The sequence below is a fragment of the Agathobaculum sp. Marseille-P7918 genome, assembly GCF_964248325.1.
Lineage (GTDB): Bacteria > Bacillota > Clostridia > Oscillospirales > Butyricicoccaceae > Agathobaculum.
Genome location: NZ_CAXTXI010000014.1, coordinates 56,894 through 105,279, shown reverse-complemented (window position 1 = coordinate 105,279; position 48,386 = coordinate 56,894). Strand labels below are relative to the sequence as shown.

37 protein-coding genes, 2 tRNA genes, 1 other RNA gene and 1 pseudogene (1 of these 41 cut by a window edge) are annotated in these 48,386 nt (G+C 55.4%); 27 read left to right on the top strand and 14 right to left on the bottom strand.

Annotated elements, in window-relative coordinates; all coding sequences use genetic code 11:
- Positions 1 to 193: 193 nt before the first annotated feature.
- The 6 genes and pseudogenes from ACESSO_RS15580 to ACESSO_RS15555 all read left to right on the top strand — a co-directional run bounded on the left by ACESSO_RS15580 (position 194) and on the right by ACESSO_RS15555 (position 6,501).
- Positions 194 to 1,723, top strand: coding sequence for a DUF1538 domain-containing protein (locus tag ACESSO_RS15580; RefSeq protein WP_373166464.1), 1,530 nt, complete (start codon positions 194 to 196; stop codon positions 1,721 to 1,723).
- Positions 1,716 to 2,420 (top strand): hypothetical protein, encoded by a 705-nt coding sequence (locus tag ACESSO_RS15575; protein WP_373166463.1) that lies wholly within the window; start codon positions 1,716 to 1,718, stop codon positions 2,418 to 2,420. The genes ACESSO_RS15580 and ACESSO_RS15575 overlap by 8 nt, the downstream gene beginning before the upstream one ends.
- Before the next feature lie 444 nt (positions 2,421 to 2,864).
- Entirely contained in the window at positions 2,865 to 5,198 is a 2,334-nt protein-coding gene (locus tag ACESSO_RS15570; protein ID WP_373166466.1) for an anaerobic ribonucleoside triphosphate reductase, read from the top strand.
- 60 nt (positions 5,199 to 5,258) lie between these two features.
- Positions 5,259 to 5,402: pseudogene (gene nrdD, locus ACESSO_RS15565) on the top strand (anaerobic ribonucleoside-triphosphate reductase); the annotation flags it as partial.
- Positions 5,402 to 5,911, top strand: coding sequence for an anaerobic ribonucleoside-triphosphate reductase activating protein (gene nrdG / locus ACESSO_RS15560; RefSeq protein ID WP_373166462.1), 510 nt, complete (start codon positions 5,402 to 5,404; stop codon positions 5,909 to 5,911). The pseudogene nrdD and the gene nrdG, both read left to right, overlap by 1 nt.
- A gap of 92 nt (positions 5,912 to 6,003) precedes the next feature.
- Positions 6,004 to 6,501 (top strand): GreA/GreB family elongation factor, encoded by a 498-nt coding sequence (locus ACESSO_RS15555; RefSeq protein ID WP_373166461.1) that lies wholly within the window; start codon positions 6,004 to 6,006, stop codon positions 6,499 to 6,501.
- A gap of 40 nt (positions 6,502 to 6,541) precedes the next feature.
- Here the strand turns inward: ACESSO_RS15555 and ACESSO_RS15550 are convergent, their stop codons facing one another.
- From ACESSO_RS15550 to ACESSO_RS15520, 7 genes are all read right to left on the bottom strand, one after another.
- Entirely contained in the window at positions 6,542 to 7,144 is a 603-nt protein-coding gene (locus ACESSO_RS15550; protein WP_373166460.1) for a GNAT family N-acetyltransferase, read from the bottom strand.
- Between the two features lie 59 nt (positions 7,145 to 7,203).
- Positions 7,204 to 7,833 (bottom strand): uracil phosphoribosyltransferase, encoded by a 630-nt coding sequence (gene upp / locus ACESSO_RS15545; RefSeq protein WP_373166459.1) that lies wholly within the window; start codon positions 7,831 to 7,833, stop codon positions 7,204 to 7,206.
- Positions 7,834 to 7,848: 15 nt separating this feature from the next.
- The gene (gene tsaB / locus ACESSO_RS15540; RefSeq protein WP_373166458.1) at positions 7,849 to 8,562 is read right to left on the bottom strand and encodes a tRNA (adenosine(37)-N6)-threonylcarbamoyltransferase complex dimerization subunit type 1 TsaB; all 714 of its coding nucleotides are present in this window, start codon (positions 8,560 to 8,562) and stop codon (positions 7,849 to 7,851) included.
- The gene (gene tsaE / locus ACESSO_RS15535; RefSeq protein ID WP_373166457.1) at positions 8,559 to 8,984 is read right to left on the bottom strand and encodes a tRNA (adenosine(37)-N6)-threonylcarbamoyltransferase complex ATPase subunit type 1 TsaE; all 426 of its coding nucleotides are present in this window, start codon (positions 8,982 to 8,984) and stop codon (positions 8,559 to 8,561) included. The genes tsaB and tsaE overlap by 4 nt, the downstream gene beginning before the upstream one ends.
- A 69-nt stretch (positions 8,985 to 9,053) precedes the next feature.
- Positions 9,054 to 9,770, bottom strand: coding sequence for a ThiF family adenylyltransferase (locus ACESSO_RS15530; RefSeq protein ID WP_373166456.1), 717 nt, complete (start codon positions 9,768 to 9,770; stop codon positions 9,054 to 9,056).
- Positions 9,771 to 9,886: 116 nt separating this feature from the next.
- Positions 9,887 to 9,962, bottom strand: a tRNA-Gly gene (locus ACESSO_RS15525).
- Between the two features lie 150 nt (positions 9,963 to 10,112).
- Positions 10,113 to 10,188 (bottom strand) — tRNA-Phe (locus tag ACESSO_RS15520).
- Between the two features lie 129 nt (positions 10,189 to 10,317).
- Here ACESSO_RS15520 and ACESSO_RS15515 point away from each other — a divergent pair.
- The 13 genes from ACESSO_RS15515 (at position 10,318) to rpoD (ending at position 29,582) form a co-directional block, all read left to right on the top strand.
- Positions 10,318 to 13,686: a PD-(D/E)XK nuclease family protein gene (locus tag ACESSO_RS15515; protein ID WP_373166455.1), complete on the top strand. Its 3,369-nt coding sequence runs from the start codon at positions 10,318 to 10,320 to the stop codon at positions 13,684 to 13,686.
- A 1-nt stretch (position 13,687) separates the two neighbouring features.
- A complete protein-coding gene (gene addA / locus ACESSO_RS15510; RefSeq protein WP_373166454.1) occupies positions 13,688 to 17,257 on the top strand; it encodes a helicase-exonuclease AddAB subunit AddA in 3,570 nt (1,189 codons plus the stop codon).
- A gap of 321 nt (positions 17,258 to 17,578) precedes the next feature.
- Complete coding sequence (locus ACESSO_RS15505; RefSeq protein WP_373166453.1) at positions 17,579 to 19,084, top strand: IMP dehydrogenase; 1,506 nt, start codon at positions 17,579 to 17,581, stop codon at positions 19,082 to 19,084.
- Between the two features lie 72 nt (positions 19,085 to 19,156).
- The gene (locus ACESSO_RS15500) at positions 19,157 to 20,452 is read left to right on the top strand and encodes a chloride channel protein (RefSeq protein WP_373166452.1); all 1,296 of its coding nucleotides are present in this window, start codon (positions 19,157 to 19,159) and stop codon (positions 20,450 to 20,452) included.
- A 23-nt stretch (positions 20,453 to 20,475) separates the two neighbouring features.
- Positions 20,476 to 21,132 carry an HAD family hydrolase gene (locus ACESSO_RS15495; RefSeq protein ID WP_373166451.1) on the top strand — a complete coding sequence of 219 codons (657 nt, stop codon included), beginning with the start codon at positions 20,476 to 20,478 and terminating at the stop codon, positions 21,130 to 21,132.
- Positions 21,133 to 21,244: 112 nt separating this feature from the next.
- Complete coding sequence (locus ACESSO_RS15490) at positions 21,245 to 22,633, top strand: MATE family efflux transporter (RefSeq protein WP_373166450.1); 1,389 nt, start codon at positions 21,245 to 21,247, stop codon at positions 22,631 to 22,633.
- Positions 22,630 to 23,088: an S-ribosylhomocysteine lyase gene (locus ACESSO_RS15485; protein WP_373166449.1), complete on the top strand. Its 459-nt coding sequence runs from the start codon at positions 22,630 to 22,632 to the stop codon at positions 23,086 to 23,088. Before ACESSO_RS15490 ends, ACESSO_RS15485 begins: the two co-directional genes overlap by 4 nt.
- Before the next feature lie 88 nt (positions 23,089 to 23,176).
- Positions 23,177 to 23,380: a 50S ribosomal protein L31 gene (rpmE, locus tag ACESSO_RS15480; protein ID WP_031475830.1), complete on the top strand. Its 204-nt coding sequence runs from the start codon at positions 23,177 to 23,179 to the stop codon at positions 23,378 to 23,380.
- A 110-nt stretch (positions 23,381 to 23,490) separates the two neighbouring features.
- Complete coding sequence (gene hflX / locus ACESSO_RS15475) at positions 23,491 to 24,777, top strand: GTPase HflX (RefSeq protein WP_373166448.1); 1,287 nt, start codon at positions 23,491 to 23,493, stop codon at positions 24,775 to 24,777.
- Positions 24,778 to 24,813: 36 nt separating this feature from the next.
- Positions 24,814 to 25,449, top strand: a complete 636-nt coding sequence (locus ACESSO_RS15470; RefSeq protein WP_373166447.1) for a YigZ family protein — start codon at positions 24,814 to 24,816, stop codon at positions 25,447 to 25,449.
- 102 nt (positions 25,450 to 25,551) lie between these two features.
- Positions 25,552 to 26,553 (top strand): deoxyguanosinetriphosphate triphosphohydrolase, encoded by a 1,002-nt coding sequence (locus ACESSO_RS15465; protein ID WP_373166445.1) that lies wholly within the window; start codon positions 25,552 to 25,554, stop codon positions 26,551 to 26,553.
- A gap of 33 nt (positions 26,554 to 26,586) precedes the next feature.
- Complete coding sequence (gene dnaG, locus ACESSO_RS15460) at positions 26,587 to 28,353, top strand: DNA primase (RefSeq protein ID WP_373166444.1); 1,767 nt, start codon at positions 26,587 to 26,589, stop codon at positions 28,351 to 28,353.
- Positions 28,350 to 29,582, top strand: coding sequence for an RNA polymerase sigma factor RpoD (rpoD, locus tag ACESSO_RS15455; protein WP_373166443.1), 1,233 nt, complete (start codon positions 28,350 to 28,352; stop codon positions 29,580 to 29,582). Before dnaG ends, rpoD begins: the two co-directional genes overlap by 4 nt.
- A gap of 98 nt (positions 29,583 to 29,680) precedes the next feature.
- Here the strand turns inward: rpoD and ACESSO_RS15450 are convergent, their stop codons facing one another.
- From ACESSO_RS15450 to ACESSO_RS15440, 3 genes are all read right to left on the bottom strand, one after another.
- Positions 29,681 to 30,673, bottom strand: a complete 993-nt coding sequence (locus tag ACESSO_RS15450) for a Gfo/Idh/MocA family protein (RefSeq protein WP_373166442.1) — start codon at positions 30,671 to 30,673, stop codon at positions 29,681 to 29,683.
- Entirely contained in the window at positions 30,670 to 31,911 is a 1,242-nt protein-coding gene (locus ACESSO_RS15445) for a Gfo/Idh/MocA family protein (RefSeq protein WP_373166441.1), read from the bottom strand. The genes ACESSO_RS15450 and ACESSO_RS15445 overlap by 4 nt, the downstream gene beginning before the upstream one ends.
- Positions 31,912 to 32,032: 121 nt before the next feature.
- Positions 32,033 to 32,845: a helix-turn-helix domain-containing protein gene (locus ACESSO_RS15440; RefSeq protein ID WP_373166440.1), complete on the bottom strand. Its 813-nt coding sequence runs from the start codon at positions 32,843 to 32,845 to the stop codon at positions 32,033 to 32,035.
- Between the two features lie 179 nt (positions 32,846 to 33,024).
- On the opposite strand from ACESSO_RS15440, the gene ACESSO_RS15435 reads away from it, so the two are divergent.
- Genes ACESSO_RS15435 through ACESSO_RS15425 form a run of 3 tightly spaced genes read left to right on the top strand, consistent with a single transcriptional unit; the run spans position 33,025 to position 37,133 of the window.
- Positions 33,025 to 34,353 carry a flavin oxidoreductase/NADH oxidase gene (locus ACESSO_RS15435; RefSeq protein ID WP_373166439.1) on the top strand — a complete coding sequence of 443 codons (1,329 nt, stop codon included), beginning with the start codon at positions 33,025 to 33,027 and terminating at the stop codon, positions 34,351 to 34,353.
- A gap of 14 nt (positions 34,354 to 34,367) precedes the next feature.
- Complete coding sequence (locus ACESSO_RS15430) at positions 34,368 to 35,135, top strand: 3-ketoacyl-ACP reductase (protein WP_373166438.1); 768 nt, start codon at positions 34,368 to 34,370, stop codon at positions 35,133 to 35,135.
- A 12-nt stretch (positions 35,136 to 35,147) separates the two neighbouring features.
- Positions 35,148 to 37,133 (top strand): FAD-binding protein, encoded by a 1,986-nt coding sequence (locus ACESSO_RS15425; protein WP_373166437.1) that lies wholly within the window; start codon positions 35,148 to 35,150, stop codon positions 37,131 to 37,133.
- On the opposite strand, the gene ACESSO_RS15420 is transcribed toward ACESSO_RS15425, so the two are convergent.
- Positions 37,103 to 37,990 carry an AraC family transcriptional regulator gene (locus ACESSO_RS15420; RefSeq protein ID WP_373166436.1) on the bottom strand — a complete coding sequence of 296 codons (888 nt, stop codon included), beginning with the start codon at positions 37,988 to 37,990 and terminating at the stop codon, positions 37,103 to 37,105. The two genes, ACESSO_RS15425 and ACESSO_RS15420, sit on opposite strands and share 31 nt — an antisense overlap.
- Positions 37,991 to 38,284: 294 nt before the next feature.
- Between ACESSO_RS15420 and ACESSO_RS15415 the strand changes: the two genes are divergently transcribed.
- The 4 genes from ACESSO_RS15415 to ACESSO_RS15400 all read left to right on the top strand — a co-directional run bounded on the left by ACESSO_RS15415 (position 38,285) and on the right by ACESSO_RS15400 (position 42,703).
- Positions 38,285 to 39,286, top strand: coding sequence for a TRAP transporter substrate-binding protein (locus ACESSO_RS15415; RefSeq protein ID WP_373166435.1), 1,002 nt, complete (start codon positions 38,285 to 38,287; stop codon positions 39,284 to 39,286).
- A 12-nt stretch (positions 39,287 to 39,298) separates the two neighbouring features.
- Positions 39,299 to 39,796 carry a TRAP transporter small permease gene (locus ACESSO_RS15410; protein WP_373166434.1) on the top strand — a complete coding sequence of 166 codons (498 nt, stop codon included), beginning with the start codon at positions 39,299 to 39,301 and terminating at the stop codon, positions 39,794 to 39,796.
- Between the two features lie 18 nt (positions 39,797 to 39,814).
- Positions 39,815 to 41,113 (top strand): TRAP transporter large permease, encoded by a 1,299-nt coding sequence (locus ACESSO_RS15405; protein ID WP_373166433.1) that lies wholly within the window; start codon positions 39,815 to 39,817, stop codon positions 41,111 to 41,113.
- A 177-nt stretch (positions 41,114 to 41,290) separates the two neighbouring features.
- Positions 41,291 to 42,703 carry a glycoside hydrolase family 28 protein gene (locus ACESSO_RS15400; RefSeq protein WP_373166432.1) on the top strand — a complete coding sequence of 471 codons (1,413 nt, stop codon included), beginning with the start codon at positions 41,291 to 41,293 and terminating at the stop codon, positions 42,701 to 42,703.
- A gap of 125 nt (positions 42,704 to 42,828) precedes the next feature.
- On the opposite strand, the gene rnpB is transcribed toward ACESSO_RS15400, so the two are convergent.
- An RNA gene (gene rnpB, locus ACESSO_RS15395) (RNase P RNA component class A) lies at positions 42,829 to 43,267 on the bottom strand.
- A gap of 105 nt (positions 43,268 to 43,372) precedes the next feature.
- Between rnpB and murD the strand changes: the two genes are divergently transcribed.
- On the top strand, positions 43,373 to 44,734 hold the full coding sequence (gene murD / locus ACESSO_RS15390) for a UDP-N-acetylmuramoyl-L-alanine--D-glutamate ligase (RefSeq protein WP_373166431.1): 1,362 nt from the start codon (positions 43,373 to 43,375) through the stop codon (positions 44,732 to 44,734).
- Positions 44,735 to 44,781: 47 nt separating this feature from the next.
- Here murD and ACESSO_RS15385 read toward each other — a convergent pair whose 3' ends face one another.
- Together ACESSO_RS15385 and ACESSO_RS15380 are read right to left on the bottom strand one after the other, a co-directional pair.
- On the bottom strand, positions 44,782 to 46,098 hold the full coding sequence (locus ACESSO_RS15385; RefSeq protein ID WP_373166430.1) for an MATE family efflux transporter: 1,317 nt from the start codon (positions 46,096 to 46,098) through the stop codon (positions 44,782 to 44,784).
- A 213-nt stretch (positions 46,099 to 46,311) separates the two neighbouring features.
- Positions 46,312 to 48,386, bottom strand: the 3' portion of a protein-coding gene (locus tag ACESSO_RS15380) for a phosphodiester glycosidase family protein (protein ID WP_373166429.1). Its footprint extends 925 nt past the window's final position; the window shows 2,075 of its 3,000 coding nt (coding positions 926–3,000); the start codon falls outside the window, past its right edge; the stop codon is at positions 46,312 to 46,314.

The following is a 48,386-nucleotide window of genomic DNA, read 5'->3' as shown; positions in this document are numbered from 1 at the left end:
AACACAGTAGTTAAGCTCGTTTACGGTGACAATACTTGGCTGGCGACGGCCCGGGAAGATAACTCGACGCGCACATTGATAACGCCGGTTCTGACGAACCGGCGTTTATTTTTTGTTAAGATTCCTTGTATTTTCCCAATTCATACACTTCCTATGGTATAATATATTGATTTTTGTTTATAGGGGAAATGCAATGAATAAGATTCTAAAGGAAAAAATTGTAGAGGCATTATCGTCTGTTTTGCCTATTACGTTGATTGTATTACTGCTTAGCATTACAATTACGCCCATGCCAGTTGGAACGCTGGTTCTATATCTGGTCGGTGCGGTATTGCTAATCGTCGGTATGGCATTTTTTTCGCTTGGCACGGATGTTTCGATGACGCCGATGGGCGAGGGAATTGGCGCACAATTACCACGTACGAAAAATTTGTTTGCGGTCGTGGGCATTACATTTGTAATCGGCGTGCTGATTACTATAGCAGAACCGGATTTGCAAGTTTTGGCGGGACAGGTTCCGTCGATTCCTAACGCTGTATTGATTTGGACGGTCGCAATTGGCGTAGGCCTGTTTTTTGTTCTGGCAATGCTGCGCACTCTGTTTAAAATTCGATTGGCGTCCCTGCTGATTGTGTTTTATGTTGGTGTTTTGATTTTATCCGCGTTTGTGCCAAATGAATTTGTTTCCGTAGCATTTGATTCCGGCGGCGTAACGACCGGCCCGATTACCGTGCCGTTTATCATGGCCTTGGGTATTGGTCTTGCCTCCATTCGTGGCGACCGGGATGCACAAGATGACAGCTTTGGTCTGGTAGCACTGTGCAGCATCGGTCCGATTCTGGCGGTGCTGCTGCTCGGTATTTTCTATAGAGGCGGCGATCCGGGTTATACTGCTGTGGCTGTGCCGGAAGTGGAGGATACAAAGCAGGTAGCTAAGCTGTTCGCGTATAGCCTGCCGGAGTATGTGCACGAAGTTTTATCTGCCCTGATTCCGATCATTCTGTTCTGCGCGGTATTTCAGTTAGTGTTTCACCGCTTTCACCGGATGCAGCTGAAAAAAATCGGAATTGGTTTTGGATATACCTTCTTTGGTCTTTCACTGTTTTTGACCGGTGTTAATGTCGGTTTCATGCCGGTTGGTCATTTTTTAGGAAAGCAGTTGGCACAAAGCGGGCACAGTTGGCTGCTGGTGCCGCTGGGTATGTTGATCGGTTATTTTTTGGTCACGGCAGAGCCGGCAGTACATGTACTGAACCGTCAGGTAGAGAATATCACTAACGGTGGTGTTTCGCAGCGTGCAATGATGCATAGCCTGTCCATCGGTGTAGCCTGCTCGGTCGGCCTTTCCATGCTGCGTGTGCTGACCGGAATTTCTATCTATTGGATTGTCATTCCCGGCTATCTGTTGGCGCTCGGTTTGACATTTTTTGTCCCTAAGATTTTTACCGGTATTGCGTTTGACTCCGGCGGTGTTGCATCCGGTCCGATGACTTCTACATTCCTTCTGCCTTTTGCAATGGGAGCGTGCGAGGCCCTGGGCGGAAATGTCTTAACAGATGCATTTGGTATTGTAGCAATGGTTGCGATGACACCGCTGCTGACAATTCAAATCCTCGGGTTGCTGTATCATCAAAAGATGCGTCGCACGGATGGAGCGGCACAATCCGCTGCAGAGGAAGAGGAAGAAATTATTGTTTTGGAAGAGGAGGATCAGCATGAGTGAGTATCAACCGCAGATGGCGGTGCGCAGTGCGGTGGAACTGCTGATATCTGTAGTAGATGTATCACAGAGTGAAAAGGTGCTCCGCTTGTACCGAGATACCCACGTGCTCGTGGATTTTGTCTGCATGGCGCACGGTACGGCGAAAACCGACATGTTGGATTTGCTGGGCATCGGTGAAACAGCCAAGGCGATTGTTCTTTGTCTGACCGACCGGGAGCGGGCGTGTCGGCTGCTGGAAAAGCTGGGACATAGTTTGCAAATGCGTTATCCGGGCAAGGGGATTGCTTTTACCGTTCCGATTAACGGAATCGGTGTGCGATGGCACAAGCTGTTGACGCAAACGGATGTTGGAAGCGAGGAGGCGGAGAGTATGAGCAAATCAGAGCGAGCCTGCGGTTTAGACGCAGTTGTCGTAGTGATGGAGCGAGGATACACGAATGTTGCCATGGATGCGGCGCGCAAAGCAGGAGCACGAGGCGGAACTGTGATAGCTGCGCGCGGCATTGCAGAGGACGAGGTCAAGCGTTTTTTCGGTATTGAGATTCAGGCGGAAAAGGAAATTGTATTTTTGATTGTCCGAAGTGAGGAACGGCAGGAAATTATGACCGCGCTGATGAAGGCGGTCGGCATGAATACACGTAGCCATGGGCTGGTGCTTTCCGTTCCATTGTCGGGCGCAATCGGCTTAGCGGACTGAAGTGAGTCAGGTAAATTGAAAGGGGCGCAGCAGTAGGGCTGCGGCCCTTTCTGTTTGCGGATTATGGGATGCAAGACGTCTCGATGAGCGCGTGCGGTTTGTACAGTGCATACTATATCTTGTGTTAAGAGGAAAATAGAAAAGAATGGTTTACGTTGTGTTTGTCAACAAGATGTACACAGGATTTTCCACAGTAGAGGAGTTATCCACAGAACGGTTGTCTGTTGTCCACAGAGAAAAATGATGAAATTTTAGAGAAACCAACAAGAAAAATATTTTGATTCTTACAATTCTTCCAAAAACCTTGTTTCCCCTTGACAGGCAGGTGTGTGAGCGGTAAAATATATAGCACAGGCACAAGATATGGTGCGAAAAATCAGAACAATCTACGAAATTTTGTGATCGCCGCAAGGCGGTTTTTGTATGAGAGAGGGAATAGAACTTATGATTCAGCAGATCGTCAAACGCGACGGGCGCAGTGCCCCCTTTGAGATTGACAAGATTGCCAACGCGATTTTCCGCGCGGCGCAGGCTTCCGGCGGACAGGATTACGAGATGGCGCGCGGTCTGGCTGAACAAGTGGAAAACACGTTGGAAAAGGCTGTAGGAGAGCAGATTCCCACGGTGGAGCAGATACAAGATACAGTAGAGAAGGTTTTAATCGAAAGCGGACATGCCCGCACGGCAAAAAAGTATATTCTTTACCGTAATGAGCGCACTCGTGTGCGTGAAATGAATACCCGACTGATGAAGGTGTACGAGGATTTGACCTTTCAGTCCTCGCTGGAAAATGACGTAAAGCGTGAGAATGCCAACATCGACGGCGATACAGCAATGGGCACCATGCTCAAGTATGGCTCCGAGGGGGCAAAGCAGTTTTACGAAATGTTTATTCTCGATCCGGCGCACGCCAATGCGCACCGGGAGGGAGATATCCATATTCATGATTTGGATTTCCTGACGCTTACAACAACCTGCTGCCAGATTGATTTGCTCAAGCTGTTTGACGGCGGCTTCTCCACCGGTCATGGCTTCTTGCGTGAACCGAATGATATCCGTTCATATGCGGCGCTGGCGTGCATCGCCATTCAGTCCAATCAGAACGATCAGCACGGCGGCCAGTCGGTACCGAATTTTGATTATTCGATGGCCCCTGGTATTCGCAAGACGTTTCGCAAGCTGTTCCGCAGCAATCTGGCAAAAGCGCTGGAGGTGTTCGGTGCGGATGAAAACAACGAAGTCGATGCGGCTGCGCTGACCGAGCGTGTCGAGCAGCAGACAGGCAAATGGGCTTGTCTTGCCGGTGATAACGGTTACGACGAAGCTATGGCGGCGGCGCTTGGTGAAACGCTTGACGAGCAGGCAGTGCAGAAATGCATGCGTTTTGCTCGCAAGTATGCAGACAAGGAAACACGCAAGAGCGCATATCAGGCGATGGAAGCGCTGGTACATAACCTGAATACCATGCATTCGCGTGCGGGTGCGCAGATTCCGTTCTCCTCGCTCAATTACGGCACGGATACCTCGCCCGAAGGCCGTTTGGTCATCGAGCAGCTGTTGCTGGCAACCGAAGCCGGTTTGGGCAATGGGGAAACGCCGATTTTCCCGATTCACATTTTCAAGGTAAAAGAGGGCGTCAATTATAACGAAGGGGAGCCGAATTACGACCTGTTTAAGCTGGCATGCCGTGTTTCCGCCAAGCGGATGTTTCCGAACTTCTCTTTTCTGGATGCGCCGTTCAATAAGCAGTATTACAAGCCCGGCCATCCGGAAACCGAATGCGCGTATATGGGTTGCCGCACGCGCGTTATCGGCAACCACTTTGACCCGACTCGTGAAATCGTCAACGGCCGCGGTAATCTGTCGTTTACCTCGATTAATCTGCCGCGCATTGCCATCCGCAGCCACGGTGATATCGACTGGTTCTTTGAGGATTTGGATCGCAAAATTGATTTGGTCATTGACCAGCTCCTGGCCCGTTTCCGTATCCAGTCGGCCAAGAAGGTGCGCAATTATCCGTTCCTGATGGGTGAGGGCGTCTGGATTGATTCGGACAAGCTCGGCCCGGATGATACAGTTGGTGAAGTGCTCAAGCACGGCACGCTGACGCTGGGCTTTATCGGCCTTGCGGAGACGCTCAAATCGCTTATCGGCAAGCATCATGGAGAAAGCGAAGAAGCGCAGAACCTTGGCTTGGAGATTGTCGGACACATGCGTGAGCGCATGGATCAGGCAAGCGAAAAATACGGTCTGAACTTTTCGCTGATTGCGACCCCGGCAGAGGGCTTGTCCGGCCGATTCGTCAAGATCGACCGAGAGAAGTATGGATGCATTGAGGGCGTGACCGACCGTGATTATTACACCAACTCATTTCATGTCCCGGTATATTATCCGATTTCCGCGTTTGAAAAGATTACGCGCGAAGCACCGTATCATGAGCTGACCAATGGCGGACATATCAGCTATATCGAGCTGGACGGCGATCCGACGCAGAATCTGGAGGCGTTTGAAGCGGTCGTCCGTGCGATGAAGGAAGCCGGCATCGGTTATGGCGCAATCAACCATCCGATTGACCGCGACCCGGTTTGTGGATACACCGGCATCATCGGTGAAACCTGTCCGCGCTGCGGACGGCATGAGGGTGAGGGCGTGCCGCTTTCCAAGCTGCAAAAGCTGGGACTCTATAAGCATTTGAACAGTATGACGCTTGGCTATCACGGCGATCCTGCCGAGGAGGCCGACCGTCTGCCCAATACATTGCAAATTGTCAAGGAATAAGAAAGGAAGCGTATGATGATGGAGAAAAAGGAAATGCAGGAGCAGTTAATCGGCGAGGGTGTGGGCTTTGAGCGCATCCGCCGTATTACGGGCTATTTGGTTGGTACACTGGATCGCTTCAATAATGCCAAGCGCGCAGAGGAGCATGACCGCGTCAAGCATACGGTTTCCTGCTGCTCGCTGGAGGAGGAGCATACTGCGTGATGGAAGGTACCATACGCATTGCGGGTACAGTCGGGGAGTCCATTGTGGACGGCCCCGGCTTCCGTTATACCCTGTTTACACAGGGCTGTCCGCATCATTGTCCCGGTTGCCATAATCCGCAGACGCATGATTTTACGGGCGGCAAGGAGATGGAACTGGATACGCTGCTGCGCGACATGTGCCGCAATCCGCTGGTCAAGGGTGTGACCTTTTCGGGCGGCGAGCCGTTTTGCCAGCCTGAGCCGCTGTATCGACTGGCGGTGGAACTGAAGGCGAAGGGCAAACACTTGATGGCATATTCCGGCTATACGTTTGAGCAGCTGCTGGAGTTGCCTGATCCGTTTGTGAAAAAGCTGCTGGAGCAGCTGGATCTTTTGGTGGATGGGCCGTTTGTCGAGGCGGAGCGTAATCTGGAATTGCGTTTTCGCGGCAGTGCAAATCAACGTGTGCTGGATGTGCCTGCTTCTCTGGCAGCAAATGCACCCGTATGGGCGGAGCAGTACCGATAAGGTAAGCTGAAACGGAAAGGCCGCTGCAGAGCGGCCTTTTTTTATGTTTTTGCGCAAAGAGCACGCGTGAGGAAAGAAAAGAGGAAAACCATATGCATGATGAATTGACTGCACAGGATATTGCAATGATGCAGAAGGAACTCGATCACCGCAAGCTGGAATTGATGCCCGAACTGATCGAGGAGGTCAAACGTACACGAGCGTTTGGTGATCTGAGTGAAAATTTTGAATACAAGGCGGCCAAGCAGGCGCAGAACCGCAATCGCAGCCGTATTCGTTATCTGGAACGCATGATTAAGTCAGCGCGCGTGATTGAGGATCGTGCCGCGGCGGATGAGGTCGGCCTGTTTGACAAGGTGGAGCTGTACTTTGAGGAGGATGACGAAATCGAAACCATACAGGTGGTCACGACCGTGCGCTGCGACCCGCTGCAGGGACGCATCAGCCGCGAGGCACCGCTGGGAAAAGCGGTGCTGGGCAGAAAGCAGGGAGACCGTGTTTCTGTGACAACCGAGGACGGCGATACCTATACGGTGGTCATTCGCTCGATCTGCAAGCAGGCGGATGACGGAACCGGTTCCATTCTATAAATGAAAAACAGCAGCCGAAAACAAATCGGCTGCTGTTTTTTTATTCCTGTTCAGGTAGTTGCTGTGCCGCTTCGTCTGGCTCTGCGGAAGCAGCAGACAACGTCTCGAAAAACGTCTCACGATCAACCGCACACACCACATGTGGCAGATCTTTTCCTCGATACAGTTTAGTGAATTGACCGATCGGCTTCATACCGCAGGCCGCCGCAACGTGAAGCGATGCAATGTTATCTGGACGGATTAAGGCAAGCATGCGCGATACATTCAGTTTGTCAAACGCAAAGGTAAGCGCAGCGCGGGCGCATTCGACTCCGTAACCCTGTCCCCATAGGTCGCGTCGAACAATATAACCCAGTCCGAGTGCGGTGGTCTCGGCGTCCAGGTGTTCGACCAATGGTCCGGCCAATGCGATTAACGCCCCGGTTTCTCGGTCAAGGCCTGCAAAATATCCGCACCCATCCTCGTGGTAACGACGCAGCATGTCTGCAATCCAGTCCACCACTTCCTCATAGGAAAAACCGTGTTCCCATGCATACATGGTTTGTTCATCCTGAAGGAGCGGGGCGACAAGGGAAAAGTCATCCGCACGTAAACGGCGAAAACGCAGACGTTCGGATTCCATTTCGTAATGCTGAATTTCCATTTGATTGCTCCTGTAAAAACGGTGCAGCGTGGCGCCGCACCGTTGTTTAGCTATTAGTTTTACTTTGTGCCGAAGATACGGTCGCCGGCATCGCCCAGACCGGGGACAATGTAACCATGGTCATTGAGTTTCTTATCAATGGCGGCTACGAAAATTTCCACGTCCGGATGCGCTTTCTGAACGGTTTCGATACCTTCGGGTGCTGCGATGAGGTTCATCAGCTTGATGTGCTTAACGCCGCGGCGTTTGAGTCCGTCAATAGCAGCGATAGCAGAGCCGCCGGTTGCCAGCATCGGGTCAAGCAGCAGCACATCGCGCTCCTCGATATCACCCGGCAGTTTGCAATAATATTCAATCGGCTGCAGCGTATCGGGGTCACGGTACAGGCCGATATGACCGACCTTAGCGGCCGGAATCATTTCCAGCATGCCTTCCACCATACCCAGACCGGCACGCAGAATGGGAACCAGCGCAATCTTCTTGCCGGAAATAACCTGTACGCGCGCTTCTGCCAGCGGTGTTTCAATCGAAATTTCCTTAAGCGGCAGGTCGCGGGTTGCCTCGTAGCACATGAGCATGGCGATTTCGCGGGTCGCTTCGCGGAACTCCTTTACGCCAGTGGTCTTATCGCGCATCAGGCTGAGCTTATGCTTAATCAGCGGGTGATCCATTTCGTGAACGGTAGCCATAATCCTTTGTCTCCTTTAATGTAGATTCGATGCATCGCCGGAAAGCCGTTTCATACGTTCGCGTTCGGCCTGCGGACGTCGCAGGTAAAAGGCGTCCAGCTCTTGTGGGGAGCAGGTTTTACCTACCTGTAGTAACGGCAGGGCAGCAGCGGCAACACCATAACCGGTGGGGTAACGCAGCTCGGGCGGTGCGAGGCGCAGGCCGGTACATTTTTCCCTAAGGGTATTATAACATAGTTCGGCTCCATCTCCAACCAGAAAATACGCGGTATCGCCGATTTCTTCCGCAAGATCGGTCAGTTTGACAGCGCGGTCCTCACACAAGCGTTTGGGCAGCCCGTTTTCGACTGTGAAGAGTGCGTTATAAACCTGCCCTGCGCGCGCGTCCATCACACAGCACAGGCGACCGTCGAGCGCGTGTGCGCCGTGTGCCATCGCTTCCAGCGTGGATACGCCAATGCACGGCTTGTCCGCACCAAGCGCAAGCCCTTTGACCGTTGCCACGCCAATGCGCACGCCGGTGAACGACCCCGGGCCGTGTGCCACGGCAATGGCATCGACTGCATCGAGTGTCAAGCCGCAGTTTTGCAGAAGACTTTCTACCATCGGCAGCAGCGTGCGCGAGTGGGTCAGGCCGCAGTTTTGAAAGGACTGCGCGATTAGTTTTTCGTCCTCGGTCAGCGCGACAGAGGCACTGACGGCGGAGGATTCCAGTGCAAGAATTTTCAAGTGCACACCTCCCCGGTGGTGATGAGTCGGTCATCCGCTTCACTGCCATATGCAATGTGAACGGTTTTGTATTGTGCCGGCAAAATATCCGCCGCGTTTTCGCTCCATTCAATCAAAACGATGCGGCTGCCGTCCAAGTATTCCTCAAAGCCGATTTCAAACAGCGCTTCGCTGTCCAGAATACGGTACAGGTCAAAATGCGCTACGCGGCCGCCGGGGGTGTCGTATTCGTTGGCGATGGCAAAAGTCGGGCTGGTGACTCGACCCTGATAGCCAAGTCCACGCAGCACGCCGCGGGTAAACGCGGTTTTGCCCGCGCCGAGGTCGCCGGAGAAGGCAACAACGTCGCCCGGCTGCAGCGATGCAGCATAGTCTGCGCCCAAGGCTTCGGTTTCCTCGGGCGAGTGGGTGATAAATTCCATTAAAACACCTTTTCTTGTGGATTCTGGCTTTATCATATCATGGAAGCGGCCAAATGGCAAGGTGTGCGCTCAGGGCTGCGAAGCGGCAGCAAGTGCTTTGATAACCTCACCCGCAAGAATCATACCGGCAACCGGCGGCACAAAAGACACGCTGCCGGGTACGGCGCGCCCAGCGGTGCCTTTTTGTTCCTCCGAGGGCAGGGGAGTGCGGGCTTCTTCCTTGGAGTAAACCACCTTGAGACGGCGAATACGGCGTTTTTTGCATTCGAGTCGAATGACGCGCGCAAGCGGGCAGACTGAGGTTTTATAGATATCCGAGACCTCAAAGCGTGTCGGGTCGAGCTTGTTGCCCGTGCCCATCGAACAGATGAGCGGCACACCCAATCGGTCGCATTCCGAAATCAGGTGCAATTTCGCGGTGACGGTGTCGATAGCGTCAATCACATAGTCGAACTGCGTTAGGTCGAGCGTGCTGTCCGGGGTGTAAAACTGCTGCAGCGCGTGTACGGTACAGCGCGGATTGATGTCCGCAATGCGTTCGCGCATGACTTCGACTTTGGCTTGTCCGGTGGTCGAAACAAGTGCAATCAGTTGGCGGTTGCGGTTGGTCAGGGAAACCGTGTCATTATCTATCAGGGTCAGTTCTCCAACACCCGCGCGGGCCAATGCTTCACAAGCGAACGAGCCGACGCCGCCGATGCCGAATACTGCGACATGCGACGAAGCCAGTTTTTGCAGCGCATCCGCACCAAGCAGCAACTCTTCACGGGAAAATTCATGCAGCATATTTGAAAACCTCTCAATAAAGTATGGTCAGAGTATATCACAGACTGTTTGCGTGGGCAAGCGGGGAAGAAAGTGGAAAACAAAACGCCTGTCCAAATGGACAGGCGTTTTCTTTTTGGAGCGGCTGACGAGGCTCGAACTCGCTACCTCCACCTTGGCAAGGTGGCGCTCTACCAGATGAGCTACAGCCGCATATATTTGGTGCCTCCGGGCGGAATCGCTTTGCTGCGGCAAAGCCACGGCGGTTAAAACAATCCACCGGATTGTTTTTAAGAGCCGCCTTTCGACTCCTGCACCGGACATGGATTTTGTCAGGGCCATCCGTGATGACGCTTAACAAAATGGTGCCTCCGGGCGGAATCGAACCACCGACACGGGGATTTTCAGTCCCCTGCTCTACCGACTGAGCTACAGAGGCATTCACAGCACGAGATATAGTATAGTCGAAACTTGGAGAAAAGTCAACCATAAATTTTCCTTTTTTTCATTTTGTTGCGGAACGGGGTGAGAGCATGGTATGATAGACCAAGTGAAAGGAGCGTGTACCATGCGAATTTGGACAGGCCGCGCGGCAAGCGGCAAAACAACGGTGATTCTGCGGGAAATTGCAGAAGCCTGCCGAAAGGGCGAGGGGAAACAGGTTCTGCTGGTTCCGGAACTGAACTCGCATCAGATGGAACGCCGACTTGCCGAGGCTACCGAAAATCATGGTGCGCGCACGGCCGAGGTGCTGACGTTTTCTCGTCTGGCCGACCGTGTTTTTTCCGAGGTCGGCGGGCTGGCGCAGCAGATGCTGACTCCCGCAGGGCAGCTCCTTACCTTGCAGGAGGCGGCGCGCCGTGTGCAGGGCGGTCTTTCGGTCTGGAGCGGTCTTGCGGATAAGCCAGAGCTGCTGCGTGAGGCGCTGCGGCTGGTGGATGAGTGCAAAACCTGCGCGGTTTCATCCGAAATGCTGTTCGATGCCGCGCAGGAAAGTGAGGACGCGGCGCTGTCTGCCAAGCTGTCCGATTTGGCACAGCTGCTGACCGCTTATGAGCGCCTTTGCGAACAGTCGCTGCCCGACCCGCGCGACCGCCTGACCCATCTGCGCGACCGTCTGCCCGAAAGCCATGTGCTGGCGGGAGCGCAGGTGTATCTGGATGGGTTTCTCGGTTTTACGGCGCAGGAGCTGGCTGTTGTGGAGGCGATGCTTGCCGCTGGTGTGCCTCTGTCGGCGGCGGTCACCTGCGATTTGTCACAGCCGGAGATTTTTGTGACTGGCTGTAAAACGGTCAAAACGCTGACCCGTATGGCAAAGCGGCATAATCAACAGGTGGAGCGGATTGAGCTGGGAGCCGGCCGCTTGTCCCGCCCGGCGGGATTGGCTGCCGTGGAAAGAGAAAGCTTGCTGCCGGTGCGCGGCGTGCATGAAGATATGTGCGAAGGTGTGCGCTTGTATGCGGCGGCCTCGCCCTTTGACGAGTGCGAGCACGCGGCGGCGTATATCCGCCGCAAGGTACGCGACGAAGGTGCGCACTATCGGGATTTTGTGGTTGCGGCGCGGGATATCGAGCCGTACAGCGCGGCTTTGGCGATGGCAATGGCGCGGTATGATGTGCCGGTGTTTCTGGCGGAAAAGCCCGATCTGCTTTCCCGCCCGCCCATGGCACTGGTGATGGGTGCGCTTGAGTCCGTTCGCACGGGTTTCCGATATGAGGAAATGTTCGGCTGTCTGAAAACCGGACTGACCAGCCTGACACGCGACGAGGTGGACCGGCTGGAAAACTATGTACTGACGTGGAATATCCGCGGCGGTGCGTGGGAGCGCGACTGGACCGAGCATCCCGACGGATATGGGTTACCCATCGACGAGCGCGTGCGCGCGGAGTTGACTGAATTGAATGCATTGCGTGCGCGGGCGATTGCACCGTTTACCGATTTGCGTGAGCGCCTAAAGGGAGAAAACCTTGCCTCTGACTGCGTGCGTGCGCTGTACGATTTTCTGCTTGCGGTGGATGCGCCGCAGCGCATGGCCGACCGTGCCGCTGCGCATGAACAGGCGGGGCGGTTGCAGCTGGCGGATGAATATCGGCAGCTATGGGAGATTCTGGTCTCCGCGATGGAGCAGTTTGCGTGGGTGTGCGGGGAGGCCCTGCTAACTGCCGAACGGTTTGCGCAGCTGTTTCGGCTGGTGCTGGGGGAATACGATGTCGGTTCGATTCCGGTTTCGCTTGACCGCGTCACCTGTGGCAATATCGAGCGTGTGTGCGGGGAAAACGTCAAATATGTGATTCTGCTCGGTGTCAACGATGGGCTGATTCCCAAGACAACGGCTTCGACTTCGCTGCTGAGCGATATGGACCGGGACAAGATGGACGCGTTGGGCGTGGAACTCAAAGCCTATGGTGCGGAGCGGTTGCTTATGGAGCAGGAAACGCTGTACCGCGCGCTGGCGTGCCCGTCGGATGAATTGCTGTTGTCTTATCACACGGCGGATGCCGCTGGCGGAGAAACGCGGCCTTCGTATTTTATCGGCACAGTGCGCAGCCTTCTTCCCGCAGTGCCGCTGGACACGTATCAGGCCCAGTCGGTACGCGACCGTTTGCAGGCCGAGCGCCCGGCGGTCGAACTGGCGTGTGCCTATTTATCGGGCGACCGTTCGCCTGCAGTGCGCGCGGCCTATGATTTCTATCAGGATGACGAGCGGGTGCATCGCGCGTCGGCCCAGCGGCGCGGGCGTGGTCTGCTGGAAAACCTGCACACCATCGAGGGTTTATATGGTAAGCATCTTAATCTGACCGCGTCACGCGTGGACACCTTTTATTCCTGCCGCTTTGCGTTTTTCATGCAGTACGGCCTCAAGGCCAAGCCGCGCAAGGTCGCACGGTTCGACGCGCTCGAAACCGGTACGTTTCTGCATTATGTGCTTGAGCATGCGCTTGCCGAACTGGGGAAAAACGAGGGCGGCGCGGCGGCTGCCGATGAGGCGACCGTTCGGCGCGTATGCCGCGCGGTGGTGCGGCAGTATGTGCGCGAGGAACTGGGCGGACTGGAAACACGTACAGCGCGTTTCCGTTATCTGTTCGGACGGCTGGCACGCACCGCAGAGCAGATTCTGGAAAACGTGCTGGAAGAGCTGCGTATGTCCGACTTTGAACCCATCGACTATGAGGTGGATTTCTCGCGCGGGGGCGATTTGCCGCCGGTCACCTGCGAGGATACGGAAGGCGACGTGTCCCTGTCCGGCAAGGTGGACCGCGTGGACGGTTATATCAAAAACGGACGGCTGTATCTGCGCGTGATGGATTACAAGAGCGGCAAAAAGTCGTTCTCTCTGTCCGATATCTGGTATGGACTGAACATGCAGCTGGTCATTTATCTGTACGCCTTGCAGCAGGAGGGACTGGAACGCTATCGCGCACGGCTGGAAGCTGAACTGAATGAAATCGTGCCGGCGGGCGTGCTGTATGTGCCGGTGCGCGACGCGTTGCCGGACGCTGCACGCGACACAGACGAAGAAACCTTGCGTGCGCTGCGTGACAAAGCGCTGCGCCGCAGCGGCCTGCTCAGCGACGATATGGAGCTGCTCGACGCGATGGAGCACGGGCTGGAAGGTGACGGAAGATTTTTGCCCGTGTCGGTCAAGGTGAAAAAAGGTGAAGACGTGCCGACGCTTGCGGCAAAAAGCGCGGTGGCCGATTTGGAGAAATTCGGGCGGCTGGCGCGGTACACGCATAAAAAGCTGCTCGAAATGGGCAAAGAGCTGCGCGCAGGCAGCGTAGCCGCCGACCCTTGCAAAAAGGATAAGCAGTCGAGTTACTGCGACTGGTGCGACTTTCGCGCAGCCTGCCGCTTTGACGAAACCGCGGGCGACAAGGCGCGCTTTTTGAAACATTTGACAGATGAAGAGTTCTGGCAGCAAACAGGAGGTGAGTGACGTGCCGCAGTGGACAAAAGACCAACAGACCGCAATTGAAAACCGGGGCGGTACGCTGCTTGTCTCGGCAGCGGCGGGTTCGGGCAAGACCGCTGTGCTGGTTGAGCGGGTGCTCACCCGTCTGACCGACCCGAACGATCCGGTGGATATCGACCGACTGTTGCTGGTGACCTTCACCAATGCCGCTGCTGCTGAAATGCGTGAGCGCATTGGAGCGGCATTGGCGCAGGCGGTCGCGCGTAACCCGCAGGATACGCGTCTGCGTCGGCAATTGTTTCTGGTGCATCGCGCGAAAATTACGACTGTGCATGCGCTTTGCTTGTCGCTCGCGCGTGAGCAAGCCGCAGCGCTCGGCATTGCGCCGGATTTCCGGCTGATGGACGCACAGGAGGGGAAAATCCTGCGTGCTGAAGTGCTGGAAGAAGTGATGGACGCAGCTTATGAGCGCGGCGACACGGGCTTTTTTGCGCTGTGTGACCTGCTGACCGCGGGGCGCGACGACAAAAAGCTGGGTGACGTGATTTTGAGCACATACGAAAAGATTCAGGCGCACCCCGACCCGCGTGCCTTTCTGGAAACTGTGCGGCAGGGACTGCATGCGGACGGTATGGACACGCCACACGCGGCGGTGCTGCTCACGCAGGCGCGCGCGGCAGCCGAGCACGGCGCAGCTTTTCTTCACATGGCGGTGGATGCCGTGACCGGCATTGACGAGCTGTATGACACCTATCTGCCCGCGCTGACGAGCGACCTTCATCAGGCCGAGCGCCTGTTGGATGCGCTGCACGGCGGGGACTGGGATGCCTGCGTGGAAGCGGCGCAGTCAATTACATTTGACCGGCTGAAGGCCGCGCGCAAATTCGAGGACAAGGCGTTTCTCGAGGAAATAAAGACCCTGCGCGAGGAGTGGAAAACGGTCGCCAAAACCATTCGGGAAAAGTGGCTGACCGTGACGGCGGAGGAAGCGGCCTACGACCGCACGTTGACTGCGCCTGCGTTGAGCGCGTTGATTGACGTGGTAAATGCTTTTGAACAGGCATTTTCCGACGCCAAACGCGCGCGCAATGCTGCGGATTTTAACGATTTGGAGCATTTCGCCGTGTGCCTGCTGTATGACGGGGGAGAGCCTTCCGCGCTTGCGCGCGCACTCAGTCAACAGTATGCGGAGATAGCGGTGGACGAATATCAGGACACCAACGCCGTGCAGGACGCGATTTTCCGCGCGCTGTCTCAGGAGGAGCATAATCTGTTTCTGGTCGGTGACGTGAAGCAGAGCATTTACGGATTCCGTCTGGCAGACCCGTCCATTTTCCTGCAAAAGTATCATGCCTTTGCCGATGCGGATGAGGTGCAGGACGATGCGCCGCGCCGTGTGGTGCTCGGGCAGAACTTCCGCTCGCGCGCGGCGGTACTGGATGCGTGCAATTATCTGTTTTCTGCTGTGATGGGCGAGACAGTCGGCGATTTGCAGTACACTGACCGCGAAGCGCTGCACCTTGGCATGGACTATCCGGACGCGGGACATGCGCGCTACAAAACCGAGGTGCTGCTGCTGGATGCGGCAGGTCTGGGGGAGGATGAGGATGCGCCGGATAAAACCTCGCTGGAAGCGCGTCTGGTCGCGTCCCGCATCCGTGCGCTGCTGGATGAAGGCTTCCCGGTGTTGGACAAGGAGACGGGCGCGCTGCGGCCGGTCACACCGGGAGATATCGTCATTCTGCTGCGCTCACCGGGGCCGCGTGCGCAGGTGTTTATCGCGGCGCTCGAGCAGGCGGGGCTGACCGCCAGCGCGGAAGAGCGGGGCGGATTGCTGGGAACAGCAGAAGTAGGCACCATGGTGTCGCTGCTGGCGGTCATTGATAACCCGCGGCAGGATGTGGACCTCATCGGCGTGCTGCGTTCGCCGCTGTTCGGATTTACCGAACAGGAGCTGGCCGACATTCGACTGACCGACCGACGCATCAGTTTTTACGATGCACTGGTTGCCTCGCGTGGGCAGTTTGATAAGGTCGAGCTGTTTTTGCAGCAGCTGGACGATTTGCGAACCTTCGCGTGCGACCAGCCGGTATACCGTCTGCTGTGGGAGATTTACGACCGGACAGGCGCGCTCGGTTTGTATGGCGCGCTGCCAAACGGTGCGCAGCGGCAGAGTAATCTGCTGGCCTTTTTCGAGCGGGCGCGTGCCTTTGAATCGCAGGGCTATCGCGGCCTGTTCGCCTTTGTGCGCTTGCTGCGCGGCATGCAGGAAACAGGGGAGGACTTTCAGACGGTTGGTGCGGAGGTCACCGGCGGCGCGGTGCGTATTCTGTCCATCCACAAGTCCAAGGGACTGGAGTTCCCGGTGGTGATTGTTGCGGGCTGTGCCGGCCAGTTTAACGAGATTGACTTACGTGAGCCGGTGCTGGTTCATAAAGAGCTGGGTTTTGGTTCTAAGTGTCGTGATTTGGAGCGCGGCGTGCAGTATGACACGGTTGAGCGTACGGCAGTTGCGGTGCAGCAGCGACGCGAAATGGTCAGCGAAGAGCTGCGCGTGCTGTATGTCGCGTTGACGCGCGCGCGGGAAAAACTGATTATCACTGCGGCAAGCGGGACGCTGGAAAAATCGCTGCAAAAGTGGGCGCAGTGGGCGGCGCTCGACCAGCTGCCGCAGTATGCCATGGGCGCAGTGCGTGCGCCGCTGGCCTGGATTGTCGCGCCGCTGCTGCGGCATCCATCGTCGCGTTCCCTAAGGGAAAGCTACGGGCTGGAGGTGCCCGAGCATGGCACGGACTGTGATGCGTTTATTCTGCGGGTGTTCCAGCCGGATGAGATTGCCGAACCCGCGCTGCCCGAAGTGCTGCGCTTTGCCGAGGCAGATACGCAAGGCTACACCGTGCAGCCGTATTTGCAGTACCCCAATGCGTTTCTGTCCGAGCTGCCCAGCAAACTGACCGCGACCGGTTTGGGTCGCGGCTACCGCGCGGACGAGGCTGCCGAGCAGACTCCGCCGCCGCGCCGTGAGGTCAAGCTGCGCGCGCCACTGTTCGAGCAGGGACAGCGCCGCCTGACACCGGCTGAGGTCGGCACAGCACACCATTTGTTCATGCAGTTCTGCAGCTTCGACGCTGCTGCTGCACCGGGCGGCGTGGAGCGCGAACGGCAGCGGCTGGAAGAAGCCAGACTGCTGTCACCCGAGCAGGCAGCGGCAATCGACCCGAGAAAAATCGAGGCGTTTTTTGCATCTGACTTGTATCGCGGTCTGATGTCGGCGTATCCGGTGCGGCGGGAGTTTAAGTTTTCCGTGCTGGTGCCGGCGGCGCAGTATTTTCCGGTGGCGGCACAGGCGCCCGAGGAAAGGGTGCTGCTGCAAGGTGTTATCGATTGTCTGATTGACACGCCGGAGGGCTTTGTCATTCTGGATTTCAAAACCGACCGAGTGACCGAAGACGGTATTTCTGCTCGTGCGGCGCAGTACCGCGCACAGATGCAGGCCTATATGCTGGCAGTGCGCGAAATTTTTGCGCGGCCGGTTTGCCGGTGTGTCCTGTACTTCTTTCATAATGGCCTGAGTTGGGCGATGGAGGACAGTTAAGATTGTGTTAAAATCTTTGGCGTTCGGTTGACAGTGCGTAGGGAAAATGCTAACCTGATAGCGGAAAAAAGCAAGGGATACCGGCGACGGCCGGACGATTCCGCAAGCATGATTTCGCCCATAACATTCATTCCTCATTTCCAAAAGAAAGAACCGTGGTTTGACAACTGCGGTTCTTTCTTTTTGCGGTTTGCATAACGGGCAGTTGGTAAATAAACGCAAAATCTGTCACATGCCCGCTTTACTTTGTTCGGCAAAAAGGATATAATAAAAAGCAACATTAAATCCGGAAAAACAGGAATGAAGAAAAGGAGAAACAATATGGCATATTATTTCAGTGAACCTTCGCATACGTTCAACGAATATTTGCTTGTGCCGGGGTATTCCTCCGCAGAGTGCATCCCGGCGAATGTCAGCCTGCGCACTCCGATTGTCAAGTATCGCAAGGGCGAGCAATCCGCGCTGTATGCCAATATTCCGATGGTTTCCGCCATCATGCAGGCGGTTTCGGACGACCGCATGGCAATTGCATTGGCACAGGAGGGCGGCATCTCCTTTATTTATGGTTCGCAGACCATTGAAAGCGAAGCGGCGATGGTGGCCCGCGTCAAGAGCTACAAGGCGGGCTTTATCGTATCCGATTCCAATCTGCGCCCCGAGCAAACGCTCGCAGACGTTTTGGATCTGAAGGCAAAGACAGGTCACTCGACCATGGCGGTCACGGACGACGGCACGGCAAACGGCCGTCTGCTCGGTATTGTCACCAGCCGTGACTATCGTGTTTCCCGTATGGAGCGCGATGTGCCGGTGTCTGATTTTATGACGCCGTTTGATAAGCTGGTCACCGCGCCGGCGGACACCACCCTTAAGGTAGCAAACGACATCATCTGGGATCACAAGCTCAACTCGCTGCCGCTGGTGGACGAGGAGCAGCATCTGGTTTATATGGTGTTCCGCAAGGACTATGACAGCCACAAGGCCAACTCGCTGGAACTGCTTGACGAGCATAAGCGTTATGTGGTCGGCGCAGGCATCAATACCCGCGATTATGCCGAGCGCGTTCCGGCACTGGTGGAGGCCGGTGCAGACGTGCTGTGTATCGACTCTTCCGAAGGCTTTTCCGAGTGGCAGAGCCGCACGCTTGCGTGGGTTCGTGAAAACTACGGCGACAGCGTGAAGGTCGGCGCGGGCAATGTGGTCGACCGTGAGGGCTTCCGTTTCCTCGCGGACGCGGGTGCGGACTTTGTCAAGGTCGGTATCGGCGGCGGCTCCATCTGCATCACCCGTGAGCAGAAGGGTATTGGCCGCGGTCAGGCGACGGCGCTGATTGAAGTGGCTGCGGCGCGTGACGAATATTATCTGGAAACCGGTGTCTATGTGCCGATTTGCTCGGACGGCGGCATTGTGCATGACTATCACTGTACGTTGGCGCTTGCAATGGGCGCAGATTTCCTCATGCTCGGCCGCTATTTCTCGCGCTTTGATGAATCCCCGACCAATAAGGTCAATATCAATGGCAGCTATATGAAGGAATACTGGGGCGAGGGCTCGTCCCGTGCGCGCAACTGGCAGCGCTATGATATGGGCGGTGATAAAAAACTGTCCTTCGAGGAAGGCGTCGATTCCTATGTGCCGTATGCCGGCTCGCTCAAGGATAACCTTGGTCTGACGCTGAGCAAGGTCCGTTCGACCATGTGCAACTGCGGTTCGCTCTCTATTCCGGAGTTCCAGAAGAAGGCCAAAATTACGCTGGTATCTGCTACCTCGATTGTTGAGGGCGGCGCACACGACGTGCTGCTTAAGGAGACTTCCACAACCAGCAAGTAAGCAAAGCTGCGTCTGAAAAGATTGCCCCGCAGACTAACTGCGGGGCAATTCTTGTCGGAAAGGGGAATGTATATGGAGAGTGGAGTCCACGAGATGGTCGGCGCGGCGCTCCGCATGCTGCATGGGCTGGGTTATCGCGTGCGACGCAGCGGCGGCGTATTTTTGCGCTGGTGTGTATTCGCAGTGGTTATTGGTCTGGTAGTCGGCGCGGTGGGCGCGGCGTTCCATCTGGCGCTTGAGTGGGCAGGGGAAATGCGCGCGGCGTATTTCTGGCTGCTGTACCTGTTGCCGTTTGCGGGTGTGTTCATTGCGTTCTGGTACAAGCAGGCAGACATGCCGCTCGAGCGCGGTACGAATTTCATTTTGACCTCCGTGCGGGAAAATCATCCGGTGCGGCTGCGGCTGGCCCCCAGCATTTTTGTCACTTCGATTTTGACGCATCTGTGCGGCGGTTCGGCTGGCCGTGAAGGTGCGGCGATTCAGCTGGGCGGTGCGATTTCCGGCAATATAGGGCATTGGATGCGGCTGGACGATAAAGACAGCCGCACGATTACCATGTGCGGCATGGCGGCGGGCTTCGCTGCGCTGTTCGGCACGCCGCTGGCAGCGAGTGTTTTCGCCATGGAGGTCATCAGCGTGGGCGTGATGTATTATGCAGCGTTGTTCCCGTGCGTGCTGGCATCGGTGATTGCGCATTACGTGGCGCTTGCACTTGGCGGCGGGACGACTGCGTTTACGCTTTCCGGTGTGCCGCAGGAGGTCGAGCCTCTGCTGCTGGTTCAGCTGGTGCTGTTCGGCGTGGTCTGTGCGGTGCTGAGCGCTGTTGTATGCATCGTGTTCCATCGTATCGGACACCTTTTCAAAAAGTACATACCCAATCAATATTTGTGCATTGCCGTGGGCGGTCTGGTGGTTGTGCTGGTATCCTTGCTGCTCGGCACGAGGGATTACAACGGCGCGGGCATGGAGGTTATCGAGCGTGCGGTCGCGGGTGAGGCGGGGTATGCGGCGTTTTTCATCAAGCTGGTGCTGACTGCGGTCACCATCGGCGTGGGCTATAAGGGCGGTGAAATTGTACCGGTGCTGTTCATCGGAGCGACGTTCGGTGCGGCTTACGGCGGCTTTTTCGGGCTTGCGCCTTCGTTTGCGGCGGGGCTTGGCATGACAGCGGTGTTCTGTGGCGTGACTAACTCGCCCTTAACCTCGATTTTGCTGGCGTTTGAACTGTTCGGCGGCCAGAGTCTTGCATTGTTTGCGCTGGTGATTTCGATTTCCTATATGCTCAGCGGCTATTACGGCCTGTACAGCGAGCAAAAGATTCTGTATTCCAAAATGCGGCCGCAGTTTATCGACCGCAAGACCAAATAACATAGTTTCCGGGAGGAAAAAACATGCACGAATTTAAGGGTGCGATATTTGATATGGACGGCACGCTGCTCGATTCCATGCCGGTGTGGAAACGGTTGACGCAAGGGTATCTGGCGGAGTTCGGGCTGACGATTACAGACGAGGAGTATGCGGCGTGTGAAGGTTTTTCTCAGCCGCAGGTCGCACAGTATTTTGCCGACCGCTATCCGGAGCTGCCCGGCGGCGCGGCGGGACTGATGGAGGGAATGGACCGGCTGATTACCACGCGCTACGAGACGATTGCCAAGCCGAAGGATGGCGTAATCGAATTTCTCGACGGACTGCGCCGTCGCGGAATAAAAATGGCGATTGCGACGCTTACAGCGCGCCGTCACGCGGAAAAGGCGCTGCGTGACCGAAATATGATGGAATATTTTTCGTTTATGCTGACCATTGAGGATGTGGGCATTTCCAAGTATCAGCCGGACATTTATTTGAAAAGCGCGGAAAAATTGGGGCTTGCGCCTGCCGACTGTATCGTGTTTGAGGATGCGCCCTATGCATGCGCCACGGCCAAGCGTGCAGGGTTTCGTGTCTGCGGTATGGTGGAGCCTGCCTATGCGGCGGGGGAAAGCGAACTGCGTTCGGTCAGTGATTTTGTAGTGGAACAGTCATATGGCGAATTACGCGGAAAACTGTAACAAAGGGCTTGCAATCTCGTTTTTTATCTCGTACACTATATAACAAGAGTGAAAAAGCGGCTGCGCCGGACATGTTCCGGTGCGGCTTCATTTTGGCTGGGGGGAATGAATTTTGGAAGAACAAAATAAGATGGGTACGGCGCGCATGGGACCGCTGATTTTCTCTATGGCATTGCCGGCGATGATCTCGATGATTATCAACGCGCTGTATAACATCGTGGACAGCATCTTCGTTGCGCAGTACTCGCAGAGTGCGCTGGCTGCGGTTTCGCTGGTCTTTCCGCTGCAAACGCTGGTTGTGGCAATTGGCGTCGGCACCGGCGTGGGCGTCAACTCGCTGATTGCACGTCGTCTGGGTGAAAAGCGCCGTCTGCATGCAAATTCGGCGGCAGAGCACGGCATCGCATTGTCCGTGATTGGCGGCATCGTGTTTTTGGTATTGGGCTTTGGCTTGTCAGGTGTGTTTGTGCGCGCGTTCGGCGCGGCAGAGGATGTCACTGTTCAGGCGATTCAGTACTCGCATATTGCGGTTGGCCTGAGTATCTTCGTTATGATTTCGATGATGTGCGAAAAGCTGCAGCAGTCGACCGGCAACATGATCATCCCGATGTGTCAGGGGCTGACAGGTGCAATCATCAATATCATTCTGGACCCGCTGATGATTTTCGGTATCGGCCCGTTCCCGGAGATGGGTGTGCGCGGTGCGGCACTGGCAACTGTTATCGGACAGATTTTCGGTATGCTAATCGGACTGTGGGGCGTATTTGTCCATCAGAAGATCCTGCAGGTGAATATGCGGGAATTTAAGTGGCGCATCCAGACGGTCAAGGATATTTACCGTGTCGGCTTGCCGGGCATTGTTATGCAGAGCGTGGTATCCGTGATGACGGCGGGCATGAATGCAATTTTGATTGGTTTTTCGCAGACGGCAGTCAATGTGCTGGCGGTCTATTTCAAATTGCAGACCTTTGTGTTTATGCCTGTATTTGGTCTGAACCAAGGTGCGCTGCCGGTTATGGGCTACAACTACGGCGCGCGCAACAAAAAACGCCTGTTTGGTGCGTATAAAATTACACTTACCGCAGCGGTGGTCATCATGATAATCGGCCTTATTCTGTTCCAGATTTTTGCGGAGCAGATGCTGATGATGTTTGTCGATCGCACGGATGCAGCCGCGGTGCAGGAAATGATTGCGGTCGGCGTTCCGGCGCTTAAAATAATCAGCCTGTCCTTCCTTGGCGCAGCTTTCGGTATCATCAATTCCACGCTGTTCCAGGCGACGGCTCGCGGTATGAACAGCCTGATCGTATCGGTTTGCCGTCAGCTCGTTATCATTCTGCCGGCAGCATGGCTGCTCGGTCAGTGGAAGGGGCTGGATGCCATTTGGTATTCGTTCCCGATTGCGGAACTGGCTGCATTTTTCATTTCGTATGTGCTGTTGTGGCGTGAGTACACCACAGAATTACGGTATCTTGGTGCTGAAAAGGAGAAAAACGTATGAAACGCATTGCAAGCTTTGAAGTTAATCATGATAAGCTCAAACCGGGTATGTATACCTCCCGCATTGACGGAGATGTGACAACCTATGATATTCGTATGGTGTATCCGAACGCGGGCACCTATATCCAGCCGGCGGCCGGACACACGTTCGAGCATCTGTTTGCTACCTACGCGCGCAACTCGCGCTTTGCCGATCATATCATCTATTGCGGTCCGATGGGCTGCCAGACCGGATTTTATTTTCTGGTGCGCGATTTGGCTCCGGCGGATGCGATTGACCTTGTGCGCGAGACGATGGACTTCATTGCGTCCTATGAGGGGGAGATTCCGGGCGCAAGCCGTATCGAATGCGGCAACTATCTGCTGCACGATTTGGCAGGTGCCAAGGCGCTGACAGCGTCCATGATTCCGGTGCTGAAAGACTGGAAGGAAGAAAATTTAGTATATGAAAAATAATGCTTGCATTTTGCCGTATAATATGGTATCATATCCTTACGACTGCAAGAGAAATTTTGTGATTTCCCGTGGAAAGAGGTGAAACAACATGAAACAGGGCATCCATCCCGAGTACAAGCAGACCACGATCCGCTGTGCCTGCGGCAATGTCATTGAGACCGGCTCCACTAAGGAGAATATCGTCGTTGACGTTTGCTCCAAGTGCCACCCCTTCTTCACGGGCAAGCAGAAGCTGGTAGACACCGGCGGACGTGTTGATCGCTTCAAGAAGCGTTTCAATCTGGACAAGTAAGAGGAAGCCATCGAAACGGTTGCTGACGAAGCGCGTTTCGGTGGCTTTTCTGTTTTCAAACCCGCCTGCACACATGCGGGCATGCCCCTGAGAGGGGAGGAATGAACACGATGACCGAACTGGAAAACAAAACACAGGCCGAGCGCGCGGTGCTGGTCGGGCTGTCCTGTCCGTCCTTTACTGCGCAGCAGGATGCAGACGAGCGCACGATGGACGAACTGCGCGCGCTGGCTGAGACTGCGGGGGCGGAGGCGGTTGCGATGACCTTGCAGCGCCGTCCCGCACCGGATGCCCGCACCTTCATCGGTGAGGGCAAGGCAGAAGAGGTGCGGCAGCTTGCGGAGGCGAATGAAGCCACACTCGTGCTGTTTGACAACGAACTGTCGCCGTCGCAGACGCGCAACCTTGAGGAACTGACCAAATGCACCGTGCTTGACCGCTCGGCGCTCATTTTGGATATTTTCGCGCAGCGCGCCCGCACGGGCGAGGGCAAGTTACAAGTAGAGCTTGCGCAGTATCAGTATATTCTGCCGCGTCTGGCCGGCATGTGGACGCATCTAGTGCGTCAGACTGCGGGCGGCGGCAAAAGCCCGATTGGTACGCGCGGCCCGGGCGAAACGCAGCTTGAAACCGACCGCCGTCACATCCGTAAGCGTATTGATAAGCTCAAGGCGGAATTGGAACAGGTACGGCAGGTACGTGCGGTGCAGCGTCGTCAGCGCAAAAAGACCGAGATGCCGTTGGTCGCCATCGTGGGCTATACCAACGCGGGCAAGTCCACCTTGCTCAACCAGCTGACCGGCGCGGGTATTGAGGCCAACGACCGTTTGTTTGATACGCTCGACCCGACCACGCGCAAAAAGCGCATTTCGGATACGCAGGAAATCCTGCTGAGCGATACGGTTGGCTTTATCCGCAAGCTGCCGCATCATCTGGTCAGTGCGTTCAAAGCAACGCTTGAGGAGCTGGCCTATGCCGACCTGCTGCTGCATGTCGTGGACGTGTCGGACGAGGATTGGCGCATACAGGCGGAGACCGTCGAGGGCGTTATCGCACAGCTGGGCGCGCAGGAAATCCCGCGCCTGATGGTTTACAACAAGGCGGATAAGTGTGCTCCGGAGTCTCTGCCGTTCTTCCGCCCGGATGAGGGTGTTGCCATTTCGGCCAAGACCGGCGAGGGCATGGATGCGCTGCTGGCGGCCATTGAGCACGCGCTCGGACGCGGAAAGCATCGCGTCAAGCTGCTGATTCCGTATGCGGACGGCGCCGTGCTGGACATGCTGCACCGGGAGGCACAGATGGAATCGACAGAGTACGCTGCGGAAGGCACGCTGGTCGAGGCGATTGTGGACGATAAGACTTACGGCCGTGTGGCGGACTATCTGGTCGAGGAATAACGCGCAAACAAAGGTGCGCAAAAACGGGGATACACAATGGAAAAGGACTATTTTGTACCCTTTGCCGCGTATGGCGAGGACAAATTTGAAGAAAAGCGCTCCAAGTTCACCGGGCGGTTGTGGCGCGTGGAGACGGCTGAGGAGGCGGTTTCGCGTATTAAGGAAATGCGCGAAACCTATTGGGACGCAACGCATAATTGCTACGCCTACATTCTGCGTGAGGGCAATGTCATGCGCTATTCGGATGACGGCGAGCCGCAGGGTACGGCGGGCATGCCTATTCTGGACGTGCTCCGGCACGAACAGCTGGAAAACTGTCTGTGTGTGGTGACGCGTTATTTCGGCGGCGTACTGCTGGGTACCGGCGGGTTGGTGCGCGCTTATACCAAGGGCGCGCAAATTGCGGTCGCGGCGGCGGGCGTGCAGCGTATGAGCCTGTTTTCGGTCGCGCTGATTGCGTGTCCATATAATTTGTACGAAATGGTGCTGCATCTGCTGCCGGACTACGATTGCGCCGCTGAACAGACCGATTTCGGGGCGGATGTGACACTGACCGTAACTTTGCCTGCAGGTGGGGAGGAGCGGCTTAATGCGGCGCTGGCCGAAGCAACCGCAGGACAGGTGTATGCTGAGGTGATGGAGACGCGCTTTATGGGCAGGCGTGTAAAATAAAGTGAAAAAAATTGCCCTGAAAAAAAGGATTTTGACGATGGAGTCGGTATAAATCAAATAGACGAATTTTTTGATGCCAGCAGGCAGGGAGGTGCGTGCCGTATGACAATCCGGGAACAGCAGGAGCAACGGGAGCACCTGACGCTTGCGCCGTGGGCCACCTTTGCGGATGGTTCGCAGGGACGGCAGCGCGAAATGGAGCCGTGCGCCTATCGCACCTGCTTTCAGCGGGACCGCGACCGTATTATTCACTCCAAGGCGTTTCGGCGGCTCAGCCATAAAACGCAGGTGTTTATCTCTCCGGAGGGCGACCACTATCGCGCCCGCCTGACGCATACGCTGGAGGTGTCGCAGATTGCGCGTACAATTGCGCGCGCGCTGCGGCTCAACGAGGATTTAACCGAGGCGATTGCGCTGGGACATGATTTGGGTCACACGCCGTTTGGCCATGCGGGCGAGCGCGCGCTGGCCGAGGTATGTCCATTCGGGTTTCGACACAATGAGCAGAGCCTGCGCATGGTCGATTTGATTGAGGACCTGAATTTGACGCAGGAGGTGCGCGACGGCATCATCTGTCATACGGGTGCGAAAAAGGCGGACACGCCCGAGGGGCGTATCATCCACTATGCCGACCGCATTGCCTATATCAACCATGATATTGACGATGCGATGCGCGGTGGTCTCATTACAAACACGGATATCCCGCAGTATCTGCGCCGCCGTCTGGGCGACAGCCACGGCAAGCGCATTGACACTATGGTCACTGCGATGATTGAATACGGCACAGCGCATCAGGAAATCGGTATGGACGAGCAGGTGCATGACGATATGATGGAACTGCGTCAGTTTATGTTTGACCATGTGTATCACGGTACTGAGGCCCAGCGCGAGGAAATGCGCGCTAAGACTATGCTGCGCGGCCTGTATGAATATTTTGTAGTCCATCCGGACGAGTTGCCGGGGGATTATTTTGTGCTGATGACACGCGGCGAACCGCTGGAGCGCGTCGTGTGCGACTATATCGCGTGCATGACCGACCGATACTCGATTTCGGTTTACACAAAATTATTTATTCCGAAAAGCTGGAATAAGATTGAAGGATAAAAAATCCGGCTATCCTACAAAGGAGGTGGGCGAATGGCGTTTGACCGTGTGTTTCTGGATGAATTATCCGCACGAAACGATATTGTGGATGTCGTATCCCAGTACGTTCAGCTGAAAAAAAGCGGTGCAAACTATTTTGGCCTTTGCCCCTTCCATAATGAAAAAACACCGTCCTTTTCGGTTTCGCCCGATAAGCAGATTTTCCATTGCTTCGGCTGCGGTGCGGGCGGCGGAGTGATTACCTTCACCATGAAAGCCGAAGGGTTGGAATTTCCCGATGCGGTGCGTTATCTGGCGGCGCGTGCGGGCATGCAGGTGCCTGAGCAGGGCGAGGCCGACCGGCAGGCAGCCCGCCACCGCGACCGGCTATACGCTTTGTGTAAAGACGCGGCGCGGTTTTACTATGATACACTGTGGCAGCCGGAAAACCGCGTGGCACAGCAGTATTTTCTTGGGCGCGGCTTGCACCGGCGCACGATGAACCGATTTGGGCTGGGGTATGCGCCCGACTCGTTCCATGCACTGCTCGACGCGATGACCGCGAAGGGCTATACGCGGGAGGAAATGCTGGACGCGGGACTGCTCAGCCGCAGCGAAAAGGGGCGTGTGTACGACCGCTTCCGTGGGCGCGTGATGTTTCCCATCATTGACGTGCGTGGCAATGTGATTGCGTTCGGCGGGCGCGTGCTGGATGATTCCAAGCCCAAATATCTCAACTCGCCCGAAACGCCGATTTTTCATAAGAGCCGCAATCTGTTCGCGCTCAACCTGTCCAAGACTACGAAAAACGGGTATTTTATCCTCGCAGAAGGCTATATGGACGTGATTGCGCTGCATCAGGCCGGATTTGACTGCGCGGTGGCCTCGCTTGGCACTTCGCTGACCGAGGAGCAGGCGCGTATCATCGCCCGCCACACCGACCGCATTGTGATTTCCTACGACGCGGACGGGGCAGGGCAGGCGGCGGCACAGCGCGCGATTGACATTTTGAAAAAATGTGATTTGCAGGTCAAGGTGCTTAAAATTCCGGGCGCGAAAGACCCGGATGAGTTCATTAAGGCCAAAGGGGCAGATGCGTTCCGCGCGCTCATCGAGCGCAGCGAGGACCACAATGCTTACCGACTGGAGCAAATCGCAGCGAAATACGATTTGGAGGATGACGAAGCGCGCGTGCTGTTCCTGCGGGACGCGGCGCGTATGCTCGCCGGCATCGAAAGCAGCATCGAGCGAGAAGTATACGCGGGGCGCGCGGCCAAGATGGCGGGCGTGACTGCCGAAGCGATGAATGTCGAGGTGCGACGCGAGCTGAACATCCGCCGCAAGAGACAGAAAGCCGCCGAACGGCGCGAGATTCGCTCACCGATCGGTATGGCACAGCCCAAGGACCGCACGCTTGCCTATGCAGATGTCAAATCCGCCAAGGCGGAGGAAAACGTGCTTCGCCTCCTGTTTTACGATCAGAAGCTGGCAACGGGACTGGAAAAAGAATTGCCGCCGGCGTGGTTTTCCGCGCCTGTGCTGCGTAAGATATATGAGCGCGTGCTCGCGCTCGACCGGGAAGGCCAGATGGTGGATATCCTGTCCTTCGAGGGGTGGCTGGAGGCAAATGAAATGAGCCTGCTTTCCGCTATTCTCGATCAGGGCATCCCACCGGGCGAACACCGGCAGGAAATGCAGGAATACATAAACACGATACGAATGCAGCGCGTCAGAGACGGTACGATTACCGAAGCAGGCGAGGACCCGCTGCTGACCTTTGGACGAATAAAAAAACAAAACGCGGGAGGACAAACGATATGACGACAACGGGCAATGCAAACGCACCGGAGCATGCAGTGGACCAGCAGCAGGTGCTCAAGGACCTGCTGGCGCTGGGAAAAAAGAATGGACGGCTGACGCTCAAGGAGATTGCGGATGCGCTGAGCCAGCTGGATATGGAAAGCGACGACATCGATAAGCTGTATGAAACGCTCGAAACCATGGGAATAGAGGTCGAAACCGAAGGCGTGCTGGAAAAGGCGCTGGGTGACGACGACGATGAAGTGTTTGAGCCGGACAGCGTGGAGGAGGTTCCGGAAGAGGAGCTGATAGACACCTCCGCTATGGCGGAAACCTTTGCCATTGACGACCCGGTGCGTATGTACCTGAAGGAGATTGGCAAGGTGGATTTGCTCTCGCCGGAGGAAGAGGTGACGCTGGCTGAGCAGATGCAGAAGGGCAACGAGGCAGAAGCCCGCATTGCGGCGGAGGGTGACACCATCCCGGCGGAGGAGCGTGCACAGCTGGACCGCGATGTGAAAATCGGCGAAAAGGCGAAAAAGCGTCTGGCCGAAGCAAACCTCCGTTTGGTGGTTTCAATTGCCAAGCGATATGTCGGCCGCGGCATGCTGTTCCTTGATTTGATTCAGGAGGGTAACCTTGGTCTGATTAAGGCGGTCGAAAAGTTCGATTCGACCAAGGGCTTTAAGTTCTCAACCTATGCGACCTGGTGGATTCGTCAGGCGATTACGCGCGCAATTGCTGATCAGGCGCGTACTATCCGCATTCCGGTACACATGGTGGAGACCATCAACAAGGTTATCCGTGTTTCGCGTCAGCTGCTGCAGGAGCTGGGCCATGATCCCAGTCCGGAGGAGATTGCCAAAGAGATGAGCATGCCGGTCGACCGTGTGCGTGATATTCTCAAGATTGCGCAGGAGCCGGTGTCGCTTGAGACCCCGATTGGTGAGGAGGAGGATTCGCACCTCGGGGATTTCATTCCGGATGATGATGCGCCCGAACCGGCCGAAGCAGCATCCTTCATGCTGCTCAAGGAGCAGTTGGTCGAGGTACTCAAGACGCTCACTCCGCGCGAGGAAAAGGTGCTGCGCCTGCGCTTCGGTATTGAGGACGGACACACCCGCACGCTGGAGGAAGTCGGTAAGGAGTTCAACGTCACGCGCGAGCGTATTCGCCAGATTGAGGCAAAGGCGCTGCGCAAGCTGCGTCATCCGTCGCGCTCGAAAAAGCTCAAGGATTTTCTGAACTAATCATAAAAAAGCAAGCGCCCCCCAAAAGTCAGACCATATCCAACCGGAAAATGGTTCGGCTTTTGGGGGGCGCTTTGTGTGAAGAAAAGGGATTGATTTTAAGCGATTACGATGCGGCCTGTATCGGCTGATTCGCGGGCCAGCAGAGCAAGACGGCTGTCCTCCAGCGATTCGGACAGGTCAAGCAGACCCAAGCCATGGCCCTCCAGTGTGTGGATGAAATCTTCAAAAATCATGGGGGGATGCTGAAGCGGCACCGGCTGGGAGCCGTCGTTTTTGTCGTTAATGAGGTAAACTGCATCGCCGCGCACCTCGATGATGCCGTGCGTACCCGCGGCACGTACGCGGTCATCCCCATGAGTTGCTGCGTGGGCCGGACGAAGATAGTCGGCACTGACCTGTGCGCATACGTCGTTTTCCATTGTCATCATCAGCTGTGCCGTCACTTCCAGGTCCTCATATCCCTGATTAGCAGCTGTTGCGTGATGAGCAAATATGCTCTTTGCGGCATGCGGATATAAATAACGGATGAAATCGATGCCATGAATGGCCACCCATGGAATCAATCCGCCATGCTGCGCACGATGACGGAAAAAGGGTGCGCGCTGGCCGAGCCGATAGGATTTTTGCGCGGTGAGCAAACGAATTTCTCCAATGGCATCTGCATCGACCAGCTGCTTTGCGGTGTAGAACCAGGGGTCATAGCGCGCAGTCTGCATGGCCCACAGCAAAGCAGGAGAAGCGGCAGCCGCCTGCTGCACGCGTGTCAGGCCATCCAAAGTTAATGCCAGCGGCTTGTCACAGTAGACATGGATACCGCGCGCAAGCGCCTGACGGGTCATGGCCTCATGATCGCAAAACATACCGTCTACGACCAGAACATCCGGCTGAACAACGTCAATCATCGTCAGGTAGTCAGGATATTCCGTTGGTGACAGACCGAGTTTCGCAAAATCATCCAGCACTTCCGTCATGGGTTCGCCGGTCCATGTGCGGCACCAGCCTGCAATTTCCACTTGCGGCAAACGGGGGAGGGCGCGGGTGACGGTGGCTGCATGGCCGGAGTTTCCTGCAATACAAATACGAATCATGTGTGTATCTCCTCTTTTTTGCAGAATCGTTCGCCGGAAAAAGCATGATACCCTTCCAGCTGAATGTTGGTCGGGCGATGCGCCCAGTCAAAGCCTAACGCGGAAGGCAGTTTCCCGGTCTGGAAGCAGGTCCAGGCATCGTCGGCTAAGCCGCGCATAAACACACCGGGTTCCGGAGTGGAAACGCGCTCCATGCGGTCTGCGGGCAGCGGATAGACATCGGCCTGATCGAAAATAGCATTGCACATGGTCAGATGCGGCAGAACGGTATCCGGCGTACAGGGTACATCCACGCTGGGATCAGCTGCAACCGCTATCATGGTGCGCAGCTTCTGTGCGACGTGATATTCGCCTAAGGCGGCTCCATAGTTTTTGGTGCTGCCGTCATCAAAGGTGGCAATAATTTCAGCGGAATCATCGTTGCCCGAGGCAGTGACAACCGCATGCTCAAACGTATATTGCAGAATTGGGTCTACGTTGCGGTCGCCTGAGTGGGTCAGAGCTAGGAAGAAGTCACAGCCGGACGCGAATTTACCCGAAACGAATGCGGTATCAAAGGTTTCAATCCCTTTGCCGTTGTACAATTCAACAGCCAGAGTTTGCGGCATGGCCGCAGTGTCAAAGCGGTCGCCCAGCACAAAACAGGTGTTATGCAGATAGTGCGCGGTGGCGTTGGTCAGGATGGAATCCAATACCCAATGGCCCTGTGCGTCCCGAATATGGCCGCGCCAAGGACTGTTGTAATAGCTATCATAGCGCTGCCAGGAGACATAGGTGCGCAGGGCTTTAGGCGCGCCCAGCAGACCGGCTTGTATGTCGCGTTTGAGGTTCTGGATGGGATCACAGAAGGACATTTGAAATCCAACTCCCAGCTTGCGGCCGGAAGCAGATACCGCGGCGCGAATGTCCAGTGCATCCTGCAAAATAGGAGCAAGTGGTTTTTCGCACAACACATGTGCGCCGTGCCGGAGCGCCAGCAGGCATTGCTCCTTGTGCAGATGAATAGGGCTGGCGATGAGCACCAGATCGGCGGAACTGGCAGCAAAAAATTCTTCCGGGGTACGGTACATCGGTACCCCCTGAGCGGTCAGCTGGGTGTAGCGAGGTATCTTTTCGTAAAACGGGTCGATTGCCGCCACCAGTCGATAGCTTTCCGGATCGACAAAGCGTTCGAGCAGCCCCAGACAGTAGTCCCCGTATCCGCCTGCGCCGATGATTGCCAGATTGATGGTTTTCATATGCGTCCTCATCCTTTTTTCAAATTCTGCTCCAAAGAGCAGCGTGATTTTCTGATTTTCATTGTATCGCAGCCGCGTCCCGACTGGTGGGATGCAGTTGCGCAATAATATGTAAAATATGCTATATTTGTTCACGCTCCCGATAGCGCAGCGGGGTGTATCCGGTTTCCCGGCGAAAGGTGCGGATAAAGTTGTTGACATCGGAAAAGCCAGCGTGGAACGCGACTTCACTGACAGGAAAATCCGAGTGGATGAGCAGGTCTTTGGCTGCGGCCAGACGGGCCTGTACCAAATACTGCTTGGGGCTGTATCCCGTCAGGCTCTTGAAGCAGTGGGTCAGATAGCAGGGAGTTAAAAAGACACGTTCTGCCAGATCGCTGACTCGGATGGGCTCGGCATAGTGTGTATCGATGTAATGCTGGACGGCAAACACTGCGGTCTTGCTGGCCTGTGAGGTGGCGTCAAACAGCGCAGGACGCAGTCGGCACAGCAGAATGAGCAGCTCGGAAATCAGGCTCATGTGCATGACGCCCGCAAGCGAGTCCTGTATATGCTGCTCTTCCAGCAGTCGCCGGAAAATCAACTCAAAGCGTTCCATATGGTCGGATACGTCATATCGGTGGCAGAAACCCTGCGGACGGCTGCGCAGAGGCATGAGCAGTCGTCGGTCGGTAATCAATCGCTCGGTCATATCCGGGTCTAAAATCACATAGTAGCGTTCATAAACCGGCGTGCGCAGTTCAAGAGAGTGTTCTTCAAATCGTCCGATAACAAAAACCGAACCCGGTCCACCGTCATAGGCTGCGTCGCCAATATGAATGCGAATGTGCCCTTCCCGAATGAACAAAAGCTCATAGGCGTTATGGAAGTGAATGCGGATGGATGTGTCGCTGTCTTTGAAACAGCATTCCTGCATCACAACGTTCTGCTCCATGAGAAAACCTCCTGATATCGCAAAATTTACATATTATCACACAACTTGATATGACTTTCTATCTGTCGGCTATTATATCATAACATTACAGTTGCTGCGCAGAAAAGCCTGAATTTAGTCAAAAAATTCTCTGTGTGTAAAGACGGCAGCGCAAGAAGAGTGAGAAGGAGGATTTATATATGGAGCATGAAAAGTTCCATTATAAGACGAAAAAGGAGCTGATTGAGAAACTAGAGGAGCTGGAAGTACATCTGCCTCTGTCGGACAACATCGATGTATTAAAGCGGCCGGTGTCAATTGGTGCAAAGACCGCAGCAAATTCTATTGCGATTCAGCCGATGGAGGGCTGCGACGGAACGGCGGATGGCAGCCCGGATAAACTAACCTTGCGCAGATATGACCGATTCGCAAAAAGCGGCGCAGGGCTGATTTGGGCCGAAGCGGTGGCGGTTCTTCCCGAAGCCCGCGCCAATCCGCGCCAGTTATGGATTCACGAAGAGAATTTGTCGGACTTCCAAAAATTTGTGGCCGATATCAAGCAAACCTGCATGCGGGAAAACGGCTTTGAGCCGATTGTGATTATGCAGGCGACCCATTCAGGGCGCTACTCCAAGCCGGAAGGTGTGCCGGCGCCGCTGATTGCGTACAACAACCCGATTTTTGAAGGGGAACAGACAATCGCGTCCGACCGCATCGTATCCGATGACTACTTGTTTGCGCTCGAAGAGAAGTTTGCCGATGCAGCCCGTTTGGCCGAGCGGGCAGGCTTTGACGGCGTGGATATCAAGTGCTGCCACCGTTACCTGAACAGTGAACTGCTGTCGGCGTATACGCGCAAAGGCGCTTTTGGCGGCAGTCTGGAAAACCGAACCCGGCTGCTGCGTCATGGTGTCAAAAACGCGATGGATGCAACCGGAAAGGACTTTATTGTCACTTCGCGTCTGAATGTCTACGACGGTTTCCCGCATCCTTACGGTTTTGGCGTGCGTCCGGATGCAGGGGTGGAAGTCGATCTGACAGAGCCGCTCGAGCTGGTCGGCCGCCTGCATAACGAACTGGGAATGCAGCTGCTCGATGTGACCATCGGCAACCCATATTTTAATCCGCACGTCAATCGGCCGTATGATAATGGTCCGTATGTTCCAAAGGAGCATCCGCTCGAAGGCGTGGCTCGCATGTATCACTGTGTCAGCACGGTACAGAAGGCGTATCCCGATTTGAAGGTGATTTCGTCCGGCCTGAGCTATTTGCGTCAGTATGCAGGCAATCTGGCTGCGGGCGCGGTGGAAGAGGGCGGCTGTACCATTGCGGGATTTGGCCGTGAGGCGTTTGCTTATCCGCAGTTCGCCCATGACCTGCTGCACACCGGCAAAATGGACGAGCGGAAGTGCTGCATTGCATGCGGCAAGTGCACTGAGCTGATGCGTGCAGGTTCCACTGCGGGCTGCGTCATTCGTGACCCGGAATATCTGCCGATTTATCAGCGTGATGTGCAGGGTAAGCAGTAAAGGGGGCAACTTACATGCAGAAAATCGCACTGGTGACCGGCTCGCGTCGTGGTATCGGCCTAGGTATCGCCCGCGCACTGGGCAAGGAAGGCTATTTTGTTGTGGTTTCCGCGACTGCCGCACAGGATGACGCAGTCATAGAGAAATTGCAGGCAGAGGGTGTGGATTGCATCTACCTTCCGTGCAACATTGCGGAGCGCAAGGACCGGGAGCGCATTTTGGAGGATGTCTGTGAGCGATACGGACGATTGGACGTTTTGGTCAACAATGCGGGCGTTGCACCGGCTGTGCGTTTGGACTTGCTGGAAACCACCGAGGAGAGCTTTGACCGTCTGATGCAGATAAATCTCAAGGGGACATTCTTCATGTGTCAGCTGGCAGCACGCAAGATGATTGAATTGCAGAAAAAGGAACTGCCGGATTATGTTCCCCGCATTGTGAATATCTCTTCGATGTCGGCTTACACCTCGTCCACCAGCCGCGGCGAATACTGCATCTCCAAGGCAGGCATCTCCATGACGACCAAGCTGTTTGCCGATCGGCTGGCGGAGTACGGGATTCCGGTCTTTGAGGTGCGTCCGGGTATCATCCAAACCGATATGACCGCAGGCGTGACCGAAAAATATCAGAAGCTCATTGCAGAAGGCATTACGCCAATCAAGCGGTTTGGTCAGCCGAAGGATGTAGCGGACTGTGTCTGTGCGGCGGTCAGTGGATTATTGGACTTTGCAACCGGGCAGGTGCTCAATGCTGACGGCGGGTTTCACATCCGCCGCTTGTAAGGGGACTGCGGTATGATAAAGACTTCGATTGGCTGTGCAGGGCAGACCATGCCGGTTTATGCGCTGGATACGCTGGTGGTCGGCACGGGATGTGCGGGGCTGAACGCGGCTGATTGGCTGTATGATCTTGGCCGAACCGATCTTGCAATTGTGACAGAGGGCATTCAGATGGGCACCTCGCGTAACACAGGCAGTGACAAGCAGACCTATTACAAGTTGTCTCTGGCCTCAGACGGTGCGGATTCCGTGCAGGAAATGGCGGAAACGTTGTTTTCCGGCGGCAGCGTCAACGGCGATACCGCTTTGGCCGAGGCAGCGGGTTCGGTGCGCAGCTTTATGAAGCTGGTAAATCTGGGCGTGCCGTTTCCAACCAATGAATACGGCGAGTATGTGGGGTATAAGACCGATCACGATCCGCGGCAGCGCGCGACCTCGGCCGGACCGTTGACCTCACGCTTTATGACCGAGGCGTTGGAGCGCAGCGTGCAGCGCAAGGGGATTCGAATTTTCAATCATATGCAGGCTGTGCGGTTGCTGGTGGAAGACGGCAAGGTGTTTGGCCTGCTGGCACTCGATTTGACCCGTCCCGGACCGGATGGCTGGACGCTGTTTGCCTGCGAACACATCCTTTTGGCGACGGGCGGACCGGCGGGCGTGTACGATGCTTCGGTTTATCCATACGGACATGTGGGAATGACCGGCATGGCGCTGGAAGCCGGGGCCAAGCTGGTCAATCTACAGGAATGGCAGTACGGCTTGGCTTCAACCGATTTCCGTTGGAACGTGTCGGGCACTTATCAACAGGTGTTGCCGCGGTATATTTCGGTGGACGCGGACGGAAACGAGCGGGAATTCCTGCTAGATTACTTTGATACGCCGTCGCAGGCACTGGACGCGGTTTTCCTCAAGGGATATCAGTGGCCGTTTGACGTGCGCAAGGTGAATGGTTCCTCCCGGATTGATTTAATTATCCATCACGAAACCGTTGATTTGGGACGTCGGGTGTATATGGATTTTCGCACCGACCCGACCGGACTGGATTTTTCTGTACTTTCGGAAGAAACCTTTCAATATCTCAAAAATTCGGGTGCGCTTCTGCCGACCCCAATTGCAAGACTGGCACAGATGAATCCGGATGCAATCGAGCTGTATCGTGCGCATGGGATTGATTTGAAAACCCAGCCGCTTCGGGTTGCGGTTTGCGCCCAGCATAATAACGGCGGCGTTGCAGTGGATGTCAACTGGCAGACCAATATTCAGGGGCTGTACGCGGTGGGAGAATGTGCGGGCACGTTTGGCGTGTATCGTCCGGGCGGTTCCGCGCTCAACGCCTGTCAGGTAGGCTCGATGCGTGCGGCCGAGCACATTGCCTATACGACAAAACCACAGCGGTTTTGCATGGAACAGCTGGAACGACAGGTAGAACGTGTGCTGACCGGCTGGCTGACCGAGGTGATGGCTTGTCTGGGGCATTGTGACGAAAGGAGCACTTCCTACACCATACGGCGGGAGATGCAGCAGCGGATGAGTGCGCAGGCGGCGCATATTCGAGATTTGACCGCGTTGGAAACGCTGGAAACGACGCTGGACACTGTTTTGCAGAGCTTTTTTACCGATTATAAGCTGGTGGCAGCGGGCGGTTTAGCCCAGATGCTGCGTACCCGGGATGTGCTTTTGAGCCAACGCGCTATAGTATCTGCCATGCGGCTTGCTGCCGGAGAGTGGGGCAGCCGCGGCTCAGGACTGGTGCTGGACCCGGATGGCACAGACTGTGGCGGCGGTCTGACCGGCTACCGCTATCGAGTGCCGCAATCCGCCGGCATGGACAAACAGCTCATCACCGAAATGAAAGCGGATGGGGTTTTCTCTTCCTTTGCGCCCATCCGTCCCATTCCGGTGCGTGACGACTGGTTTGAAAATGTCTGGAGCGGCTATCGTGCGCGAACGGGCAGGGGAGGTGCATCCAATCAGTCGGACAGACCGAGCTGTTCAGTGTGAAGTTTTTTAAACTGATTGGGACTGACACCATACCATTTGCGAAAGGCGCGGTAGAATCCGGTATGGTCGCTGAAGCCGCAGCTTTCCCAGACCTTGGCGACCGGAACACCGGCCAAGATGCTGTTTTTTCCCGCAAGCAAGCGCATCTGAATAACATATTGATAGTAGGAAATATGCATATTTTGCTTAAATAAATGGGAAATATGATATTTATTGGTGTAAAAAACCGCTGCGAGCTTGTCCAGCGACAGGTCGCCGTTTAAATTGTTCTGCACATAATGCAGGATATCGGTCAGCAGCGACACATGCACGCCGCCTTGCACTTGTTCGGTTTCGGCAGCAAGCGCTCGATTGTACAGGGTCAGGATGTGCATGATGACCGAGATACCCTCTGTTCGGTAGCACAGTGAGCGCTCGTGATAGGAGGTAAACAAGGTCACAAAGCTGCCGCGCAGCGTGATGACAGAAGCCTCGTCCCCTCGGAACAGATAGCGTCCCTGAATGTCCTGTTGGAGAAAATAACCGCAGTCAGCGTCCTGACGGATGAGGCGGCTGAGCGCATTGGCCGATATCCACACGACATAACGCTCATACGGAATGTCAAAGTCATGAAACACCGGATTATGCAGCACATTCGGCGGAATAATCAGAAGGTCACCGGGGTGCAGATGGAACTGTTGGTCGTCAACGATATAATCCACGTGTCCGCCTGAAAAAAAATACATCTCGTAAAACTCGTGGTAGTGCGGCTCCACGTCATGGTAGTCGTTGTCCACTGCATGCTCGACTTCAAAGTCATGCTCGGTCATGTAGTGCTTGAACAGCCAGGACTGTCGCTCTCGGTCATTTTTTCTCATCGCGGAACATCCTTTCCACCTTTGGTTATGTTCGACAAAAAACGGGAATTTGGTTTGGGCAAATTTGCTATTCGCTGTATAATAAAAGCAAGAATCACAATATTTAAACCAAAAAAAATCATTTATTTTGAAAAAGATTGTTTTTATAATGGTAGCACAAAGCACGAACAGAGGCAAGTCGTTGCGGAAAGACTTTGCCGGAACCGTGCATCTGCATACCGGCATGCAAGAGGCGTTCCGACGGGAACGCGGAGAACAAACAGGATTGCACAGAAAGAAGGAGGTATTTTCCTCATGAAAAGCATGATGAAACGATTGGTGGCAGGCGCTGTCGCAGCAGCAGCGCTGACCGCTTTGACAGGATGCAGCGGCGGAAGTCAGGACCCCAAACATCTGCTGATAGCGCACGGTCACGGCGATTGGCATCCGGTCAACATTGGTCTGGAGAAGTTCGCCGAAGAGATGGAGGCGGAGACCGATTACACGTTTGACATTTATCCCAACGGTCAGCTGGGAGATGACAGCGCGATGATTCAGCTGGTCAAGGCCGGCGTTATGGACGTTGCCAAGGTCAGTGCAAGTGCGCTGGAGCAGTTCAATTCGGCTTATTCCATTTTCTCTCTGCCTTATGTATTCCAGTCTACAGAGCATTATTTTAACGTCATGAACAATTCCGAAGCGGTGCAGGAGATTTTTAACTCCACCCGTGAGGACGGCTTTATCGCGATTGGCTGGTTTGATTCGGGCTCCCGCTCGATTTACACCACCAAGGATGGTCCGGTAGAATCTCCCGATGATTTGCACGGCTTGAAAATCCGTACCCAAAGCTCGCCGACATCGGTTGCCATGATTAACGCGATGGGCGGCTCGGCTACGCCGATGTCCTCGGGTGAGGTTTATACCTCCTTGCAGCAGGGCATCATCGACGGTGCGGAGAACAATGAGACCGTTCTGGTAGACGACGGCCACGGTGAGGTTTGCAAGTCCTACACCTATACCCAGCATCAGTACGTACCCGATATTGTCATCATGTCGGTCGAAACGTTCGATTCCATGAGCAAGGAAGACCAGCAGAAGGTCTATGATGCCATGGCGGACGCATGGGAAGCGCACGAGCAGGAATGGCTGCAAATCGTAGAACGTAATAAGGAAGGCGCGAAAGAAATGGGCGTCCAGTTCTATGAGATTGATAAGACCCCCTTTATTGAGGCATGTAAGCCTCTGCAGGAAGAATTCTGCGCAGAGAGCGAGGATAATGCCCGCTACTTTGCGGATTTCCAGAGCTACCTGAAGTAAGGAGGAAGAGAAATGAGAAAAGTCATTGACAAAATCATCGAAGTGCTCTGCACTTTGATTATGGGGTATATGGTTCTGGCCGTTTGCTGGCAGGTCATCACCCGTTTTATTCTCAAAAATCCGTCTACGCTGACGGAGGAGATTCTTCGCTATTTGCTGGTGTGGACGACAATGGTCGGCGGCGCATACGCTTACGGCCGCCACAAGCACCTCTCCATCAATATTCTGAGCAAAAAACTGCCGTTTGTCGGTCAGAAGATTTTGGATATCGCGGTGCAGGCCGTGGTGATTGCGTTCAGCATCATTGTTATGATTGTCGGTGATCTGCGTTTGGTAGAAACCACTTCCAATCAGATTTCCGCGGCATTGCATCTGCCGATGCCGTTTGTATACGCCAGCATTCTGGTCGGCGGTATTCTGATCATTTTCTATGCGTTGATTTTTATTGCGGAAGACCTGAAGGCCATTGCAGAGCACCGTGCGGATGCACCGGTTGCCGAACAGAAGTAAGAGAGGAGAGAAACAAACATGAGTGTAGTACATATCGGCCTGCTGCTGTTGGCCAGCTTTTTCCTGCTGCTCGCCTTGAGCGTTCCGGTTTCGATCAGTCTGATCGTTTCCTCTCTGATTACCGTTTCCACCATGCTGCCGCTTGACCTTGGCACCTTTGTTGCCTGCCAGAAAATGGTCTCCGGTGTTGACAGCTTCTCGCTGCTCGCCGTACCGTTCTTTATCCTGACCGGTGTCCTGATGAATACCGGCGGTATTGCGCACAGACTAATCAACCTGGCAAAAGTCTTGGTTGGCCGTATTCCCGGCGGTCTTGCGCATACGAATATCGTTGGCAATACCATGTTCGGCGCGCTGTCCGGTTCGGCTGTTGCCGCGTCTATTGCCGTTGGCGGCGTCATGCTGCCGATGGAGGAGGAAGCGGGTTATGACAAAAAGTTTGCAGCAGCGGCAAACGTTGCTTCTGCGCCGACCGGCCTTATCATCCCGCCTTCCGGCATTCTCATCATTTACGCGGTTCTGTCCGGTTCCTCGGTTGTCGGTATGATTATGTCCGGCTATGTACCCGGTATCCTGTGGTGCCTGGCCTGTATGGCGGTTGCTTACATCATTGCAAAGAAGAACAAGTATCCGACCAGCGAGCGCGTTCCCGCTAAGGTTCTGTTCCAGTACTTTGTCGATGCAATCCCCAGCATTTTCCTGATTGTAATTATCATTGGCGGCATTTGCTCCGGTATTTTCACCGCCACCGAGTCTGCGGCTGTTGCAGTTGTTTATACGCTGTTCCTCGCAATGGTAGTTTATAAGAGCATCAAGCTGTCCGACCTGCCGGGCATTCTGCGCGATGCCTGCGAAACCACTGCGGTCATCATGTTCCTGATTGCAGCGTCTGCGGTTATGAGCTTTGTTCTGTCTTTCACCGGCCTGCCGACCGCAATCGGCGAAGCGCTGCTGAGTGTTTCGGACAACAAGTATGTTATTTTGCTGCTCATCAACCTTCTGCTTTTGGTTGCCGGTATGTTCATGGATATCACCCCGGCCGTACTGATTTTCGCTCCCATTTTCCTGCCGGTTGTCACCAGCTTTGGCATGGACCCCATTCACTTTGGTATTATGATGGTCATGAACCTGGGCGTCGGTAATATCACCCCGCCGGTCGGCTCATCGCTGTTCTCGGGCTGTCAGGTATCGGGAATTGATATGGAGGATATGATTAAGCCGTTGATGCCGTTCTATGCGGCGATTTTCATAGCCCTGATGCTGGTTGCTTATGTGCCGTGGTTCTCTATGGTCATTCCCAACATGGTTATGGGCTAATCAAACAGCACCCCTTTCTTTCGGCCGGTGTGGCCCGGCCATACTCCCCACGACAGATGCGGGGCGGACAAATCTGTCCGCTCCGCGTTGGCGACTCTGCGGCATCTCTGCGCCCGCACCAGTCCGGGCCTGAGATGCACGACATGACACAAAAATCAATGCAAAGGAAGAAGCAAGATGATATATCACGTTCAGAATTTCGGTGCAAAGGCCGACGGCGTCACCAATGATGCTGCTGCAATTCAGGCAGCGATTGATGCCTGCTCTGCGGCGGGCGGCGGACGTGTTGTTCTGGAGAGCGGAAAGACCTATTATGCCAGCTCAATTGTTCTCAAACCCGGTGTAGATCTGCATTTGGAGCGCGGCAGCCTGCTCAAAGCGCACGAGGATATCCATACATATCTGCACCCGAACGAGGGACAGAAAGATGACGGCATTGAACACATCGGCACGCCGGTGACTCTTAAGCCGTCCTATGCGTTTATTTATGCAAAGGATGCGGACAACATTGCTATCTCAGGGCCGGGCACCATTGACGGAAATGCCTATGCCTTTGTAAAGCGCGTCAGCCCCTACTATGTCACCGGTGATTTTTATCCGCGGCCGACGCTGATCTACGTAGAGCACTGCAACCATATTTCTTTTACTGAGGTTGTTTTGCAAAACGCACCGTTCTGGACGCTGCATCCGGCAGGTTGTGACGACGTGCTGATTTCTCAGATTCGGATTTTAAACGATTTGGATGTAGCCAACTCTGACGGCATTGACCCCGACCATTCGACGAATGTGCGCATCATTGGCTGCCATGTGACCTGCGCCGATGACTGTATCTGCCTGAAATCCTCGGCAGGCAATATGGAGTACGGTCCGACCAAGAATGTGATTATTTCAAACTGCACGCTGATTTCCACCTCGGCTGCACTGAAAATCGGAACCGAGGGAACGGGGAACTTTGAGAATGTTCTGGTGGATAACTGTATCATCTCGGGTTCTAACCGCGGTATTTCCATCCAAATCCGAGACGGCGGCAACGTCAGCAATGTATCGTTTTCCAATATCATCATCGAAACCCGACGCTTTGCCGACTGCTGGTGGGGTTGTGCAGAGCCGATTACCATTACCACCCATGACCGTGACGAACATACCAAGTCCGGCCACATTTCCAATATTCGCTTTTCCAACATCACCTGTGACAGCGAAAACGGCGTCTTTTTCTCGGGCAGCGTAGGAAACGAGATTGAGGATGTCTGGATGGAGAAGGTGCAGGTTACCATGCGTGCAAAGACCAAGTGGCCGCGCGGCCTGTATGACCTGCGGCCGGGTTTGAATCGCGGTGGTTCCGGCAGCGACTCCACCACGGTTTCGGCGGCTGAAGGGCTGTGTGCAGGTATTGAGAAAATGGCGTCTCCCGGCTTCTTTTTGCGCGATGTGAAGGGGGTTACCCTGCGCGATTGCCGTGTTCGCTTTGAGGGCGATGATTTATCCGATTTTGGCGAAGCCCTGCGCACCGAGCGCTGCACCGAGGTATCGGTCGAGAACTTCCGCGGTAAGGCGGCCCGTCCAGGTTTGGCCGATCAGGTAATCGAGTAAGGGGAAGCCTTTGTGCAGATGGGGAGAGGCCGTGCTGGTGCCTGCATCTTCTGGACATGGATTTCCGATATAACAATCAAAGGAGGCTCTTCATTAGGAAGAGCCTCCTTTGGTTATTTTTAATTGGTATGACTGGTGCGTAAGCCGGGTTCTGTCGTGGACGGTCATCTATCTGGGACGCACGTTGCCGCGCGCCTCAAGCCGCCAGTCGGGACGGTCGGGCAAACCATGATCCCTGTCGGCGTTGCTGCGGATAGAGTTTACAGGCCCCCCGTGTCACCACGGGGCGCGGTGAGCTCTTACCTCGCCTTTCCACCCTTACCTCGTCGAGCCAAGCTCCATATCACTCGCTTTGCCAAAATGGCAAAGCTCGTCCATTTTGCTGTCTCTCCTCTCCCCGCAAAAACGGGTGTTTTTGTAGGGGCCCCAATATAGGGGATGAGGCGGTATATCTCTGTTGCACTATTCCTGGGGTCGCCCCCGGCGGACGTTATCCGTTATCCTTGCCCTGTGCAGCCCGGACTTTCCTCATGCCGTCAGGCACGCGACCGTCTGCACCAGTCACGACATCCAGTATACCGCAAAAATACGCCCCCGTCAAACCGGACTTGCAAAATAGACGAAAATCCTGTATACTGTAACCTGTGAAAAAGGCGGTGTACGCATATTATGACAGCTTTAGAACAATATTTTGGCGGCCTGTCGGATAAGCGGGTCGGGGTTATCGGCGCCGGGGTGAGCAATATGCCGCTCATTCGGATGCTGCGTGCAGCAGGCGTGCGGGTAACCGTGCATGACAAAAAGGACCCGACCGAACTGGGCGACGGCTACGCCACACTGGCCACGCTGGGCGTGGATTTTGTGCTGGGGGAGCATTATCTGGATGCATTGGATGAGGATGTGATTTTCCGCACGCCGGGCGTGCATCCACGGTTTTTGCAAAAAGCGTGTGAGCGCGGATCGGAAATTACCAGTGAGATGGAACTGTTTTTCGCGGTTTGTCCCTGCCCGATTATCGGCATCACGGGTTCGGACGGCAAAACAACCACCACGACGCTCGTCAGTGAAATTTTGAAGCACGCGGGCTATACCGTGCATCTGGGCGGCAATATCGGAACGCCCTTGCTGCCGCGGGTCAGTGAAATGAAGCCGGAGGACCTTGCGGTCGTGGAGCTTTCCTCCTTCCAGCTGATGGGGATGAAGCATTCGCCCCATGTGGCGGCAATTACCAACCTGACGCCCAACCATCTGGATTACCATAAGGATTTCGACGAATATGTACAGGCCAAGACGGCAATTTATCGCAGCCAGACGGAGGATGACCGTCTGGTGCTCAATCTGGATGATGAGGTCACACGCACGCTGCATGCTTCGGGCAACCTGTTCTGCACCAGCAAAAAGCAGGAGCTTGCCAACGGTGTGTTTCTCAAGGATGACATCATCTATATTGCGGAAGGCGGTGTGCGGCGCGAGTTGATGCCGGCAGCGGATATCCGCATTCCCGGTGCGCACAATGTTTACAACATGATGATGGCCGCAGCGATTGTGCAGGGCTATGCCTCGGATGACGATATTCGGGCAGTGGCAACCACTTTCGGCGGTGTGGAGCATCGCATTGAGTTTGTGCGCGAGAAGGATGGCGTAAAGTATTACAACGATTCGATTGCGTCCAGCCCGACGCGCACCATTGCAGGACTGGAGTCCTTCCAGCAGAAGGTGATTCTGATTGCGGGTGGCTATGACAAGCATATCCCGTATGATGTGCTCGGCGAGCCGATTTGCGAACATGTCAAGCTGCTACTGGTTACCGGCGCGACCGCGCCGAAAATCCGCGATTGTGTGCTGGCGGTAGAAGGGGAGCATCCGACCATCCTCGAGGTCGAGAATCTCGAAACCGCGGTACGTGAAGCGGCGGCGCGTGCCGAAGAGGGCGATGTGGTCATCATGAGCCCTGCAAGCGCGTCGTTTGACCGCTTTAAGAATTTTATGGAGCGTGGCAAGCTGTTCAAATCGCTGGTCAATGCGCTGTAATGGAATCAATAAAAATCAGGCCTTCGGCGATTGCCGAAGGCCTGATTTTATATTTTGCCGGAAGTGAACGCATGCCGGACGCATAGGAGCGTCAAAATAGCCGTTACGGCTTCCACTGCGGGGAAAGCAGCCCACACGCCGGTGACACCGAATAAAGCCGCCAGCGCAAACAAAATGGGCGGAATGGCGGCCACACCTCGTACCAGTGAAATGGCAAAGCCGATGGCGGTTTGGTCGGAGGCGCTGAAAAATGCAGCCGATACGATATTCAGCCCTGCACACCAGAAGCCGAGAAAGTAAATACGCAAGCCGGGGACCGCATAACCCATCAACACCGGGTCGCCGGCACTGTTGAACGCTGCAGAAATCGGGACGGCACAGGTGCATACCAGCACATATATTACGGTCGCAATGCCCAATGCGGTGATGATGCCGTAGCGGTACAGGCGGCGTAGGGCGGCATGGTCGCCTTCACCGCTGCTGCAGCTGACCAGCGGCTGCATGCCGGTACTCAGTCCTTGAAAGATGGCGATGGCGACGAGTGCCAGATTGGCAATAATGCCGTAGGCGGCAACGCCGGTATTTCCCGTCAAGCGCAGCAGAATGAGATTAAACAGCAGCAGCACCACACCTGAGGAGGCTTCGCCAATCAGGGAGGACAGGCCGGGCGCACACAACGCGGGCAGTGCGCGGACCTGTGGGCGTAGACGCAGCAGATGGAAGTCGCGCGATGGATTGCGCAGATGGCCGATTTGCAGCAGGATGCTGATGATGGGGGAGACGCCGGTAGCAAGCGCCGCGCCGAACATCCCCATGCCGAGCGGGAAGATAAATAGATAGTCAAACACGATATTGGACAGGCTGCCGATGACCATGCCGCGCATGGCGCGTCCCGGGTCGCCATCGTTGCGCACAAAGGCAAGCAGCACATTGTTCATGACGAAAAAGGGTGAAAAACTCAGCAGCGTGCGCAGATATACGCTGGTCAGTGGAAAGGTTTCCGGGTCTGCGCCCAGCAGACGGGCAAGCGGTGCCGCGCCGAATATACCGAGCAGCAGGAACAGCACGCCGATGCCAAGGCCGAGGTAAACCGCATGTGTAAACGCACGGTCGGCGCCGTGCGTATCTTTCTGCGCGCGGCAGATGGAAAACTGCGTCGCGCCGCCCACGCCGGTCATCAGTCCCAGTCCGTTGAGCAGATTGAACGCAGGAATTGCGATATTGAGCGCGGCAAGGCCGAGCGCGCCCGTACCGAGGGAAACAAAAAAGGTATCGGCAAGAATGTAGCAGGAAATGCCAATCATACCGAGCATATTAAGCGACGTATAGCGGCAGAATGTACGCAGATTTGCAGTTTTGTTCATAGGCTTCCTCCTAAGACAGAAAAGAGCGTCAACCTTTCCATCTTCAAAGGCCTACGATGGAAAGAATGACGCTCAAATTTTTATCCGGCGATAAAAACTCGGGTGGATGCACTTTGCGAATTTCAGTATAGCATGGGGAAAAAAGTCTGTCAAGCGGGAAGAAAAACCGCCCCGCACCGGTTAAAGTGCAGGGCGGAGCAAAAGAAATTCTGCTTAGAACAGCGCCAGAATCTTGGCGATTTCGCCGCGGGTGATTTTGCCCAGCGGTTGCAGCGTGTTGTCCTTATAGCCGCCGATAATACCGGCGGAAACACAGGTTTTGACCTGTTCCAGCGCCCAGGAGGGAACCGAGGACGCATCCGAGTAGGTCAGTGCAGCAGCTGCATAGCCGCGCGGCAGACAGCGTCCAATGACGGTCATGACCTCGGCGCGGGTCATATCCGCATCCGGAGAGAAGTACAGCTCACCGCCATTGTTCGAGCCTTGCATAATGCCCGCCTGCGAGACGGCGTAGACAGCGCCGCGTGCCCAGCTCGGGATGTCGGCGTCGTCGGCAAATTCGGTTTGGCCGGTGTAGGACGTGTCCAGACCGAGCAGGCGCGCCATCGTGACGGCAAACTCCTTGCGCGTCAGGTTGCGGTCGGGGTTAAAGTAGGTTTTGCCGTCGCTGCCGGATTCGCCCTTCATAATGCCGTTTTGATTGAGCAGAGAGGCGTAACCGCGCGCCCAGTGGTCAGCGGTGTCGGCAAAAACGTTTTTCGCGCTGCCGGCGGTAATCGTAGCCGAGACGCGCGCGCGGTTGCCCGCATCGTCTGAAACGTCAATTGTGACGCAGTGCGTGCCTTCGCTCAGCGCGCCGGTGGTGACCGACAGGGTCGAGCCGCTCATGCTGGCCTTGCCGGAAACTGTTTTACCGTCTACCTTTACCACAATGTTGGAGGCGCGCGCCGGATATTTGCCGTTTTCCATCGTGGCCTTGCCGGTGAGGGTAGCCGATGCGCCGGCATCGACCGTCACCGAAGTGTTGTTCAGTGAAACGGACGGTGCATCCGTATTCGTTACGGCATGGTCAGCGGAGACAACAATCTGGTCCAGATAAAGCGCGCTTTCCGCAGCGCCCGCGCCGCTGCGCTCCATGCGGATGCCGGTCAGTGTTTGCGCGCCGTCCGGAATGGAGGCGGTCAGCTGCTTCCAGCTGCTGGTGGTTGCGGCGGAGAGGGGAGCGGTCAGCTCATTGCCCTCTGCATCGGCAAAGACGGCAGTCAGCGTGCTCTGCGTGTTTTCGCCGCGCGCCCAGAGCGTCAGATAGGACATAGCGGAAACGTCGGTCTGCGGTACGGAAACGGTCGCAGTCATCACCTTGCTGCCGTCATAGGCAGCCTTGAGCGAGCCGGTGCCGCGGGCAACCTGCGTATAATCGGTCACAGTGGACAGGGTTACGCCGTCGGTTGCCGTGCAGGGTTGGCTGCTTTCAAAATCAGCAACGGTTTTGGCATCCTGCGGGTCTCCCATGCCGACGCTGACCGGAATGGATTTGCTGGTGTTGCCGTAGGAGCAGGTGAGCGTGCCGCTGGCCATGCTGCCGCCTGCGGTGAACACACCGTTTTCATCGACAGTACCCACACCACCGGATACACTCCAGGTAAACGAGGTATCAACAGAAGCCATCTTCTGGCCGAGGTGGTAGGCAATACCATCGACGTTGATGCTCTGACCCGGCTTAAGGGAAATGGAGCTGATATCCTTGCCGTCGTTCTGCAGCGTGATGGACTGAATATCGCCGGTGATGCACACCATCATTGAGCCTTCCACTACGCCGTTTGAACCGGTGATGGTGGTGCTGCCGGTGGTCATACCGGCGGTGAAGGTCTGGTTGCCCACTGTGCCCAAGTCGCCGGATACGGTGTAGGTCAGGTCGGTCGGCGCTTCGGCCGGTCCGTAGGATGCGTCTGCGCCCTTGACGGAGAACCATGTTGATGCACCCGGCATGACATAGCGGTAACTCGGCGTGAGGACCGCATGGGCGGTGATGCCATCAGCCGGGACGTTGCTGATAAAGAAAATGTAGTTGGCGCAGGAACGCTGCGAGCCGTCCGATGGGCTGGTGATGAGCGAGGTTGTGCTTTCGCCCGGCTGACGCAGCGCCATGGCGGAAGAGCCGCCGCCATCCAAACAGATGGCGCGCACGCAGCCCAGCGCAAGCAGCTCGTTGCCAAGCTCTTCTGCGGTCAGACCTACGCTGTGCGAGGACTGGTCGCCATCAATTTCGTAGAGTACAACCGTGCCGT

What these genes read in the sequence shown, in the direction of transcription:
- ACESSO_RS15580 (WP_373166464.1), top strand. Translation starts at nt 194, where the DNA reads ATGAATAAGATTCTAAAGGAAAAAATTGTAGAGGCATTATCGTCTGTT.
- ACESSO_RS15575 (WP_373166463.1), top strand. Translation starts at nt 1,716, where the DNA reads ATGAGTGAGTATCAACCGCAGATGGCGGTGCGCAGTGCGGTGGAACTG.
- ACESSO_RS15570 (WP_373166466.1), top strand. Translation starts at nt 2,865, where the DNA reads ATGATTCAGCAGATCGTCAAACGCGACGGGCGCAGTGCCCCCTTTGAG.
- nrdG (WP_373166462.1), top strand. Translation starts at nt 5,402, where the DNA reads ATGGAAGGTACCATACGCATTGCGGGTACAGTCGGGGAGTCCATTGTG.
- ACESSO_RS15555 (WP_373166461.1), top strand. Translation starts at nt 6,004, where the DNA reads ATGCATGATGAATTGACTGCACAGGATATTGCAATGATGCAGAAGGAA.
- ACESSO_RS15550 (WP_373166460.1), bottom strand. Translation starts at nt 7,144, where the DNA reads ATGGAAATTCAGCATTACGAAATGGAATCCGAACGTCTGCGTTTTCGC.
- upp (WP_373166459.1), bottom strand. Translation starts at nt 7,833, where the DNA reads ATGGCTACCGTTCACGAAATGGATCACCCGCTGATTAAGCATAAGCTC.
- tsaE (WP_373166457.1), bottom strand. Translation starts at nt 8,984, where the DNA reads ATGGAATTTATCACCCACTCGCCCGAGGAAACCGAAGCCTTGGGCGCA.
- ACESSO_RS15530 (WP_373166456.1), bottom strand. Translation starts at nt 9,770, where the DNA reads ATGCTGCATGAATTTTCCCGTGAAGAGTTGCTGCTTGGTGCGGATGCG.
- ACESSO_RS15515 (WP_373166455.1), top strand. Translation starts at nt 10,318, where the DNA reads ATGCGAATTTGGACAGGCCGCGCGGCAAGCGGCAAAACAACGGTGATT.
- ACESSO_RS15505 (WP_373166453.1), top strand. Translation starts at nt 17,579, where the DNA reads ATGGCATATTATTTCAGTGAACCTTCGCATACGTTCAACGAATATTTG.
- ACESSO_RS15500 (WP_373166452.1), top strand. Translation starts at nt 19,157, where the DNA reads ATGGAGAGTGGAGTCCACGAGATGGTCGGCGCGGCGCTCCGCATGCTG.
- ACESSO_RS15495 (WP_373166451.1), top strand. Translation starts at nt 20,476, where the DNA reads ATGCACGAATTTAAGGGTGCGATATTTGATATGGACGGCACGCTGCTC.
- ACESSO_RS15485 (WP_373166449.1), top strand. Translation starts at nt 22,630, where the DNA reads ATGAAACGCATTGCAAGCTTTGAAGTTAATCATGATAAGCTCAAACCG.
- rpmE (WP_031475830.1), top strand. Translation starts at nt 23,177, where the DNA reads ATGAAACAGGGCATCCATCCCGAGTACAAGCAGACCACGATCCGCTGT.
- hflX (WP_373166448.1), top strand. Translation starts at nt 23,491, where the DNA reads ATGACCGAACTGGAAAACAAAACACAGGCCGAGCGCGCGGTGCTGGTC.
- ACESSO_RS15470 (WP_373166447.1), top strand. Translation starts at nt 24,814, where the DNA reads ATGGAAAAGGACTATTTTGTACCCTTTGCCGCGTATGGCGAGGACAAA.
- ACESSO_RS15465 (WP_373166445.1), top strand. Translation starts at nt 25,552, where the DNA reads ATGACAATCCGGGAACAGCAGGAGCAACGGGAGCACCTGACGCTTGCG.
- dnaG (WP_373166444.1), top strand. Translation starts at nt 26,587, where the DNA reads ATGGCGTTTGACCGTGTGTTTCTGGATGAATTATCCGCACGAAACGAT.
- rpoD (WP_373166443.1), top strand. Translation starts at nt 28,350, where the DNA reads ATGACGACAACGGGCAATGCAAACGCACCGGAGCATGCAGTGGACCAG.
- ACESSO_RS15450 (WP_373166442.1), bottom strand. Translation starts at nt 30,673, where the DNA reads ATGATTCGTATTTGTATTGCAGGAAACTCCGGCCATGCAGCCACCGTC.
- ACESSO_RS15445 (WP_373166441.1), bottom strand. Translation starts at nt 31,911, where the DNA reads ATGAAAACCATCAATCTGGCAATCATCGGCGCAGGCGGATACGGGGAC.
- ACESSO_RS15440 (WP_373166440.1), bottom strand. Translation starts at nt 32,845, where the DNA reads ATGGAGCAGAACGTTGTGATGCAGGAATGCTGTTTCAAAGACAGCGAC.
- ACESSO_RS15435 (WP_373166439.1), top strand. Translation starts at nt 33,025, where the DNA reads ATGGAGCATGAAAAGTTCCATTATAAGACGAAAAAGGAGCTGATTGAG.
- ACESSO_RS15430 (WP_373166438.1), top strand. Translation starts at nt 34,368, where the DNA reads ATGCAGAAAATCGCACTGGTGACCGGCTCGCGTCGTGGTATCGGCCTA.
- ACESSO_RS15425 (WP_373166437.1), top strand. Translation starts at nt 35,148, where the DNA reads ATGATAAAGACTTCGATTGGCTGTGCAGGGCAGACCATGCCGGTTTAT.
- ACESSO_RS15420 (WP_373166436.1), bottom strand. Translation starts at nt 37,990, where the DNA reads ATGAGAAAAAATGACCGAGAGCGACAGTCCTGGCTGTTCAAGCACTAC.
- ACESSO_RS15415 (WP_373166435.1), top strand. Translation starts at nt 38,285, where the DNA reads ATGAAAAGCATGATGAAACGATTGGTGGCAGGCGCTGTCGCAGCAGCA.
- ACESSO_RS15410 (WP_373166434.1), top strand. Translation starts at nt 39,299, where the DNA reads ATGAGAAAAGTCATTGACAAAATCATCGAAGTGCTCTGCACTTTGATT.
- ACESSO_RS15405 (WP_373166433.1), top strand. Translation starts at nt 39,815, where the DNA reads ATGAGTGTAGTACATATCGGCCTGCTGCTGTTGGCCAGCTTTTTCCTG.
- ACESSO_RS15400 (WP_373166432.1), top strand. Translation starts at nt 41,291, where the DNA reads ATGATATATCACGTTCAGAATTTCGGTGCAAAGGCCGACGGCGTCACC.
- murD (WP_373166431.1), top strand. Translation starts at nt 43,373, where the DNA reads ATGACAGCTTTAGAACAATATTTTGGCGGCCTGTCGGATAAGCGGGTC.
- ACESSO_RS15385 (WP_373166430.1), bottom strand. Translation starts at nt 46,098, where the DNA reads ATGAACAAAACTGCAAATCTGCGTACATTCTGCCGCTATACGTCGCTT.